This is a genomic window from Ruminococcus intestinalis (assembly GCF_014288065.1).
Taxonomy (GTDB): domain Bacteria; phylum Bacillota; class Clostridia; order Oscillospirales; family Acutalibacteraceae; genus Ruminococcoides; species Ruminococcoides intestinale_A.
The window spans coordinates 115343-157358 of sequence record NZ_JACOPS010000005.1 but is presented as its reverse complement, the minus strand read 5'-3'; the positions used below and the strand labels follow the sequence as shown (position 1 = coordinate 157358).

43 protein-coding genes and 1 pseudogene are annotated in these 42016 nt (G+C 39.7%); 18 read left to right on the top strand and 26 right to left on the bottom strand.

Going from position 1 to position 42016, the window contains the following annotated elements:
- Positions 1-1566 (top strand): cohesin domain-containing protein (locus tag H8R91_RS10780; RefSeq protein WP_494546231.1); only part of this gene is annotated, 1566 nt, incomplete at its 5' end.
- Positions 1567-2254: 688 nt separating this feature from the next.
- Here the strand turns inward: H8R91_RS10780 and H8R91_RS10775 are convergent.
- From H8R91_RS10775 to H8R91_RS10765, 4 genes and pseudogenes are all read right to left on the bottom strand, one after another.
- On the bottom strand, positions 2255-2464 hold the full coding sequence (locus H8R91_RS10775) for a hypothetical protein (protein ID WP_186936172.1): 210 nt from the start codon (positions 2462-2464) through the stop codon (positions 2255-2257).
- Positions 2465-2483: 19 nt separating this feature from the next.
- Positions 2484-2558: pseudogene (locus H8R91_RS12460) on the bottom strand (hypothetical protein); the annotation flags it as partial.
- Positions 2559-2710: 152 nt separating this feature from the next.
- A complete protein-coding gene (lepA, locus tag H8R91_RS10770; RefSeq protein ID WP_186936170.1) occupies positions 2711-4618 on the bottom strand; it encodes a translation elongation factor 4 in 1908 nt (635 codons plus the stop codon).
- Positions 4619-4872: 254 nt separating this feature from the next.
- Positions 4873-6201, bottom strand: a complete 1329-nt coding sequence (locus H8R91_RS10765) for an MATE family efflux transporter (protein ID WP_186936168.1) — start codon at positions 6199-6201, stop codon at positions 4873-4875.
- A gap of 345 nt (positions 6202-6546) precedes the next feature.
- On the opposite strand from H8R91_RS10765, the gene H8R91_RS10760 reads away from it, so the two are divergent.
- Complete coding sequence (locus H8R91_RS10760; RefSeq protein ID WP_186936166.1) at positions 6547-7428, top strand: hypothetical protein; 882 nt, start codon at positions 6547-6549, stop codon at positions 7426-7428.
- A gap of 259 nt (positions 7429-7687) precedes the next feature.
- On the opposite strand, the gene H8R91_RS10755 is transcribed toward H8R91_RS10760, so the two are convergent.
- The 4 genes from H8R91_RS10755 to H8R91_RS10740 all read right to left on the bottom strand — a co-directional run bounded on the left by H8R91_RS10755 (position 7688) and on the right by H8R91_RS10740 (position 11206).
- Complete coding sequence (locus H8R91_RS10755) at positions 7688-8155, bottom strand: hypothetical protein (protein WP_186936164.1); 468 nt, start codon at positions 8153-8155, stop codon at positions 7688-7690.
- Between the two features lie 232 nt (positions 8156-8387).
- On the bottom strand, positions 8388-9716 hold the full coding sequence (locus tag H8R91_RS10750; protein WP_186936162.1) for an MATE family efflux transporter: 1329 nt from the start codon (positions 9714-9716) through the stop codon (positions 8388-8390).
- A 230-nt stretch (positions 9717-9946) separates the two neighbouring features.
- Positions 9947-10114, bottom strand: a complete 168-nt coding sequence (locus H8R91_RS10745; protein WP_022234327.1) for a hypothetical protein — start codon at positions 10112-10114, stop codon at positions 9947-9949.
- A gap of 138 nt (positions 10115-10252) precedes the next feature.
- Positions 10253-11206 (bottom strand): L-lactate dehydrogenase, encoded by a 954-nt coding sequence (locus H8R91_RS10740; RefSeq protein WP_022234328.1) that lies wholly within the window; start codon positions 11204-11206, stop codon positions 10253-10255.
- A 289-nt stretch (positions 11207-11495) separates the two neighbouring features.
- On the opposite strand from H8R91_RS10740, the gene H8R91_RS10735 reads away from it, so the two are divergent.
- The gene (locus H8R91_RS10735) at positions 11496-12338 is read left to right on the top strand and encodes a sulfide/dihydroorotate dehydrogenase-like FAD/NAD-binding protein (protein WP_022234329.1); all 843 of its coding nucleotides are present in this window, start codon (positions 11496-11498) and stop codon (positions 12336-12338) included.
- Positions 12339-12340: 2 nt separating this feature from the next.
- A complete protein-coding gene (gene gltA, locus H8R91_RS10730) occupies positions 12341-13732 on the top strand; it encodes an NADPH-dependent glutamate synthase (RefSeq protein WP_022234330.1) in 1392 nt (463 codons plus the stop codon).
- Positions 13733-14410: 678 nt separating this feature from the next.
- Here the strand turns inward: gltA and H8R91_RS10725 are convergent.
- The 16 genes from H8R91_RS10725 to H8R91_RS10650 all read right to left on the bottom strand — a co-directional run bounded on the left by H8R91_RS10725 (position 14411) and on the right by H8R91_RS10650 (position 29823).
- Entirely contained in the window at positions 14411-15241 is an 831-nt protein-coding gene (locus H8R91_RS10725) for a hypothetical protein (protein WP_186936161.1), read from the bottom strand.
- Positions 15242-15243: 2 nt separating this feature from the next.
- Positions 15244-15948: a class D sortase gene (locus H8R91_RS10720; RefSeq protein ID WP_186936159.1), complete on the bottom strand. Its 705-nt coding sequence runs from the start codon at positions 15946-15948 to the stop codon at positions 15244-15246.
- Between the two features lie 6 nt (positions 15949-15954).
- Positions 15955-16551 (bottom strand): hypothetical protein, encoded by a 597-nt coding sequence (locus tag H8R91_RS10715; RefSeq protein ID WP_186936158.1) that lies wholly within the window; start codon positions 16549-16551, stop codon positions 15955-15957.
- Between the two features lie 200 nt (positions 16552-16751).
- Entirely contained in the window at positions 16752-17678 is a 927-nt protein-coding gene (gene argF, locus H8R91_RS10710) for an ornithine carbamoyltransferase (RefSeq protein WP_022234333.1), read from the bottom strand.
- A gap of 1 nt (position 17679) precedes the next feature.
- Complete coding sequence (locus tag H8R91_RS10705; protein WP_436286332.1) at positions 17680-18849, bottom strand: aspartate aminotransferase family protein; 1170 nt, start codon at positions 18847-18849, stop codon at positions 17680-17682.
- Positions 18850-18860: 11 nt separating this feature from the next.
- A complete protein-coding gene (locus tag H8R91_RS10700) occupies positions 18861-19292 on the bottom strand; it encodes a GNAT family N-acetyltransferase (RefSeq protein ID WP_022234335.1) in 432 nt (143 codons plus the stop codon).
- Positions 19293-19341: 49 nt separating this feature from the next.
- Positions 19342-20193, bottom strand: coding sequence for an acetylglutamate kinase (gene argB, locus H8R91_RS10695; RefSeq protein WP_186936154.1), 852 nt, complete (start codon positions 20191-20193; stop codon positions 19342-19344).
- Between the two features lie 73 nt (positions 20194-20266).
- On the bottom strand, positions 20267-21493 hold the full coding sequence (gene argJ / locus H8R91_RS10690; RefSeq protein ID WP_022234337.1) for a bifunctional glutamate N-acetyltransferase/amino-acid acetyltransferase ArgJ: 1227 nt from the start codon (positions 21491-21493) through the stop codon (positions 20267-20269).
- 37 nt (positions 21494-21530) lie between these two features.
- A complete protein-coding gene (gene argC, locus H8R91_RS10685; protein ID WP_186936152.1) occupies positions 21531-22565 on the bottom strand; it encodes an N-acetyl-gamma-glutamyl-phosphate reductase in 1035 nt (344 codons plus the stop codon).
- A gap of 303 nt (positions 22566-22868) precedes the next feature.
- Positions 22869-24245 (bottom strand): argininosuccinate lyase, encoded by a 1377-nt coding sequence (gene argH, locus H8R91_RS10680; protein ID WP_186936150.1) that lies wholly within the window; start codon positions 24243-24245, stop codon positions 22869-22871.
- A gap of 162 nt (positions 24246-24407) precedes the next feature.
- Positions 24408-25631 (bottom strand): argininosuccinate synthase, encoded by a 1224-nt coding sequence (locus H8R91_RS10675; RefSeq protein WP_176781229.1) that lies wholly within the window; start codon positions 25629-25631, stop codon positions 24408-24410.
- 517 nt (positions 25632-26148) lie between these two features.
- On the bottom strand, positions 26149-27312 hold the full coding sequence (locus H8R91_RS10670) for a glycoside hydrolase family 3 protein (RefSeq protein ID WP_186936148.1): 1164 nt from the start codon (positions 27310-27312) through the stop codon (positions 26149-26151).
- Positions 27313-27320: 8 nt separating this feature from the next.
- Entirely contained in the window at positions 27321-27611 is a 291-nt protein-coding gene (locus H8R91_RS10665) for a putative quinol monooxygenase (RefSeq protein WP_186936147.1), read from the bottom strand.
- 70 nt (positions 27612-27681) lie between these two features.
- The gene (locus H8R91_RS10660; RefSeq protein WP_186936177.1) at positions 27682-27819 is read right to left on the bottom strand and encodes a DUF6198 family protein; all 138 of its coding nucleotides are present in this window, start codon (positions 27817-27819) and stop codon (positions 27682-27684) included.
- 310 nt (positions 27820-28129) lie between these two features.
- Complete coding sequence (locus H8R91_RS10655; RefSeq protein ID WP_186936145.1) at positions 28130-28993, bottom strand: dockerin type I repeat-containing protein; 864 nt, start codon at positions 28991-28993, stop codon at positions 28130-28132.
- Between the two features lie 17 nt (positions 28994-29010).
- Positions 29011-29823: a dockerin type I repeat-containing protein gene (locus tag H8R91_RS10650; protein ID WP_186936143.1), complete on the bottom strand. Its 813-nt coding sequence runs from the start codon at positions 29821-29823 to the stop codon at positions 29011-29013.
- Positions 29824-30042: 219 nt separating this feature from the next.
- Between H8R91_RS10650 and H8R91_RS10645 the strand changes: the two genes are divergently transcribed.
- From H8R91_RS10645 to H8R91_RS10585, 14 genes are all read left to right on the top strand, one after another.
- Entirely contained in the window at positions 30043-30858 is an 816-nt protein-coding gene (locus H8R91_RS10645) for a putative RNA methyltransferase (protein WP_186936141.1), read from the top strand.
- Between the two features lie 192 nt (positions 30859-31050).
- On the top strand, positions 31051-31479 hold the full coding sequence (gene rplM / locus H8R91_RS10640; RefSeq protein WP_022234347.1) for a 50S ribosomal protein L13: 429 nt from the start codon (positions 31051-31053) through the stop codon (positions 31477-31479).
- Positions 31480-31499: 20 nt separating this feature from the next.
- Positions 31500-31901, top strand: a complete 402-nt coding sequence (rpsI, locus tag H8R91_RS10635) for a 30S ribosomal protein S9 (protein WP_022234348.1) — start codon at positions 31500-31502, stop codon at positions 31899-31901.
- Positions 31902-32397: 496 nt separating this feature from the next.
- Complete coding sequence (locus H8R91_RS10630) at positions 32398-32979, top strand: xanthine phosphoribosyltransferase (protein WP_186936139.1); 582 nt, start codon at positions 32398-32400, stop codon at positions 32977-32979.
- A 158-nt stretch (positions 32980-33137) separates the two neighbouring features.
- Positions 33138-33629, top strand: coding sequence for a pyridoxamine 5'-phosphate oxidase family protein (locus H8R91_RS10625; protein WP_186936137.1), 492 nt, complete (start codon positions 33138-33140; stop codon positions 33627-33629).
- Between the two features lie 146 nt (positions 33630-33775).
- Positions 33776-34798: a hypothetical protein gene (locus H8R91_RS10620; RefSeq protein ID WP_186936135.1), complete on the top strand. Its 1023-nt coding sequence runs from the start codon at positions 33776-33778 to the stop codon at positions 34796-34798.
- A 28-nt stretch (positions 34799-34826) separates the two neighbouring features.
- Positions 34827-35453: a hypothetical protein gene (locus H8R91_RS10615; protein WP_186936133.1), complete on the top strand. Its 627-nt coding sequence runs from the start codon at positions 34827-34829 to the stop codon at positions 35451-35453.
- Between the two features lie 548 nt (positions 35454-36001).
- On the top strand, positions 36002-36460 hold the full coding sequence (locus tag H8R91_RS10610; RefSeq protein ID WP_186936131.1) for a signal peptidase I: 459 nt from the start codon (positions 36002-36004) through the stop codon (positions 36458-36460).
- 122 nt (positions 36461-36582) lie between these two features.
- Positions 36583-37059 (top strand): LURP-one-related/scramblase family protein, encoded by a 477-nt coding sequence (locus tag H8R91_RS10605; protein WP_186936129.1) that lies wholly within the window; start codon positions 36583-36585, stop codon positions 37057-37059.
- A gap of 12 nt (positions 37060-37071) precedes the next feature.
- Positions 37072-37200: an SAP domain-containing protein gene (locus H8R91_RS12455; RefSeq protein WP_022233817.1), complete on the top strand. Its 129-nt coding sequence runs from the start codon at positions 37072-37074 to the stop codon at positions 37198-37200.
- Positions 37148-37648: a DUF6434 domain-containing protein gene (locus tag H8R91_RS10600; protein ID WP_366477509.1), complete on the top strand. Its 501-nt coding sequence runs from the start codon at positions 37148-37150 to the stop codon at positions 37646-37648. The genes H8R91_RS12455 and H8R91_RS10600 overlap by 53 nt, the downstream gene beginning before the upstream one ends.
- A 135-nt stretch (positions 37649-37783) precedes the next feature.
- Entirely contained in the window at positions 37784-38545 is a 762-nt protein-coding gene (locus H8R91_RS10595; RefSeq protein ID WP_186936128.1) for a tRNA1(Val) (adenine(37)-N6)-methyltransferase, read from the top strand.
- The gene (gene rsmI / locus H8R91_RS10590) at positions 38542-39366 is read left to right on the top strand and encodes a 16S rRNA (cytidine(1402)-2'-O)-methyltransferase (protein ID WP_186936126.1); all 825 of its coding nucleotides are present in this window, start codon (positions 38542-38544) and stop codon (positions 39364-39366) included. The genes H8R91_RS10595 and rsmI overlap by 4 nt, the downstream gene beginning before the upstream one ends.
- Positions 39366-40649, top strand: a complete 1284-nt coding sequence (locus H8R91_RS10585) for a bifunctional folylpolyglutamate synthase/dihydrofolate synthase (RefSeq protein ID WP_186936124.1) — start codon at positions 39366-39368, stop codon at positions 40647-40649. The genes rsmI and H8R91_RS10585 overlap by 1 nt, the downstream gene beginning before the upstream one ends.
- Before the next feature lie 47 nt (positions 40650-40696).
- Here the strand turns inward: H8R91_RS10585 and H8R91_RS10580 are convergent, their stop codons facing one another.
- Both H8R91_RS10580 and H8R91_RS10575 read right to left on the bottom strand, forming a co-directional pair.
- Positions 40697-40882 carry a DUF4250 domain-containing protein gene (locus H8R91_RS10580; RefSeq protein ID WP_022233822.1) on the bottom strand — a complete coding sequence of 62 codons (186 nt, stop codon included), beginning with the start codon at positions 40880-40882 and terminating at the stop codon, positions 40697-40699.
- 12 nt (positions 40883-40894) lie between these two features.
- Positions 40895-41752, bottom strand: coding sequence for a helix-turn-helix domain-containing protein (locus H8R91_RS10575; RefSeq protein WP_186936122.1), 858 nt, complete (start codon positions 41750-41752; stop codon positions 40895-40897).
- Between the last annotated feature and the right edge of the window lie 264 nt (positions 41753-42016).

The window sequence follows — 42016 nt, the reverse complement described above, 5'->3', positions numbered from 1 at the left end:
AACAGCGTTTCATCAGCTGTAGGTGCATACAATATGTCAAGCGGTGACATCACAAGCCTTATTGTTCCTACAACAGCTTCTCAGGCTACACAGCCGACAACAGCAAGACCTACACAGCCAACAACAGTAAGACCTACACAGCCGACTACAGTAAGACCTACACAGCCGACTACAGTAGCTCCGACAACACAGTCACCTACACAGGGCACAAACCTTAATATCTCAAGTAAATCTAACTACTTCTCAAATGCAAATGTAACATTTAAGAAGGGCGATACAGTTTGTCTTGAGTACATTGTAGATTCATCAATGAATCTTGTAAATGCCGAATGGACACTTACTTACGATAACACAAAGCTCGCTGTTGATAAGGAGCGTTCAGCTAAGCTTATGCCATATGTTACTAACGAGGTTACTAACATTATGGACGCTAAGGGCACAATCAAATCTAACTTCAGTGAAATTCAGAATCTTGCTGATTTCAGTGGCGGCAAGGCTCTTGCAAGAGTTTACTTCAATGTAATCGGCACAGGCGACACAACAGTTGACTTCAACCTTAAAACACTTAGCGTAGGTTACCTTGACAGCAACTACAACCTTAAGTTCAAGCCTGTTGTAAGAGGCGGAGTAGCTCAGACAGATGTTACTTCAACTCCTGGTTTTGAAAACTTTACAATTAAGACAAGCGTAAAGGCTGCTAAGGCAACAACAGGCAGCACAACAACAGTTTACTTTGCAGCACCGAGAGTAGCACCGGGCAGAACAGTATGGAGTGATGTTGATATTTATTATGCAAATACAACATCTGTAATTAAATCAAACAGAATCCATATGAAAGACACAGGTCTTGTAGTTAATAATCCTGATGGCGCTAAACTTAAGACAACAAGAAGAGGCGACTGGCATGTATTCTCTGCAGAGCTTACAGAAGCACAGGTAAAGGCTATTGACTCTGCTAAGTATGCAGGTTTTGTATATGCAGGCAACTATAACCTCAAAACATCTGCTAAGTTTGACATCAAGATGGGTAAATCAATCGCAGACTTTGACGGTCAGGTATTCCTCATCAATGCAGCAGTAACAAATTCAGAAATTGATTCATACACAGGTGCATGGTCAAAGGCAGAGATGACAAAGCCTGAATACAAAGCAACAACACTTAAGTTTGCAGTACCTACACAGAACTGGTCAGGCGGCGCTTACTTCTACTATGGTAAATCATCTGTAATCACTGAAGTAAATAAGATTGCTATGAAGGATTCGGGTAAAACAATTTCAGTACCTGATTCACTCGTAAGCTCACTTAAAAATTACAAAGGCGGCGACTGGAAAGTTTACACAGTAGACCTTACAGCAGAGCAGGTAGAGGCAATTGACAACAGTTCGGTATCAGGCTTCTGCAGCGGCAACTCAATCTATGTAAAGACAACATCAACTAGGAATGTATTTAGAGATTACAATTCAGTAATGGATCTCGAGAATTATGCATTTGTAGTAACAGGATGCACAAACGCAGCAAAGGAAAAGTCTTCACTTACAGGTAAGTGGAGATGGAGCAAATTCTGATTGCGTTAAGTTCTTTCATAAATAATTAATATTAATCCGCACTCACTTTAACTTGGTTTATTGTGAGTGCGGATTTTTAGGTTTATTAAGATTTTTTGTCAAGAGTTGAGAAAATTATTGTTTAGCGGAATGTCGGTCGGGCATTGAAATTTAGCTAACGCTAAATTATCCTCCGAAAAACAAAAAAGTTTACTCAGTTTTTTCAAAAATTGCGGGTTTGGGCAGCGCCCATAAAATCTTCCAATATAACAATTTATCAGGCGCAAACAGCCACGCTGTTTGCGTGCTAAAACTAAGTTTGTTAAAACAGGCGACAGCCTTTTAGAAAAGAAATGATTAACTTTTCATTATATATCGAATGGCTTTCTTGTTGCTATCGCATTTAAGGGCTTTCGCCGTTGCGTTCAAGCCGCCAAACAGCGAGCTGTTTGGCTATTGTTAGTTTGCGTAAGCGGAAAGTATTTGTGGGCTTTGCCCACATCCACGGCCTTTGAAAAGGTCGACCAAACTTTTATAATTACTTGATAAAGCAATCAGCTAAACCATAATTTATCCTAACTATTAAAAAACCTATATCACAAAAGGCACACAACCGTTATCACTTTCGGTTATGTGCCTTCTTGTTTTTGTAAGGCTATTTTTTCACAGCCTCTTTCTTATTCATAATCTGAACATCCAAAAGTATTTGTTAATCATCGTCAATTTCTACAATTTCGTAGTCCGGATCTTCAAAATTATCCTCATCATAGTCATAATCACCAGGATTAGACATATGTAGAATTTCCGCACCTTGACGGGTGCATGAGCATAAGTACAGAGCATATTCTTCTGCTTCTTCTTCTGTATCAAAAACTTCATCCTCGTACTCACCGTCAAATAACAACTTAAATCTCGACATTTTTCTACCTCCGTTCTTGTTAAAATTTAAAAATGTCCAATTTACCGCTATGAACCTTCTTGTGACAATCGTAACAGAGCAATACGATATTTTTCTGCTGTTGCTACTCCTAAAAACTGATGGTCAAATATGTAATGGTATTGGACTTCCTGTTTTGAGCCTTCTTGTTTTTGTAAGGTTATTTTTTCATAGCCCCCTTTTTGTTTTTGTTAGCCTATTTCATCACAGCCCCTTGCTTTTTTAATATTAATCTGTATCAAGTTTGAGCACTGCCATAAATGCCTCTTGCGGAACTTCAACAGAGCCGAGCTGGCGCATACGCTTTTTACCCTCTTTCTGCTTTTCAAGAAGTTTCTTTTTACGGGAAATATCACCGCCGTAGCACTTTGCAAGTACATCTTTTCTCATAGCCTTAACGGTTTCTCTCGCAATGATTTTACCGCCAATGCAAGCCTGAATCGGAACTTCAAACAGCTGTCTTGGAATTTTCTCCTTGAGCTTTTCCGCCATCTTTCTCGCTCTGCCATATGCCTTGTCTGCGTGAATAATAAACGACAGTGCATCGACAACATCGCCGTTAAGCATAATGTCAAGTTTAACAAGGTTGCTCTTTACATAATCCTTAAGCTCATAGTCAAAAGATGCATAACCTCTTGTGCGTGATTTTAAGGTATCAAAGAAATCGTAAATAATCTCGGCAAGCGGTAATTCATAGTGCAAGTCAACCCTGTCTGCATCAATGTACTGCATATCTATAAATATGCCTCGTCTGTCCTGACAAAGCTCCATAATGTTGCCCACATATTCCTTTGGTGAGTAAATATGTGCGGTAGTCATCGGCTCTTCTGCCATTGCAATAAGTGCAGGGTCAGGATAATTTGTCGGGTTGTCTATCATTTCAACGGTGCCGTCTGTTTTTGTAATTCTGTAAATTACACTCGGTGCAGTTGTGATAAGGTCAAGCTGATATTCACGCTCAAGTCTTTCCTGAATAATCTCCATATGAAGAAGTCCGAGGAATCCGCAGCGATAGCCAAATCCGAGAGCAACCGAGGTTTCCGGCTCAAAAGAGAGTGCTGCGTCATTGAGCTGTAATTTTTCAAGAGCATCTTTAAGATCACCGTATTTTGCACCGTCAACAGGATAAATACCGCAGTAAACCATTGGCTGAGCCTCACGATAACCCGGTAAAGGCTCTTTGGCAGGATTTGCGGTAAGAGTAACAGTGTCGCCGACTTTTGCATCTGCAAGAGTTTTAATTGATGCGGCAATGTAACCAACTTCACCTGCGTAAAGTCCGTTGGTAGATTCCATTGATGTGGCATGCATAAGACCACATTCCACAACGGTGAATGTACTTCCTGTTGCCATAAGTTTAAATTCGTCACCCGGGTGAATCTGTCCCTCTTTAAGACGAACATAAATGATAACGCCTTTGTAGCTGTCGTAGTAGCTGTCAAAAATCAGCGCACGGAGAGGTGCGTTGACATCGCCTGTCGGAGCAGGAATGTCTGATACGATTTTTTCGAGGACAGCGTGAATATTGATACCTTGCTTAGCGGAAATTTTTGGTGCGTCCTCGGCAGGAATACCGATTACATCTTCAATTTCTTCGATAACTCTGTCAGGATCGGCACTCGGCAGGTCGATTTTGTTGATTACGGGCACAATTTCAAGACCGCTGTCGACAGCAAGATAAGTGTTGGCGAGAGTTTGAGCCTCAATGCCTTGAGATGCGTCAACAATAAGCACTGCACCCTCACAAGCCGCCAAAGAACGGGAAACCTCGTAGTTAAAGTCAACATGACCGGGAGTGTCAATGAGGTTGAAAAGATATTTTTCGCCGTTGTCGGCATCATAAGTAACCGATACGGCACGAGCCTTTATTGTTATGCCACGCTCACGCTCAAGTTCCATATCGTCAAGGAGCTGTGACTCCATATCACGGGCAGATACCGAATTGGTCTGCTCAAGAATACGGTCGGCAAGCGTACTTTTGCCGTGGTCAATATGAGCAATTATGCTGAAATTTCTAATTTTGTCCTGTGGAAATGACAATTCTATCACCTTTTCGCAGATATTTGCAGGTAAGCCTGCACCTGAATTAACAGACTGAACGCCTGTCCGAATATATACATATTTATAATAACACATTTTGCATTTGTTGGCAATAAATTTGTGATTGTACGGAAAGAAATACAACTTTTTTGTTGCCAAAAAATAATAAATTTTTAGGCTCTTTATCAAAAGGAGAGGTAATTATTGTTTAGCACACGATTTTGCCAAGCAATTATAATAGTTTGGTCAACCTTTAAAAAGGCTTGACCTAAATTTTTAATCCAAACCTCAGTTACTCTGTTCACTCCAAAATAAAAGCTGTCTTTCCCACAAGAAAAACAGCTTTTTTATTATACATATTTATATTTTTTTCTGTTGGCTGCAAAGAACGATATGCTTATAATCAGCGAGCAAATTTCGGCGCCTACTACGGCAAGCCAAATTCCGTTGAAGTCAAGTAATAACGGAAGAATAAAGATAAATGCGACCTGAAAAACGAGCGTTCTCATAAACGAAATTACGGCAGACACAAGTCCGTTGTTTAGTGCGGTAAAGAATGCCGATGCAAAGATATTGATACCGCTTATAATGTATGACAGCGCAAACAGGCAGATTGCATTGGTTGTCATATCGTGCAGTTCTTTGTTGTATCCTACGAAAATTCCTGCCAGAGCAGAGGAAAAAATTTCTGCACAGGCGGTAAGGATAACTGCGGTTGCCGACAGCAAAATAAGACTTTTTTTGAAAAGGCTTTTCAGCTCATCGGTATTTCCTGCGCCGTAGTGGTATCCGATAATCGGAGCAACTCCGACCGAGTAGCCGAGGTAAGTGCCGACAAAAATAAATCCGACATACATTATAATGCCGTAAGCTACAACGCCGTCGTAACCCGCATATTTAACAAGCTGTAAATTGTAGAGCATATTTACAAGCGACATTGAAATGTTTGTTACCATTTCGGAAGAGCCGTTTGTGCAGGTTTTAAGTATCGGTTTAAGTTCAAGTTTGGTTTTAACAAGCTTCAGCGGCGACTTGTTTTTGCGTGCAAAGTAGAATATCGGGATCATTGCGCCGATAAATTGGCTTATACCGGTTGCAAGCGCAGCGCCAAATACGCCCAAGCCGAATACATAGATAAACAGGAAGTCAAGCATCATATTTGTAAGTCCTGCGGCAAGAGAAACTCCAAGTCCCATTGCAGGTTTTTCGGCAACTACAAGAAAACTTTGAAAGCAGTTCTGAAGCATAAAGAATGGGAGAGCGAACAAAAGAGTTCTGCCGTAAACCGAACAAATATTAACCATTTCGCCCTCTGCGCCCAAAAGTTCGGAGATTTGTCTTATAAACAAAATACCGATTGCCGCTAAAACAATACTCGCAATTACCAAAAAATAAATCAGCATTGAAAAATAGCGGTTGGCAAGTTTTTTGTTGCCCTCGCCAATGGTCTTTGAAACAAGAGCACTGCCGCCTGTACCAATCATAAATCCCACAGAGCCGAGCATCATCAGCGCAGGCATAATCAGATTAACTCCCGCAAAAGACTCACTGCCCGCAACATTTGATACGAACAGTCCGTCAACAACCCCGTAAACAGATGTAAAAATCATCATTGCAACAGTTGGAATTGTAAATCGGATAAGTTTTTTGTAGGTAAAATGCTCCAATAACTGAATCATATTTCACTCTCCTTTATTTTACATAAAAACAGCTCGGTTATATTATCAATAACCGAGCTCACCCGACATCTTATCGACAGTGTTCCAAAATAGAAACGGTGTTACGACACCATGTCCTCCGATGACCATATTTTATTATAAGTACAGACACTTTAGTACATTTTTTTATCAATGTCAAGGGTTTATGCTCAATTTGACCTTTAAAGCAGAAAAGTTTTTAACATTATTTTAATGGTATGTTAATAATATTGTGGATGGGAAGTATTGAAAAAAGAGCTAAAAGGTAGTATTATTAAGTTACAGAGAAATACAGATAAAAACAAGACGATTTTAAGGTGCTTTATTATGATTTCAGTAAATGATTATAACTACACATCACGCAAGCCGAGGTTTCAGCTTGCTTATAAAATTCTCAGCGGATTTCAGTTTGCAATCATTCTTTGTTCGGTGATAAATGTTGTTAGTTTACTTTTTACGCATCATTTTCATTTCTTTTTAGGTAGCTTGGAAAGTGTAACGGTGCCGCTTTACAAATTTTATTTTTCATTTTCTCAAGATTATTTGTACTTGATAGAAAGTTTCGTGGTTATCGGTATTATAACATTTCTTTCAATTATGTCGCTTATGGAGTGTATTGGTAAAACCGACCAAAGCATTATAATTCCCACAAAGTATATGGTAATGAATTTTATAGTGGTTTCCATACTGGAAGTTAACCCACTTAGAAATGACGGCGAGTTACTGGAAAAGGCTTGTCCTAACATTTCCGTAGCTGTTTTTGGAAGTGCTGTTTATTTAATATCTTGTTTTATAGTTATACTGCTGAAAATCTTTGAAAATGATGATTACTTTATAGAGATGCGATGGCATCATCATGGTGAGTTCTCGCTTTTGAATTATGCTGTGTTTGCTAAGAAAAAACGAATTGTTTATATGTTTGAGGCAGCACCGGCACTTGCTGCATTTTATTTTTATTATCACAGCTATAATAGTTTCTCTTCAAAAACAGTAGATCTAATCGAATTGAACTGTGCTTATATCTTTGTTGCTTTTGTTGTTATACTTACATTTTTCGGAAATATGTATTCATTAAAAAAATACAAAAAATCTCAGCTTGAACCGGATCCGCCGGAAAGCTATTTCAAAAACTATTACTTAAGTCAGATAATTTCATTTGTATTGTTTGCAATTTCATACTTTGTAGTGCTTTTGCTGTTCAAACAGTAAGTATAAAAGGTTCTATTCTAAATATTGGGGTAACATTAATATTATGGTTTAGCACGCACAGTTTAGTTTAATAAATTTTTTAATTCGGGACAGAAACTATTAATTTTGTTTTACTTTGTTTCCCGACCGATAATCCGCTAAACCATCATTTCTTACAACGATTTACAAAAATCATAAAAGAAAAATGCAGTCCGTTTATATGGACTGCATTTTCTTTGGGTAATTATTTATATGAAGTTTTAGGAAAAGGTTTAGTAAATCAGTTTGTAAAGAGAGATTTTCTCTTGCCGTAATATACAGCGTAAATTAAAAAAAGTATTACTGCCGCAATCATTGATACAACAATTAAGTAAAAATATATTCTTAAAAAGCCAATTACAACAATATTTGTCACCGCATACGCTGCCGGTATTAATACCGAAACACCCAAGCAGGTGTATAATAGTTGGAGTGCGTCTTTTTTAAAACCTGCGAGTTTTTGTCGGGTTATTACAATCAGTATGGCATACATCACAAAAAATATACCGAATAATATGTCATAGGTCTGCATCATAGGATGCTGGGCATATATTTGAGCATTGTTAAATATAATTTGTGAGCCGTTGATGACAGCGTGGGTTTTGCCTATAAAAAACGGAACAGCCGCAAAAAGTGTAATCGCTGTCAGCGTGAAAAGTGCAAAATAAATTGTAAATTTATGCCATTTGAGTTTATAATTACCTTTCATAATATTGCTCCTATACTGTTACTTTATGAATATATTATAACATTCGGACTATGACAATATAGTGACAAAAAATAGAAAATTAAAAAAAGTTTTTTGCTTTTTGGGGAGAGAATTTTAAAAAACTGACTTTTTGGCATAAAAGTTGAGCCTAAAAATTTTTAATCCAAACCTCAGTTACTCTGTTCACTCCAAAATAAAAGCTGTCTTTCCCACAAGAAAAACAGCTTTTTTATTATACATATTTATATTTTTTTCTGTTGGCTACAAAGAACGATATGCTTACAATGAGCGAGCAAATTTCGGCGCCGACAACGGCAAGCCATATTCCGTTGAGGTCAAGTAATAACGGAAGAATAAAGATAAATGCGACCTGAAAAACCAGCGTTCTCAAAAATGAAATTATAGCGGAAACAAGACCGTTGTTCAGCGCTGTAAAAAATGCCGATGCAAAGATATTGATACCGCTTATAATGTATGACAGCGCAAACAGGCAGATTGCATTGGTTGTCATAGCGTGCAGTTCTTTGTTGTATCCTACGAAAATTCCTGCCAGAGCAGAGGAAAAAATTTCTGCACAGGCGGTAAGGATAACTGCGGTTGCCGACAGCAAAATAAGACTTTTTTTGAAAAGGCTTTTCAGCTCATCGGTATTTCCTGCGCCGTAGTGGTATCCGATAATCGGAGCAACTCCGACCGAGTAGCCGAGGTAAGTGCCGACAAAAATAAATCCGACATACATTATAATGCCGTAAGCTACAACGCCGTCGTAACCCGCATATTTAACAAGCTGTAAATTGTAGAGCATATTTACAAGCGACATTGAAATGTTTGTTACCATTTCGGAAGAGCCGTTTGTGCAAGTTTTAAGTATCGGTTTAAGTTCAAGTTTGGTTTTAACAAGTTTCAGCGGCGACTTGTTTTTGCGTGCAAAGTAGAATATCGGGATCATTGCGCCGATAAATTGGCTTATACCGGTTGCAAGCGCAGCGCCAAATACGCCCAAGCCGAATACATAGATAAACAGGAAGTCAAGCATCATATTTGTAAGTCCTGCGGCAAGAGAAACTCCAAGTCCCATTGCAGGTTTTTCGGCAACTACAAGAAAACTTTGAAAGCAGTTCTGAAGCATAAAGAATGGGAGAGCGAACAAAAGAGTTCTGCCGTAAACCGAACAAATATTAACCATTTCGCCCTCTGCGCCCAAAAGTTCGGAGATTTGTCTTATAAACAAAATACCGATTGCCGCTAAAACAATACTCGCAATTACCAAAAAATAAATCAGCATTGAAAAATAGCGGTTGGCAAGTTTTTTGTTGCCCTCGCCAATGGTCTTTGAAACAAGAGCACTGCCGCCTGTACCAATCATAAATCCCACAGAGCCGAGCATCATAAGTGCAGGCATAATCAGATTAACTCCCGCAAAAGACTCACTGCCCGCAACATTTGATACGAACAGTCCGTCAACAACCCCGTAAACAGATGTAAAAATCATCATTGCAACAGTTGGAATTGTAAATCGGATAAGTTTTTTGTAGGTAAAATGCTCCAATAACTGAATCATATTTCACTCTCCTTTATTTTACATAAAAACAGCTCGGTTATATTATCAATAACCGAGCTCACCCGACATCTTATCGACAGTGTTCCGAATACTCGGAACGGTGTTACGACACCCTGTCCTCCGATGACTTTATTCATTGTTGTACAGACATTTTAGCATATTTTTATACCAATGTCAAGGATTTAAAGAATTTTAACACAAAATCATATTTTATTTTTAAGTATATTCGATTATTTCTCAAAATTATCAATTGTGTAAATAATGCACGCAATTCCGGAAATCATCGAGAACAAAACTGCTCCTGTCATTGCCTCATTAACAGATGCTCCGACAAAAAAGCCGACGATTCCGGCAATGACCATAATGATAACAGACACTGCGGTTCTAAACTTTTTCATATGTCTTTACCTCCAGAAATTCCTGTTTATACTTACATTATAACATTCGGAAAAATTAAAGTCAAATAAAAACAGTCCGTTGAGAGCGGAGTTTTCTCTCAATGAACTGTTTATCGAATTATTAATCTTTGTATTTATTTACAAAATACTTTTATAGGTGTCGTTTAAAATGTTATACGAATTTTCAAGATATTTTTGTTCTGACGGAGTAAGTTTTAGTTCAAGCATACGCTTTGCGCCCTCACTTCCGATTATTGCCGGATTGCCGAGGAAAACATCTTTTTTGCCGCCGTATTCACCCCGTAATCTAACGGATACCGTGAGTACGGAGTTTTCGTTTTCAAGCACGGCTCTTGCTACACGCACTATTGCCATTCCTATGCCGTAGTATGTCGCTTTTTTGGCGGCGATAATTTCGTGTGCGGCGGTACGGACTTCTCGGCTTATTCGGTCTAAATCCTCCATAAAATAGCTTTTGGAATTGTCTGAAAGAACATCGCAAATCGGTTTTACCGCAATTAGAGCCTGCGACCAAGGTACAAATTCACTGTCGCCGTGTTCGCCGATTACATAGGCGTGTATGTTGCGTGGGTCAACTTCAAAGTATTCGCCCAAAAGATACCTAAGCCTTGCGGTGTCAAGGGTTGTACCCGTGCCGATTACTTTTTCGGCTTTAAATCCCGAAAGCTCGCAGGTAATTCTTGTCATAATGTCAACGGGGTTTGTAGCGACAATAAATATGCCCTCAAATCCGCTTTCCGTTACCTGCGGAACAATTTTTCGGAAAATTTCGTAATTGCCTTTTAACAGCTCAAGTCTGCTTTGCGACGGTTGCCGCTGACTGGCACCCGCACAGATTACAACGATGTCGGCATCTTTACAGTCGCTGTAATTTCCTGCGTAGATTTTTGTGCTGGCAGGCGAAAAAGCAATGCCGTGGTTTAAATCCATTGCCTCGCCTCTGGCTCGCTGTTCGTTTATGTCGATGAGTACAAGCTCGTCACAAAGGTTTTGATTCAGAGCCGCATATGCAAAACTCATACCGACCATTCCTGTACCGACAAGTGCGATTTTCTTTTTGTTTGTAAACATATTATTATCCTTTCTGATTATAATGTAGAGTTGGAGTGATTTTGTTTTGCTTTTTGCAAATCGGATTTTTTGCTGCGAATTTGAAAATGTATCAAATATATTTTTACAATAAAAGATGAATTTATACGGCTGTATGTACATTGTTTTGGAAAAAAGTGCTTAAGGATTATGATGAAAAAAGACGAATTTGTATTGAAAATTTAATGCTATTGTGATAAACTAATATTAAGCATACAATGCGATTTTTTGTGTTGGATTTAAAAAGATTATACGAAGGGATAGATTTGAGATGTATAAGATAGTTAAAAAGAAATCACTCAACCCTACCGTTACTCTTATGGAAATTGACGCTCCGCTTATTGCAAAAAAAGCACAGCCGGGTCAGTTTATTATCCTTAGAGTTGACGAGGACGGTGAGCGTATTCCGCTTACTGTTGCAGGTTATGACAGAGAAAAGGGTACAGTTCGTATTATTTTCCAGATTGTCGGTGCTACAACAGAAAAACTCAACCACTTAAATGAGGGCGACTGCCTTCACGATTTTGTAGGCCCGCTCGGTGTTCCTACTCATACAGACGGCTACAAGAAAGTTTGCGTTGTAGGCGGCGGCGTAGGCTGTGCAATTGCACTTCCTATAGCTGAAAAGCTCCACGAGCTCGGCGTAGAGGTTCACTCTATTGTCGGTTTCAGAAACAAAGACCTTGTTATTCTTGAAGACGAATTCAAGGCTTGTTCAGACAAGTTTATTGTTATGACAGATGACGGTTCACACGGCAGACAGGGCGTTGTTACAACTCCGCTCGAAGAGATGATTAAAGCCGGCGAGAACTACGACCTTGTAATTACTATCGGTCCACTTATTATGATGAAGTTCGTTGTTAAGACAACAAAGCCTTACAACATTCCTACCACAGTTTCTATGAACCCGATTATGATTGACGGCACAGGTATGTGCGGCGGCTGTCGTCTTACGGTTGGCGGCGAAACAAAGTTTGCTTGCGTTGACGGCCCTGACTTTGACGGCTTCCAGGTTGACTTTGACGAGGCTATGAAGCGTGGCGCTATGTACAAGGAATTTGAGCGTAAGGCTTACAGCGAAGCTTGTAATCTGTTTAAGAAGGAGGTTGAGTAATTATGCCGAATATGTCACCTAAAAAAGCTCCTATGCCTACACAGGAGCCTAATGTAAGAAATAAAAACTTTCTTGAGGTAGCTACAGGCTACACAGAGGAAGTTGCAATCGAAGAGGCACAGCGTTGCCTTAATTGTAAGCATAAGCCTTGCGTATCGGGCTGTCCGGTACATATTTCAATTCCTGATTTTATTAAGGAAGTTGCACAGGGCAACTTTTCGGGTGCTTATGATGTAATTTCAAAATCAAGCTCACTTCCTGCAGTTTGCGGCCGTGTTTGCCCACAGGAAACACAGTGTGAGTCAAAATGCGTAAGAGGTATTAAGACCGAACCTGTAGGTATCGGCAGACTTGAGAGATTTGTTGCCGACTGGCACAATGCTCAGACAGATGTTGTTGTAAATAAGCCGGAGCCAAACGGTCATAAGGTAGCTGTAGTAGGTTCAGGCCCTTCAGGTCTTACTTGCGCAGGCGACCTTGCAAAAATGGGTTACGATGTAACTGTTTTTGAGGCACTCCACCTTGCAGGCGGCGTTCTTGTTTACGGTATTCCCGAATTCAGACTTCCAAAGTCAATCGTTCAGAAAGAAGTTGATACACTTAAGGCTCTCGGCGTTAAGGTTGAAACAAATATGGTTATCGGCAGAGTTATCTCTATTGACGAGCTTATGGACGATATGGGCTTTGAGGCAGTATTTATCGGTTCAGGTGCAGGTCTTCCGAGATTTATGAAGATTCCGGGCGAGAACCTTTGCGGTGTTTATTCCGCAAATGAGTTCCTCACAAGAACAAACCTTATGAAGTCTTATAAAGAGGATTCCGCTACACCTATTATGCACGCTAAAAAGGTTGCTATCGTAGGCGGCGGTAATGTTGCTATGGACGCTGCCCGTTGTGCTAAGCGTCTTGGTGCAGATGAAGTTTACATTGTTTACAGAAGAAGTGAAGAGGAACTTCCTGCAAGAAGAGAAGAAGTTGAGCACGCTAAGGAAGAGGGCATTATCTTTAAGCTCCTTAACAACCCTGTTGAAATTCTCGGTGATGAAAACGAGTTTGTAACAGGTATGAAGTGCGTTGAGATGGAACTCGGTGAGCCTGACGAAAGCGGCAGAAGAAGACCTGTTGTTAAGCCGGACAGCGAGTTTGTACTTGATGTTGACGCAGTAGTTATTTCTATCGGTACATCACCAAACCCACTTATCAAGGCTACTACAAAGGGCCTTGAAACACAGAAGTGGGGCGGCATTATCACTGATGAGCACGGTCTTACATCTCGTGAGGGCGTATATGCAGGCGGTGACGCTGTAACAGGTGCTGCTACAGTAATTCTTGCAATGGGTGCAGGCAAAACAGCCGCAGCAGCTATTGACGAGTACATTAAGAGCAAAGAGTAATTCTTATATAAAAAACATTTACCCGATTATAGCAAAAGCTATAGTCGGGTATTTTTTGTGTGTTTCATCGCTAAGATTAATAATTAAGGCTCTTTATCAAAAGTTGGTGTAATTATGGTTTGGTAAAATAATTAAAAAATTTAGGTCAAGCCTTTTTAAAGGCTTGCGGGTTTGGGCAGAGCCCATAAAAAGTTTCCCTTACATCAAATTATCGGGCGCAAACAGCAAAGCTGTTTGCGTGCTAAGACAATGTTTTGAAAACAGGCGATAGCCTTAAAAAGGGGAATAGATAAAATAATGTGCCGTCATTGCGTAGCAATGACGGCACAAATTATAGGGAGTATCTTTTCTCTGTTGCTGTCGCATTGGCTTTCGCCATTGTGTTCAAGCCGCCAAACAGCAAGCCGTTTGGCTATCAAAATTTGCGATAGCATAAAGTATTTGTGGGCGTTGCCCACACCCACAACCTTTGAAAATGTTGACCAAACTTTTTACTTCGGGACGGAGAGTTTAGCTTTTGCTTTACTTTGTTGCCCGACTGAAACTTAGTCATAATTTATAATTTTGTCATTTTCTTAAAAAGTTAGTCTGATTTTCCCCACCTCATCACTGCAAAACAGCAAACAAAAACCCGATTATAGCCTTTGCTACAATCGGGTATCTTAATACTTTTCTAAATCAGCTTACCGCTTTTTTATACAGCTGTTTATAAACCAAGAACAATGCCACCGATACTATTAAAAAGAACAGTGAGCACGCAAGCACGCACATTATAATGTTATTTGCACACGATACAAACAGCATATATGTTGCTCTTGACGCTATGTTAAAGGTTTCAATCTTCTTTGACAGCAAAATTACTATCGGCAATACCAATGTTGTCAAAAATGTGGCGGCTGTTGCATAATAAATATGGCGCACTGCCCTATGTTTCCATTTTGTTGATAATACAAATATTACGCAAATCAGCGCCGAAAGCACTGCACATATTGCAATTACAAACGGCAACAGCTTTTTAACATTCTGAAATCTGCCTGCTAATGTTCCGAAAAACGGCAATTCCAGCGACTGCTTATAAATTTTAGCCGCCTCTTTTATAAGGTATTCCCTGTTTTCGCTCGAAACACTGTCGGCGCTTATGCCCTTTTGCTCTATATACTTGTCAAGCGCTGTATTAAACGCCTGTTTAAAAGCTGTTTTATCAATCACACTGCCCTCGCCCGAATAATAATCCTGTATATACTTTTCAGTATCCTCGTGAATCATTATTTCATCAAGCAAGCCGTTGAAAAAGTCCTCTTCAAGTCCGCTTGCATAACCGAGGTCGGTCAAACTGCTTGTTATCTCGTCCTTTTTCTCGGTTATGTAATTGCAGGTGTTCATATTGTCAAGCATAAAGCTGTCATTAAACAGTGTAAACTGCAGCGAAACAGCATACGCAAGCACTGTTAAAAGCACCGCAAGCACAAGTGAAAGCAATATATTAACTATCTTTTTAACTGTTGACATACTCAGCCCTCCTTTGATGTTTTATCAATCTGAGGACCTGAAACATATTTTGCATACACAAAAAATCTCTGATCTGTAAGACCAAGCTCGTCAAACGGATAACAGGTATACATTATGAGATTTTCTTCATTTGCGCTTAAATCATACGCAGAGGTGTCTGTCGCTTTCTTTACAGCCGTATCGGTAATTTCGTATGTGTAATTGCCGTAGCTTGTCTTAATGGTAACAGTCTGCCCTGCCTTAGCGTTTTTAAGTCCGTTAAAATATGTATTGTTGTGTCCGGCAACAAGAATTGTTTTTCCGTAACCCGGTATAAAACTGCCGTTATATATGCCTACGCCGTTTCGCAGTGCAACATTTCCGTCACCGAAGAAAAGGTTATTGTCAATAGAGCAATCCTCTATGATAAGTTCGCCGAATTGCTCGCCTGTCTTTGGGTATTGGATTTCACTTATAGGCAGTTTTTTATTTGAATCGGTTTCATTTTCGTTTTCTGACACCGGCACAAATATATTGTTATATTCTGTGGAATAATCTCTTGCAGAGTCCGAAAACATAAGACCTGCTGCCGAAATTAAAGAAGATGACGGCATAAGTACAAGGTAGCCTAAAAGATAAATTACCACAAAAAATATAGAGGGAAGAATTAAAAAACCCTTCCCACCAATTTTTTTATGCCTGTGTCTGGTATTTTTCATATCAGACATTTACAATCAAGCTCTTTCTCTTTTTTTAACAGAAAGAACAACTGTAGCACCTGCTGCAAGAGCAACTGCTGCGCCTGCAACTGTAGCAACAGCGAATGTGTTTACATTAGCGCCTGTTGTAGCAATAGCATTGCTTGTAGTTGTTGTGTTACCCTTACTGTCAGTTGTAACCTTTGTGCTAACAATTGCGTTGCCGTTCTTGTCAGTAGCAGAAACAGTCTTAGTTGCCTTGTCGTAAGAAACTGTAACGCCTACAACATTGGCAGCCTTCTGACCATAAGTGAAGAGCTCCTGCTTCTGGGCTGTGTTAAGATCCTTAACAGTTGAAGCACCCTGTGACTTAAGGTAATCTACAGCATCATTGATGTCCGCAATAATCTCCTTAGATTCTGCGTCTGTCATGTCAATAGTGTTGAAGTAGTTTTCAGACTGGTTGAGCATCTCATCAGCATTAGTAATAAAACCACCGTTGTAGCTTGTGTTTACTTCTGAAAGCTTGTCAAGTACAGCCTGTTCTGCGCTGTTGATACCAGCGGCAAAAGCCGGCACGCTAGCCATAGCAATAACTGTTGCTGATGCAAGGATTGCAGATAACTTTTTCATTATTTATACCGCCTCTCTAAAGTATTTAGCAAATCGTTGAACAAAATTATATATATAAAATTTTGCCCAATTATCTACTTTGAATTATATTTTAACACAATAATTCTTTTTTGTAAATACTTTACATTAAATTACTGTCGAATCTTAGTTTTTTTATTTTTTGCAGTAAACAAAGTTGTTTATCTTGCTTGTTTTTGGTATTATTCACGAATTTTCTTGTCTGACATACATTCAACAAGAACAGCTTTTTGCGCATGAAGTCTGTTTTCTGCCTCTTCAAAGATTTCATTGGCATGCTCTTCAAATACATCGGCAGTGATTTCTTCGCCACGGTGAGCAGGTAAGCAGTGAAGAACCATACACTCAGGATTTGTAACAGACATAAGCTCTTTGTTTACCTGATAGCCGGCAAATGCCTGTTCACGGATTTTCTTTTCTTCTTCCTGTCCCATAGAAGCCCAAACATCTGTGTAAACCACATCGGCATTCTTCGCTGCCTCCATCGGGTCTTCAACAATTTCAAATTTGCCGTTGCCGTACTTTTTACCGAATTCAATAATGTGTTCAGGCGGCATATATCCCTTTGGGCAAGCTGCAGAGAAAGACATACCTGTGCTGAGTGCGCCGACAATGAGAGAGTTCATCATATTGTTGCCGTCACCGATAAAGCACATTTTAAGTCCCTCAAGTTTACCCTTAAACTCACGAATTGTCATAAGGTCTGCGAGCACCTGACATGGGTGGCAGTAGTCTGTAAGACCGTTGATAATCGGAATAGAACCGTGCTCTGCAAGAGCCTCAACTTCTTCCTGCTTAAATGTTCTTATCATAATACCGTCAAGAAAACGAGAGAGAACTCTTGCTGTATCCTGAACAGGCTCGCCTCTGCCGATCTGTAAATCATTGGATGAAAGGAAGAGCGGATAACCGCCGAGCTGTGTCATACCTACTTCAAAAGAAACTCTTGTTCTTGTGCTCGACTTCTCAAAAATCATACCAAGTGTTTTGCCGGCAAGAATTTTGTGCTCAATGCCGTGCTTCTGCTCATATTTAAGCTGGTCGGCAAGGTTAAGTGTATTGATGATTTCATCTGTTGACCAATCTTCAAGTTTAAGTAAATGCTTCATTTTAATTCTCCTTTAATGTTTTTTCAAGAATATCAAGCGCAAGGTCGATTTCTTTTTTTGTAATGTTAAGCGGCGGCAACATTCTTAAAAGTGACTTTGCGGTAATGATAATAAGTCCGTTTTCAACGCATTTTGCCGCAATGTCGTGTGCGTCGCCGTCTTTAAGCTCAATGCCAATCATAAGTCCCATTCTGCGAACAGCCTTTACGCCGTCCATTTTGAGGACTTTTTCTTCTATATATTTACCCTTTGACTCAACCTCGGAGAGAAACTCCGGCTTTGAAATTTTATCAAGCACATAGTTTGCACCTGCGCAAACAACAGGGTTTGCACCGAATGTTGTGCCGTGAGTCGAAGGTGACATTACATCTTTTAGTTTTTCGCCGCAAACGCATAAGCCGATCGGAAGTCCGCCGCCAATGCCCTTTGCAACTGTGAAAATGTCAGGTTTTACTTCAAAATTCTGGAAAGCGAACAGCTTGCCTGTTCTGCCTGCGCCTGTCTGCACCTCGTCAACAATAACAAGAATATCCTTTTCGTTACAGAACTTAACAAGGCTCTGAACATAGTCTTTATCAAGGATATTTACACCGCCCTCGCCCTGAATAAGCTCAAGCATAACTGCGCAGGTTTTGTCTGTTACGGCATTTTCAAGAGCGTTCATATCGTTGGCGTCAACATATGCGAATCCCTGTGTAAACGGGAAAAAGTAGTTGTGGAACACATCTTGTCCTGTAGCCGAAAGTGTGGTTACTGTTCTGCCGTGGAAAGAATTGTTGAGTGTAATAATCTCATTGCGGTCAGCACCGTACTTATCAAAGCTGTATTTTCTCGCAACTTTAATGGCACATTCATTAGCCTCCGCACCGCTGTTTCCGAAGCATACCTTTGAAAAGCCTGTAAGTGTACAGAGTTTTTCGGCAAGATTACTTGCCTGCGAGCAATAAAAGTAGTTTGACATATGCTGAATTGTGTTTGCTTGTTCGCTTACGGCTTTTACCCAGCCGTCCTCGCACCAGCCAAGACTGTTTACACCGATACCCGATGCGACATCAACATATTTTTTACCGTCCTCGTCATAAGCAGTTGCACCCTTGCCGCTTTTTAAAGCTACATTGTATCTGCCGTAGGTGTGCATTATGTACTGCGAATCTTTTTCCTTTGTATTCATCATACCACCCCTTAAGTGTTATCTACATCTTCGTTATTAAAGGAAAAAACAAATATATCCTCACGCTTTTTAAATCCGAAATCTTGCCAGAAGCTCTGACCCGTGGTGTTGTTCTGATAGCAGAAGATATGAGTTTTATCAATCCCTTGGTCTTTAATCGCTTTAATAGCGCTTTTTGCAAGTTCGTGACCGATTCGGTTTCTTCGGTAATCGGGCAGAACCGCCATATGGTGAATAAATCCTCGTCTGCCGTCATGACTTGCAAGTACAGTACCTACAATTTTACCGTCAATTACGGCAACCTTGCTCATACCCTCGCTTCTTGTCAGATAAGATTCTATTTTTGCTTTTTCGTCAGCCTTGGACAAGGCTCTTTTCGAGGTAATCTGCCAGAGGGCAAATACTTCCTCGTAGTCATCGATTGTCATTTCTCTGATTGTCATATCTGTTTTTCCTTATCAACTGCCCGTAGGCAAAATATTTGCAAATCTATTAATAGAACATTGTGCCGATACCCTCATCACTGAACATTTCAATGAGGATAGAGTGTTCAATTCTGCCGTCAATAATGTGTGCTCTGCTTACGCCGCTTCTTACAGCCTCAACACAGCAGTCAATTTTCGGAATCATACCGCCCTTTATGATGCCCTCACGCTTGAGCATAGGAACTTCGCTGACATTTACAACAGATATGAGCGAGTCTTCGTCGTTTACATCTTTTAAAAGACCTCTGATGTCTGTCATAAGAATGAGCTTTTTGGCACCGATTTTTGCCGCAATGTGAGCGGCGGCAATGTCTGCGTTTACATTATAAACATTTCCGTCATAACCGCTTGCAACGGTAGCCACAATCGGAATATAACCGTTGTTGATAACATTCTGCAAAGGTTCCGGATTTACTTCTTTAATCTCGCCTACATAGCCGAGGTCTGCACTTGTAACAAGTTTTTCTGCCATAAGCATATTGCCGTCAAGACCGCAAAGACCAATTGCTTTTCCACCGTGTTTTTCCATAAGCTGAACAAGGTTTTTGTTTACCTTGCCTGCAAGTACCATCTGCACAATGTCAATAGTTTCTTCGTCGGTAACACGCATACCGTTTTCAAACTTGCTTTCTTTGCCGACTGCCTTAAGCATTGCATTTATTTCAGGGCCGCCGCCGTGAACAAGCACAACATTAACGCCTACAAGGCGCATAAGTGCAATATCGCTCATAACGGCGCTTTTGAGTTTATCGTTTATCATTGCGTTGCCGCCGTATTTTACAACAATTGTTTCACCGCTGAATTTACGAATATACGGCATAGCTTGTATTAAGACTTTTGCTCTTTTATTAATATCCATTTTTCATTTCCCCTGATATAAATTTAATGCCCGTTTTTCAGATAAATTATGGTTTGGCAAATTACTTTTCCAATTAGGTTCTGTAATCTCCGTTAATCTTTACATAATCGTAAGTGAGGTCACAACCGTAAGCCTCGGCATAGCCAAAACCGTCATTTAATGATACAAGAATGTTGATTTCCTTTTCAAGCAGAATTTCCTTTGCTTTTTCTTCCGAAAACTCAACTCCTGCGCCGTCCTTGCATACAAGAATATTGCCTTTGGCGGATTCAAAAGAAACATCTACCTTTTTAACATCAACATCAGCGCCGCTGTAACCGATTGCACACAATACTCTGCCCCAGTTTGCATCTGAGCCGAACATTGCCGCCTTTACAAGGCTTGAACCGATAATGCTCTTTGCAACTTTAACAGCGTTGGGCTTGCTCTTAGCGCCCTCAACCTTGCAAACAAGAAGTTTTGTTGCGCCTTCGCCGTCACCCGCAAGTTTCTTTGCAAGTGCTCTGAAAGCTGCGGTAAGTCCGCTTAAGAATGTATAGTAATCTTCGTTTTTATTGGTAATCATTTTGTTGCCGGCTTTGCCCGATGCCATAATAGCAAGGGTATCGTTTGTAGATGTATCGCCGTCAACGCTTACCATATTGTAACTGTCCTCAACAGCCTCACGCAGAGCCTCACGCAGCATATCCGAAGAAACAGCCGCATCTGTTGTAACAAAAGAGAGCATAGTACCCATATTAATGTGAATCATACCGCTGCCCTTTGCAATGCCGCCGATTGTAACGGTTTTGCCGTCAAGCTCCATCTGCATAGCCATTTCTTTTTTTACCGTATCGGTTGTCATAATAGCCTCGGCTGCGTCTGTGCCGCCCTCTTTTGTAAGGTGACCTTTCATATATACGCAAGCCTTTAAAATAGGCTGAATAGGCAGAGGCTGACCGATAACACCTGTTGATGCAACGATAACATCTTCCGCTTTTACACCGAGAGTTTCGCCTGCGATAAGGCACATATGATTTGCAATGTCATATCCGTTTGCGTTGCAGGTGTTTGCATTGCCGGAATTTACGATAACAGCCTGTGCAATGCCGTCTTCGAGGTGCTTTTTGGTTACCTCGATAGCCGAACTTTTAACAAGGTTTTTGGTATAAACAGCCGCCGCCGTACAGGGAGTGTCGCAATAAATCAGCGCAAGGTCACGCTTTGTTTTATTTGACGGCTTGATTGACGCACAAATACCGGCTGCTGTAAAACCCATAGGAGAAGTAACTGTGCCTTCGATAAATCTGTAATTTCCCATAATAAAGCCTCCGTTTTATGTTTTGCTTAATTATTAATTAAAAAGCAGGTGGAACAATAACAAGACCTGTCTTTTCGTCAAGTCCGAAAATAATGTTCATATTCTGAATTGCCTGACCTGCTGCGCCTTTAACCATATTGTCAATAGCTGCGCAGGCAACAAGTTTATTTGCTCTTTTATCGTGATGAATGGAAACATCACAGAAGTTTGAATAGCGTACATTGTGAATGTCGGCGCATTTGCCGTCATCAAGAAGTCTTACAAAAAACTCGTCTTTGTAGAAATCCTCATACGCTTTTCTGATTTGCTCAAAAGTAACGCCCTCGTTAATATCCGCATAAACAGTGGCAAGAATACCTCTGTTTACAGGTAAAAGGTGCGGCACAAATGTGATTGTTACATCTTCGCCCGAAAGTTTTGAAAGTGTCTGCTCAATTTCGGGTGTGTGGCGGTGGCAGGCTACCTTATAAGCGTGGAATCCCTCGTTAAGTTCAGGGAAGTGATTGCCTTGTGTAGGTTTTCTGCCTGCACCCGTTACACCGCTTTTGCAGTCACAGATGATACCCTTTGTGCTTACAAGTCCGTTTGCGATTGCCGGAGCAATGGCAAGTGGGGAACAGGTAGTGTAGCAGCCGGGGTTTGCAATTAATTTTTTACCTTTAATTTTATCTCTGAAAAATTCAGGAAGTCCGTAAACAGCCTGCTCGTGGAGCTTTTTGTCAAGAAAAGTACCGCCGTACCACTCTGTATATTCTTCTTCGCTCTCAAGACGGAAGTCTGCGCCGAGGTCAATGAAAGCCTTGCCTGCGCTTATGCACTTTTCGGCAAGTTCCTGTGAAAGACCGTGGGGAAGTGCGGCGAAGATAACATCGCTTTTCTCAACAACAGCGTCTTGGTCTTCACAGACCATATCGTTTAAAAATGTATATGACGGATAAACATCGCTTAACTTCTGACCTTCAAAAGAAACCGAGCTGATAGCTGAAATTTCAGCCTCGGGGTGACTTGTCAGAAGTCTTACAAGCTCGGCGCCGGCATAGCCTGTTGCGCCTACAATACCTGCTTTTATCATTTTAATCAATCCTTTATGAATATATATCTAACAATTCTTATACTGATACTAATAGTCTATATCTAAATCAATCCGCCAAACATTAACTAAAACAAACAAATAAAGGTTTGAAGTTTCCAAAGGTCACTGACCTTTGGTCGTCTAAGGAAAAAGGATTCTTAAGGGAAAAGGGACTCGAAATCCCTTTTCTCTTGAGCGTGCTTTCTTTTGGAGCTTTTCTTTTCACGCAAAAGAAAAGCGGAATTGGCAGGAGGTTTAATTTAAGACAAAAATTGTTTTCAACAACTGCATTTATAAAATCAATTATAAATTCTTAGCAATCTCTGCAACTCTCTTTGCCTGTGCCTTTACATTTTCAGAGGCAGGGCCGCCGAATGCTTTTCTTTCGTTTGTACAAGTTTCAAGTGAAATTGCTCTGTAAACATCATCGTTAAATACATCACAAACCTTTTTGTACTCCTCAATCGGGAGGTTTTCAAGGTCTGTACCAAGCTCAATGCATCTTGCAACGAGTTCGCCTGTTGCCTTGTATGCATCTCTGAACGGTACCCCATTCTTTGTGAGCCAGTCTGCACAGTCGGTTGCGTTAATAAATCCGCCTGCTGCCGCTTTACGCATATTCTGCGGAATAACTTTCATTGTGTCGAGCATTGGAGTAAAGGCTGTAAGGCACATTTTAACTGTATCAACAGCATCAAAAATTGCCTCTTTGTCCTCCTGCATATCTTTATTGTATGCAAGGGCAATGCCTTTCATAATTGTAAGTAAAGTCATATTGTCGCCGAAAACTCTGCCGCTCTTGCCACGGACGAGTTCTGCGATGTCAGGATTCTTTTTCTGCGGCATAATTGAAGAACCTGTTGAAAAAGCGTCGTCAAGCTCAATGAATTTAAATTCCCAGCTGCACCACATAATGATTTCTTCTGAAAATCTTGAGAGGTGCACCATAATAATAGAAAGAACAGACGCAAACTCAATGCAGTAATCTCTGTCGGATACACCGTCAAGCGAGTTGTTTGTAATTCTTTCAAAACCGAGCAGCTCGGCTGTAATTGTTCTGTCGATAGGGTATGTTGTGCCTGCTAAAGCACAAGAGCCGAGCGGCATTTCGTCCATTCTCTTAAGGCAGTCCTCAAGTCTTGACACATCTCTTAAAAGCATTTCGCCGTAAGCTAAAAGGTGGTGACCGAAAGTAATCGGCTGTGCTCTCTGTAAATGAGTGTAGCCGGGCATAACGGTTTCGCTGTACTTTTCCGCCTTGTTGGCAATAACCTTGATAAGGTCAACAACGAGCTTTTTAACATTTACAACTTCCTTTTTAAGGTAAAGTTTAATGTCAACGGCTACCTGGTCGTTACGGCTTCTTGATGTGTGAAGTCGCTTGCCGTTGTCGCCGATTCTCTTTGTAAGCTCGCCCTCAATAAAGGTGTGAATATCCTCTGCTTCCATATCAATATGGAGAGTGCCGTTTTCTATGTCTGCAAGGATTCCCTTAAGACCCTGAACTATGTCGTCAGCCTCTTCCTGTTTGATAATGCCACATCTGCCGAGCATTGTTGCGTGGGCAATACTGCCCTCGATATCCTCTTTATACATACGGCTGTCAAATGAGATTGAGCTGTTAAAATCGTTAGTGGTTTTTGAAAGTTCCTTTTTAAATCTGCCTTTCCAAAGCTGCATATAATCACCTCGGGTTAATGAATGATTGTTAATTTGTGTATTATTTATAATTGATATTGCTGTTTAAAAATATCCGTATAAACAACTGTCAGGGACAGAGAATTTCCCTGTCCCCGAACCGGAATAATTATTTTAATTCATACAAAAGTCTTTGAGTAAAAATTACTTAATAAGACCCTTTTTAGCACGAACCTTGATTGGAAGACCGAAGAGGTTGATGAAACCTGCACTGTCGTTCTGATCGTAAACCTGATCCTCGTCAAAGGTTGCAATTTCTTCATCATAGAGTGAATATGGGCTTGTAACGCCTGCGTCAATGATGTTGCCCTTGTAAAGCTTTAACTTAACATCACCTGTTACATACTCCTGTGTGCTGTCAACGAATGCCGAGAGAGCCTCACGGAGAGGTGTGTACCATTTGCCGTCATAAACGAGTTCTGCAAATGTGTTTGAAAGGTTCTTCTTGTAGTGAAGTGTATCCTTGTCAAGGCAGATTTCCTCAAGCTTGTTGTGTGCAGCGTAGAGAATTGTGCCGCCCGGTGTTTCATAAACTCCACGAGCCTTCATACCAACAAGACGGTTCTCAACGATATCTGTAATACCTACGCCGTTTCTGCCGCCGATTTTGTTAAGCTCTTTAATAAGCTCTACAGAGTCGATTTCCTCGCCGTTAAGTTTTGTAGGAACGCCCTTTTCAAATGAAATTGTAACATACTCTGCCTTGTCGGGAGCCTGCTCAGGAGAAACGCCGAGTTCAAGGAAGCCCTCCTTGTTGTACATAGGCTCATTTGCAGGATCTTCAAGGTCAAGACCTTCGTGGCTTAAGTGCCAGAGGTTTTTATCCTTAGAATAGTTTGTTTCACGGTTAATCTTGAGCGGAATGTTGTGCTTTTCAGCGTACTCGATTTCGTCCTCACGGCTCTTGAATTCCCAAGTTCTCCAAGGAGCGATAATCTTCATATCCGGAGCATAAGCCTTGATAGCAAGTTCAAAACGAACCTGGTCGTTACCCTTACCTGTGCAACCGTGGCAAATAGCGTCAGCGCCCTCGGCTTTAGCGATTTCTACAAGTCTTTTAGCAATGATAGGACGGGCAAATGATGTACCGAGGAGGTATTTGCCCTCATAAACTGCGCCTGCTTTAACTGTAGGAATGATGTAATCGTCAACAAACTCCTTGTTAAGGTCTTCAATATAAAGTTTAGATGCGCCTGTCTTAATAGCCTTTTCCTCAAGACCGTCAAGCTCTGTGCCCTGTCCTACATCACCCGAAACAGCGATAACCTCGCAGTTGTCATAGTTTTCTTTTAACCAAGGAATAATAATAGAAGTATCAAGTCCGCCTGAATAAGCGAGAACAACTTTTTTAATTTTATTGTCAGCCATTTTAATTTCCTCCATAGAAATGATTTATATTACTCTTACATTATACGCTTTCTGACGGAAAAATCAAGTGTTTTTTGAATAATTATTCAATACGCCGTAAAATTGTGATAAATGCACTTAATTCAAAATAAAACCCAAGGTTTTTACAGCAAAATCAACCTTGATTTCAACATAAATCTTCAATATATGTATAAAAATGCATATATGCAGAAATAATGAATATTCATTTTTTACGCTTGATTTTGCATAAAATGTATATTTTAATGAATATTCAATGCAGATATTCATTTTGACTTGCGGCAAAGCAAAAAATAAACAGCCGATTGGATATTTAATCAAAGTAAAACAGGTCTTCAAATTTTTTGTCCAATGAAATGCATAAAATCAGAGCAAGTTTTATTGTCAACTTTATTATACATATGCCAAGTAAACTTGTTAATAGATTTTTTGATTTATTTATATCACTAAATACAAGCAAGTAAAAAAGCCCGACTGTTTTTACACAGTCGGGCAAGAGTTATAAAATTGCAAGATTTCTTTTCCATATCAAAATTCTTTTTACAGACTCGTCGATTCTGTCTGCTGTAATTTTTCCGCTTTGTACGGCATTAAGCAATGCGGTATATTCGTTTTCAATATCGCCGCAACAGAGGAAGTCATTGCCTGCTTTAAAAGCGACAACCGAGAGTGGCTCGTAAATGTCAAGGGCATCAACGGCAAACATATCGAGGTCATCGGTCATAACAACTCCGTCAAATTTAAGCTTATCTCTTATAACCTCATGCACAGGCTCAGAGAGCGAGGCGGGATTTTCGCTGTCAATCGAATTTACTGTTACGTGCGACACAAGAATACTGTCTGCGCCTGCCTTTATTCCTGCCTGAAACGGCAGAAAATCATTGTTCTGCAAGTCCGAGAAAGTTCTGTTGTCTGTAGCGCTTGAGTAATGTGTGTCGCCGTTATCTCCGTATCCGGGAAAGTGCTTTAATACAGTGCCGAGTTTTTTCTCTTTGCTTGCTTTTACAACAGTATCTACAAATCTGCTTGTGCTTGCGGCGTCACTTGAAAACGACCTGTAATACATAAATGAATCGGGGGCGGAAGTGATGTCGCAGACAGGCGCCATATTTACATTTACGCCGAGCGAAAGCAGAAATTCCGCTTTATCGTATGCGTCGTCTTCAATAGCACTCCAACCGCCGTTGTTAAATGTATCGCTCGGTGAAAGGTATGCGCTGTCCCTTAGGTTTGGATTATCGCTCGCTCTTACAACCGTTCCGCCCTCTTCGTCTGTGCCAATAATAAGCGGAATTTTGGCATTGGACTGCATAGCGTTTATATCGGCATTCACTTCTTCTTTTGTCTTGCCGTCAAAATCTACACCGAACAGCAAAACGCCGCCGATGTGGTATTTGTTTATTGCGTCGCTCATATCATTGCCACGACAATTTACATAAAACAGCTGTCCGACTTTTTCTTCAACCGTCATTTTTGAAATCATATCGTCAATGTCTGAATACGTGTCGGGAGGAGCGGTGGTTTCTGTCACTGTTGCCTGACTGTTTTGCTCGTCATTTGTCGACTGTGCTTTTGAAGCTTCGCCCGTGTTCTGACAGCCTGCAAGCGCTGTTGCCAACATTGCTGCGGTGAGAAGTGATGTAATTGTTCTTTTGATTTTCATTTTATCCCTCATTTAAAAATTTCGACAGTCGTATTTTCTACAAATCTGTCCTTAAAAGTTTTCATCTTTTGCATATGCGGTGTGTTAAGATGTTCTTTTTGCAATTTTTCGGACTGCCATTTTTCAATAAGCAGTACCTCATTGCTTTTTCCGAATGACGGCACAAAGTAATCGTATTTTATACAGCCGTTTTCATTTTGTACAATCTGCGGAAAGCCCTCGTTTTTAAGAGCTGTCAAAAAGTCATTAACCATACCGTTTTTAACGGAATATTTTACGATAAGCGTGATTTCTTTCATTTTATCTCCTTGTCGGTCTTTTTAAGTGTTTTGTAAGTTTCAAAATAAAAGAATTTGTCTGTATATGTACCTATATTATACCAACGGCTTTGCCCATTGTAAAGGCTGAAAGTACAGTTTCTATACCAAGTCCGTCAAGGTAGCCTAGGCAGAAGAAAGTAAGCACAGCGGTTATAAAAATCTTCCGATATAACAAATTATTATGCACACTGACAGCCTGCTGTCAGTGTGCATAAAACAAAATTTAAAAAAACAGGCGGTAGCCGTTGTAACCGGAAATGCCCAAAATATAGGCAACGCATTGCGTTGCCTATGAAGGTTAAGTATGTTTTCTTTTATTGCTCTCGCATTGACTTTCGCCCATTCGTTCAAGCCGCCAAACAGCAAGCTGTTTGGCTATCGTTAGATTGCATAAACGGAGAGTATTTGTGGGCTTTGCCCACACCCACAACCTTTGAAACGGTTGACCAAACTTTTATAATACTTTGCAAAATTATTTTGCAAAACCATAATTTTAATTATCGTTTTGCTATTGCTCTCTGTAAGGTTGTAACATCCCTTACATCACGGTGACCGTCAAAGTTTGTATCTGTGTAATAATACTGGAGCGAATCAAGCTCAACCGATCCGGAAATGTACTGTTGCAGCAAAGTAACATCGTTTACATCTACTGTGCCTTGAAGGTCAATATTGCCGAATCTCAATATGTATATATTCGAACCGACAGTACCGCCGCCGCCGCCGACTACATAAGCTTTGCGGTAAGAAAATGTAGTGCAGTAATCTGTTGGTTCATTGATTTTAGTAGACAGATAAATTTCCACGCAGCCGTCCTTATCCGGAACTACGCCCGTTACAGCACCGCCGCTCTGGAAGTACAAGGCGGAGTCATAATAACCGCCGCCGTCTGCTTTTTCGTATTTGAACTTATGATCATGACTGCCGATACTTGAGTATTCCATTGTATGCGAGCCGTCCTTGTTAAAATAATTCGGATCTACCTCGTGAAGATTTATTTTTGCTTTAACATACCTTCCGCCTTTATCGTCAAATGTGTAATATGCATGTAAGTTACCAGAACCGCTTACAAAATAGCGGGCGTATTTTTCGGTAGACGGCATAAAGAGTGTTTTGTCACCGTCTATACAATCGGCAAATTTCATGGAGTAGTTTTTTTGAGTATCGCCTCCCGTAAATAATACTCCGTTTGTATAATCGGACGGAATATTGTACGCAGAAACCAAAAGCGTGTTGTTGCCGATGTTTTTTGCCGAGTTGGAAATCTCAACACCCTTATGCGGCTTAACGGTTTTTGCGTTTGCGGTCACTGCTGCACCTGCAGTCAGCACCGCACAAAGAATTAAACATACAAATTTTTTCATTTTATACTCCTTTATAATTATTTGGTAATAGTTTGTTGTAAGTCTGTAACATCTTTAACATTTGTTTTACCGTCACGGTTTATGTCGGAATAAAACATCTGAAGTTTATCAAATTCCGCATCGCCTGCAAGGTATCTCTGCAAAAGGGTTGCATCGTTTACATTTGTACTGCCTTTAAGGTCAATATTGCCAAAACAAAGCATCGGCACATACATATTTATTATTCCGCTGTAATTAGGCAGGTAGGTTGAAAATGCGGTTTTCAAACCGGGTTTTGCTTTTATATAAATTTCCACACAGCCGTTCTCGTCGGGTGCAACACCGTTTACCGCACCGCCGCTAAAGAAAGTGAGATTGGATCCATTTTCCCTAAGAGTGTAGGTTGCTCCGTTTCCGTCTGTATCGGTATATGAACCGTCACTGTTAAAATAGCTTGAAACATCGCTTAATTTTACCCTTAGTTTTACATATTCGCCGCCTGTATTCGCAAAGGAATAGCCTGCATAAGTATTTCCGGTGCTACCGCCGTTTGCCGAAACAAAGCGAGTATAGCTTTCGCTTGACGGCATGGAAATAACGGTATTTTTACCTATACAATCCTTGTATTGTACAGCATATTGTTTTTCTGTATTTTTGCCGTAAAAACTCACTCCGCCAAGTGAATTTTTACTAAGATTATAAGTAAACACATTTAAGGTGTTGTTTTCAAGTTTTACCCCTGAATCAAGCACCTGAACGCTATTATTTTCCCGAACAACTGCCGCATTGGCGGTAATTACCGAGCCTGCCGCCATAACAGCAACAAGTGCGATACTGATTAATTTTTTCATTATTTATCCCCCCCAATATAAAATTTTTGTAAAACAATAAATGTTTCATACAATCAAACAATATTATACAATATTTTGCAAGATAAAGCTACAAAGCAAAAAGCTGAATTTTTGATTTGCTCATAGAAAAATTGTGACACTTTGCACATACAACTCTGTTTTAACTTGTTATCACAAAGAATTTATGCTATTATTCTAATAATGAAAGGCGGTAATAATATGTTGAATTTCTGCTGTCCTGTCTGCAAAGAAGAATTAAAACTTGACGGTCGAACCTACAGATGTATAAATAACCATTGTTTTGACTGTGCAAAGCAGGGTTATGTCAATCTTTTGCAGAGCAACAAATCCAAAAGCAAGCGTCACGGTGACGATAAACTTATGATAGAGGCAAGGACCGAGTTTTTAAATACAGATTCGTACAAGCCGCTGTGTGACCTTATGTGCGAACTTTTGCAAAAATATATTCCGCAAAATGCCTGTGTACTTGATGCCGGCTGCGGCGACTGCTATTATACGGAAAAAATTGAAAAGGCTCTTGCAGAAAAAAACGCAAGTATAGCGGGTATTGATATTTCAAAATTTGCTCTTATTGCAGCGGCAAAGCGCAGTAAAAATATTCGTTTGGCTGTAGCAAGCGTATTTGCTTTGCCGACAGCGGATTTTTCCTGCGACGCGGTGCTTAATGTATTTTCACCTTTTGCGCCGGAAGAATACAACCGAGTTTTAAAAAGGGGCGGAGTGCTTTTGCGTGTAATTCCGCTTGAAAATCACCTTTTTTCTCTCAAAAAGGCGGTATACGATAATCCGCTGAAAAATCCCGAAGAAAGCACAGAGATTGACGGGTTTATTCTTGCCGAAAGCAAAGAACTTAAATACAGCATAACGCTTGACGATAACAGAGAAATTGAAAGCCTTTTCAAAATGACTCCGTACTACTACAAAACCTCTCGCACCGACCAGCAAAAGCTGGAGAAATTAAACTCACTTACGACCGAAATCGAATTTTGCGTGCTTGTCTATAAAAAGCTGTAATCGTGATAAATACTAAGGTTTTAGAAAAATATTTTTTGAAATTACGCATTAGCATAAGAGAGTATAAAAGAGAATATAAGCGAATTTTAAAGTTTGTTTAACGGTAAATTAAATTTTTGCAAAAAAGTGTTGACAATGCAAAATAAATGTATTATAATTCTAAGGCACAAGTAAATTACAGGAGGATTTGTTATGTCAACATATTTAGCTAAAAAAAGCGAAATTGAACGCAGCTGGTATGTAATTGATGCAGCAGGCAAGCCACTTGGTAGAGTTGCTACTCAGGCAGCAGTTCTTTTAAGAGGTAAGCACAAAGCAACATTTACACCAAATGTAGATTGCGGCGATCATGTAATCATCATCAACTGCAAGGACGCTGTATTAACAGGCAACAAGCTCACTCAGAAGAAGTGGCAGCGTCATACAGGCTATATCGGCCATCTTAAAGAAACAAGATACGATACTCTTATGGCTACAAAGCCAACAAAGGCTATGGAGCTTGCTGTTAAGGGTATGCTTCCAAAGAACACACTCGGCAGAGATGCTTTGCTCAGACTCAGACTCTTTGAGGGTGCAGAACACAATCATCAGGCTCAGAAGCCTGAAATGGTTGAAGCTTAAAAGAAGGAGGCAAATTAATAATGTACGATAAGACACCTTATTTTTACGGCACAGGCAGAAGAAAAAGCTCTGTTGCAAGAGTAAGACTTTACCAGGGTACAGGCAAAATCACAATCAACGATCGTGACATCGACGATTATTTCGGTCTTGAAACACTCAAGCTCATCGTTAGACAGCCTCTCGCCTTAACAGAAACAGATCAGAAGTTCGACATCGTTTGCAGAGTAGCAGGCGGCGGCGTTACAGGTCAGGCAGGTGCAATCCGTCACGGTATTTCCAGAGCACTTCTTCAGTACGATTCAGAGAACCTTCGTTCAACACTTAAGAAGGCAGGCTTCTTAACTCGTGACCCAAGAATGAAAGAGCGTAAGAAATACGGTCTTAAAGCAGCTCGTAGAGCACCACAGTTCTCAAAGAGATAATCTTTGTTATACTCGCTTTTTACAGCCTTTGCAATTTGCAAGGGCTGTTTTCTTTTGTCCCACAGTGGTATCCTCACAGCTTAGCTGTTGCGGTAAAAGCTAAAAACAGTCCACCGGACTGTTTTCTTTACGCTTTCACAGTTCTCAAAGAGATAATCTTTGTTATACTCGCTTTTTACAGCCTTTGCAGTTTGCAGAGGCTGTTTTCTTTTGCCCCACAGTGGTATCCTCACAGCTTAGCTGTTGCGGTAAAAGCTAAAAACAGTCCACCGGACTGTTTTCTTTACGCTTTCACAGTTCTCAAAGAGATAATCTTTGTTATACTCGCTTTTTACAGCCTTTGCAGTTTGCAAGGGCTGTTTTGTTTTATCAAATACTTTTTAGGCCTTTTATTTTCTTAGAAATAAGTATATAATTTATAATATTATGCATTTTATGCATTAAAAATTTCTTTGCGGACAAGGCAAGGAAACATAAAGGAAAGAGATGAAATGCTATGAATTTTTTGGAAGAGAGAATTGTAAAGGACGGAATTGTTAAAGAGGGCAATGTTCTCAAGGTTGACAGCTTTTTGAACCATCAAATGGATATTGATTTGTTCAACCGAATGGGTGCGGAATTTAAGAAAAGATTTGCGGGAAAAAATATAAATAAAATAGTCACCATTGAGGCATCGGGCATAGGTATTGCCTGCGTTGCGGCTATGCATTTTAATGTGCCGGTTGTTTTTGCAAAAAAAGCGAAAAGCATTAATATTGACGGCGATATGTACATAGCAGAGGTTGAGTCTTTCACTCACAAATGCAAAAATCAAGTGATTGTTTCTAAGAAATTTTTAAGCGAAAACGACCATGTTCTTATTATTGACGATTTTCTTGCCAACGGTTGTGCTTTGCAAGGTCTTATTTCTATTATAAATCAGGCAGGCGGCACGGTAGAGGGCATTGGAATTGCAATTGAAAAAGGTTTTCAGAACGGCGGCAATATAATTCGCAATCTCGGCTATCAGCTTGAATCCCTCGCAATCGTAGATTCGATGGACGCAGCAACAGGCACTGTTAAATTCAGGGAACAATAAATAAAAATCCAACCCCGACAGGCGATTAAAATACGGCTTGTCGGGGTTAAGTTTTTTCAGCACCAAGTGCCTACAAAATAAATAATAAGAATACATTATATTTGTTGATTTGCAATAAAGAAAATTTTTGTTATAATAGTAGCAACGGAGGCGGTAAAATGTTTCGTAAAATGAGAAGATTTAAACAACAGCTTAGTAACGATGAGGCTTTGAAAATATTAAAAAACTGCAAAAGCGGTGTGCTTGCCGTGAGCGGTGATGACGGCTACCCATATACTGTTCCGTTGAACTTTGTATATAAAGACGGCAAGATTTACTTTCACTGTGCAAACAGCGGTCATAAACTTGACGCAATTAAGCAAAACAAGAAAGTTTCTTTCTGTGTTATTGAAAAAGATGAGGTCGATTCGGAAAAATTGACAGCTTTGTTTAGGAGTGTTGTAGTTTTTGGTAAGGCCGAAATTATGGAAAATAAAGAGAAAATCAATTCGGCAATGCTCTCTTTCGGCTTAAAATATAACAATGATATTAATGCGGTGAAAAAGGAAATCGAGCGTGAACGGAGCGGACTTTGCTGTGTTGAAATCACGATTGAACATATAACGGGAAAACAGGCGATAGAGCTTGTAAAGACTAAAACTATATTGTAATTATGTTTATATTATAAAATAATTTTAATGTAATTTTGTAGTAATGTTAAAATTTATAATTTTTGTGTTGACAAAGCCAAAAAAGAATAATATAATAATCGCAACAAGTTAGTCTTAACTAACTCAATTTTTATGGAGGAATATTTATGAAAAAAAGAACTAAATTATTATCAGCTGTAACTGCCGGTACAATGGCACTTGGTGTAATGTGCTTTGGCTTTGCGCAGTGGAGTACAGAAATTTCTGCAAACGGCACAGTATCTGCAAACGGAAAGTGGGATGTAAAAATTACTGATGCTTCAATTACTAAGATCAGCAACGGTGTTACACCTTCTTTGGAAGCTGTGACGGTTGAACAAACTGCTCAGGTTGTAGAATACAATGTTATTTTAAAATATGTTGGTGGTGTGAACGATCCTAACAGCAAGCCTAACGGCGCATATATGTATGTAATTGACGATAAAAATCCTCAAACCGTAAACATCACTAAAGATGAATTAGCGGAGTTTACTGCACAACTTATGATTCCGAGAGATAAAAGATATTACACAACTGCCGTTATTCCGGGTGATAGCGGTCTTACAAACTTTAAAGTGGATGTTGATGAAAGTAAATTATCTCTTATTAATTATTACAGACCAAATGTGCTTGACACAACTACATATTCATTACATTTAAATGATGACGGTGCCAATGAGGGTGTTGTTGTAGGTAAAGCTATCGGTTGGTTAATCGGTGGATTTTATAAGGATCTTGACGGTAGCGTTCAGCTTACTTATAAAGCCGCAAATGCTGCTTTGGAAAATGCCGAAAGTTCAACAACTTATCCGGCACAGTTTACTGATACAACAGCGGATTACGGTAATGTAAACTTTAGTATTGATGATGCTTGGGCTGAATATTCACTTACAATTACAAATAACGGTACGGTAAATGCAAATCTTTCAAATTGTAAATTTAATATTACAGAACTTTCTGACGAATTTGTAGTTGATACACCGAATCTTAATAATAAAGTGCTTGCTCCGGGTGAGAGTTGCACTGCTACATTTGTTGTAAAAGTGAATTCAGAAGGCGAGCTTTCTGCTGATGCACAACCGTTCTCAGTAGAACTCACTTATGTTCAGGATACAGTAGATGAAGCGCCAAGTGCAAGTGTTTCAAAATAAAATATACTTATCAGCAGGGTGAGAAATTATGAAAAAGATAAACTTTTTCTTTTTAAATAGAATAGCTCTGATTTTTCCTATCCTTTTTGTATTCTTATTTCTGTACTCTGCTACTGTAAATGCATATACCGATACCTCTAAAGATTATGAGGTATCGGTGAGCAGAGCAGAAATACAATCGGAATATGGCATAGTAGGAGAAAACAGTATATTATTTGATAAAAACACTATTTTCCCAAAACTTGGTGATTTTAAATTCCCGGGAGCATATGCCCAAATTTATATTGAAGTTAAGAATGCAGGAAATTCTCCTGTAACCCTTGCAGATTTATATGTTGAACAACCTTCGCTTGATTATATTGAATTAATTATGCCGGAGTTTGAGAAAAACGAAATTCTTATGCCGAATGACAGCAGTGGCTTTTCAATTATAGTAAGATGGCGCAATGATTCAAGCTACAATACCGAAAATAAAGAAAACGGAAATTTCAGCTTTAAATTATTGTACACTTCTGAAAATGATAAGGATGTAATTAATAATACAAGTGTAAAAACAGGCTTTGAAAAGTTTGAAATTCTATGTTTAGCTGCAGTGATTTTAATTTCATTTGTTATTTATATCGCATCTTCAATATACAAAAATAAATTAAGGTAAATATTATGAATGATTTTTTAAAGTTTATAAAGATTAATGTTTTTCTAAAAGAAAAAAATTCCAGAAAAGATTGCGTTTTGTGGAGCTTTGTTTTTTCCGTACTTCAACTTAGTCTTTTGTATTCAGGCGGCTTTGTTTTAGGTTTTTGTAAAAATGATTACCTGAACACAGTTGATGCTTTAAAAAATTTTTTACTTACCTTTTGTGTAGTATTAATGACCGAGCTTTTTAGAGCAATCGTAATTTTTGTTTTAAAAAAAGCTCGGTTTAACAAATATGTAAATTATATATTTACTGCGATTTCTTTTGCTGTTTTCAATTTTGTGATTCTTTACTATAGTGGTGCTTATGGTGACAGTACAATAAATTTTGTAATGTATGGGTTTCTTGCGTTGATAAATTCATTGTTACTGACAGCTTTATGTTATAAGAGCGGTGCGTTGGCATCATTTTTGTTTTCTTTTATTACTGAAGTTTTGATAATAATTATTCCTTTTAAACCCGTTATAAACGAAAAAATGGAATTATTTATAAAGATATTGCTTTGTATGATTTTTCTTATAACTCTTGATTGTGCATTTTCAAAAGAAAGTGTTGATAAAAAGCGAAATTATGTAAGCAGAAAAATACACAATGCATTTACAATGGCCGGAGTTGCGGCGTTGTGTTTTGTAATTGCTTTTATATGCGGATTTTTAAGTGTTTCCCCTGTATCTGTTGCTACAGGTAGTATGGATCCCGAAATAAAAATAGGCGATGTTGTAATTGTATCTAAAAATGATAAAGATATTTCAGTAGGAGATATAATTCAATTTAGGAGAAACGGTAAAACTGTAATTCATAGAATTATATCCGAGCAAAAACAGACTGAAAATACAGTTTATATTACTAAGGGTGATGCAAACAATACAGCGGATGACGGATATGTAACAGAAGATGACATAGTAGGAAAAGTTATTTATTCAGTGCCGAAAATCGGTTATTTGACTTTATGGCTTCACTCGTAAAAACGGTTCTCGCTTAGAGAGCTGTTTTTTTATTGTAATAAAAAAATTGCTATGCTATAATATTTGTAAATTACAGATTGAAATGAAATATTGATTAAAAAACGGAAAGACGGGTATTTAAAATGAAACTGTTAATTAAACAAAGAGTTTTTTCGTGGACGGATACTTACGATGTTTATGATGAGTATGACGAGCCGAAATATTTTGTTAAGGCTGAAATGTTCAGACTTACGCATCAGATTCATATATATGACAGAAATCGCAATGAAATCGGTATGATTAAACAGCGATTTTTTACGCTTATGCCGACTTTTGATATAGAAATAAACGGACAGCCGTTTGGCAGTATTGAGAAAAAATTTACCTTTTTTAAACCGAAGTATAACCTCGACTACAACGGTTGGCGCTGTGAGGGCGATTTTATGTCTTGGAACTACAGCGTTTACGAGGCTTGCAGTATGGTTGCGCAGATTTCAAAAAAGCTGTTCCGTTGGGGAGATACTTATGTTATCGACTATGCAGACCCGAGAAACGAAATTTTGGTGCTTATGCTCGCAATTGCAATAGACGCCGCAAACTGTACGCAGAATAATAATTAAGTGAGGCATTGTATGAGCGATAGACCGAAACTCGACAAAAATCTTGACGGCAAGACATTCAGAGAGTTTTATTATTTAAAGGAAGAACTTGTCGATTTTTGTCGCCGATACGGTTTACCGACATCGGGCGAAAAAACTTGAAATAACCGAGAGAATAGCACATTTTCTTGATACAGGCGAGGTTATCGCCGCAAAGAAAGTTCAGAAAAAGTCGCAGATAATCGGCAACATTACAACTGACACGGAAATTGAGCCGAATTTTGTTTGCTCGGAAAAGCACAGAGCGTTTTTTAAGGAACATATCGGCAACGGATTTTCTTTTAATGTTGCATTTCAGAAGTGGCTAAAAAGCAATTCGGGCAAAACTTACGCCGATGCGATTACTGCGTATTATCGGATACTTGAAGAAAAGAAAAGCAGTAAGACAAAAATTGACAAGCAGTTTGAATACAATACATATATAAGGGATTTCTTTGCCGATAATCGGGGCAAGAGCCTTGACGAGGATATTAAGTGTTGGAAATATAAAAAGCAGTTGCCGGGACATAATCGTTATGAAAAAAGCGACCTTGATGTATTGGATAAATAATTTATTGCACTTCAAACAGTAAGGTTTATATTGCTTTTTATTGAAGTTTTACCCTTACAGTAGTATAATAAAAATGTTAAGCTAAATTTTACAAGGAGAGGGCAGAGGGCAAAACTTTCCTTTGCCGATTGTATAATGGAGAATTTGCACCTTGAGCCGTTGGGCAACGGCATTGAAATATATGTTACCAAAAGCTACAGATATTCGACAGACACTATTTTGCTTGCGAATTTTTCAAAGCCCGCAGGCAGTAAAAAATGTGCGGAACTTGGCACAGGATGCGGTACGATTCCGCTCTTGTGGTGCAGGGACAATAAAAACTTAAAAGTAGACGCTGTTGAAATTCAGGAAAACGCCTGTACGCTTGCTCAAAAAAGCGTTGAACACAACGGGCTTTGCGACAACATAAATATTGTGAATGCCGACTTGTGTGACCTTAAGGGCAAGCTGAATTTTGGCTGTTATGATGTTGTTGTGTGCAATCCGCCATATAAAATCGGCGGAGGAGGAATCAAAAATCCGACTTCGGCAAGGCTGATTGCAAGGCACGAAAGCGAATGTACGCTTGATGACATTTGCTCGGCGGCATCAAAGCTGCTGCAGTTTGGCGGCAGATTTTATATGTGTCAGCGCCCCGAAAGATTAGGCGATGTTATGGAGTCTATGAGAAAATTTGACATAGAGCCAAAGACCCTGCGACTTGTACAGCAGAGAGTGTCAAAAGCGCCGAAACTGTTTTTGCTTGAGGGCAGACGAGGCGGAAAACGGGGCTTTTTAAATGTACTGCCCACACTTTTTATAGAGGACGAAAGCGGTAATTTTTCAAAAGAAATGCTTGAAATTTACGGAAGCTACAAATCAGATCATTTAGAAAATACAGAGGACAACAAGCTATGAGCGGAATTTTATATGTTACGGGTACACCGATAGGCAACCTTTCCGACCTGTCGCCGAGAGCGGTGGAAACTCTTGAATCGGTAGATTTTATTGCGGCGGAAGACACGAGGGTTACGCTGAAACTTTTAAATCACTTTGGCATAAAAAAGCCGATGGTCAGCTATTTTGAGCACAATAAAAGAGAGCGTGGAGAGATTATCTGCGCAAGAATAGAGCAGGGCGAAAACTGCGCCATCGTTACAGATGCGGGTATGCCGTGTATTTCGGATCCGGGCGAAGATTTGGTAAAGCTGTGCGAGGAGAGGGGCATAAAAACGGTTGTTATTCCCGGACCGAGTGCGGTTATTTCTGCGCTTGCCGTTTCGGGCCTTAGCACGGGAAGATTTACTTTTGAGGGCTTTTTGAGCGTGAATAAAAAGAGCAGATCAGATCATTTGAAAAGCCTTGCAAACGAGCACAGAACAATGATTTTTTACGAAGCTCCGCATAAATTGCCGCAGACTTTGCGTGATTTGTATGCAAGTTTTGGCGACAGAAAACTTACAATTGTGCGTGAGATTACAAAAATTCACGAGGAAGTTATCCGTACCACAACAAAAAATGCGGCGGAAAATCTAAGCGACGGCAGTGTTAAAGGTGAAATTGTACTTGTGCTTGAGGGTGCGCCGCAGATTGACGATACCGAAGAATTTACCCTTGAGTATGCGGTTGAAACCGCTAAGAAGTTGATTGAAAACGGCGCAAGGGCAACAGATGCCGCAAAAGAGGCGGCGGCGCTGACAGGTTTTAAAAAGAATGAAATTTACAAGGAGCTGATCTGATGACATACGAACAGGCTATTGAAAAAATACATTCACTGCTGACATTCGGTTCTCGTCCCGGACTTGACCGAATGAGAATTTTTCTCGAAAAACTCGGCAATCCGCAGGATAAACTAAAGTATATTCACATTGCGGGTACTAACGGCAAAGGTTCGGTTTGTGCAATGCTTTCGGCTGTGCTTGTTGAGGCAGGTTACAAAACAGGTCTTTTTATCTCTCCGTATATAACGGATTTTCGAGAGAGAATACAGATTAATAACCGTATGATTTCAAAGGAAATGCTCACCGAGGCGGTGGAGAAAACATTTCCGATTATTGAGGAATTGCGTAATGACGGCGTTATTATTACAGAGTTTGAGTATGTAAACGCTTTGCAGTTTTATATTCACGCAAACGAGAAATGCGACATTGTTGTGCTTGAAACAGGTATGGGCGGACTTCTTGACTGTACAAATACAATTTTGCCGCCGCTTTGCTCGGTAATAACAACTATCGGACTTGACCATACGGCAATTCTCGGCAACACTATCGAAGAGATTGCGTGGCAAAAGTGCGGTATTATAAAAAACGGCTCGATTGCCGTTACTTCCAAGCAGGAAGAAAACGCAATGAGCGTGATTGAATGTACTTGTAAAAGCAGAAATGTTGAACTTTTCAAAAGTGAAAGTGCAAAAATAAAAGTGATTTCAGAAAGCCTTGAAAGCACTGTTTTTGAATATGACGGTACAGAGCTTGAATTGCATTTGATTGGCGAACATCAGTTGGAAAATGCAAAAACCGCATTGACCGCATTAAAAGCACTTTGCGACAGCGGTAAAATCATTGTAAGCAAAAATGCATTAAAGGCAGGTATGGCAAAGGCGGTAAATCCCGCAAGACTTGAACTTATGGGCAAAAATCCCGTAGTTTTGCTTGACGGAGCACATAATCCAAACGGAATTGAGGCGCTTAGCAAGGCGGTCAAAAAGTATCTGCCAAATCAAAAGCGGCTTTGCCTTATGGGTATGCTTGCCGATAAGGACAGTGCAAGCTCAATCAATCTGCTTGAAGGACTTTTTGAAGAAGTGTTTACGGTAACGGTCAACAATCCGAGAACTTTATCTGCAGAAGAACTTGCCGAAAAATGCAAACAGCATTTTCCGAAAGTTGAGGCATTCGATAATAACAAAAAGGCTCTCGAAACGGCGCTTGATAAGGCAAAAAATGAAAATATGCCGCTCGTTATCTGCGGTTCGCTTTACCTTGCAGGCGAGCTAAGACCGTATTTATCGGAGAACGGTTAAAAAAACGCCCGACTTCGGCTTTCACTGAAATCGGGCATTTTTTAGTTTTATACAAATTTATTAAGCTCTGCGTTGTAGGTATAATCTATGGCGGAGAGCTTTTTTACGATTTCATCTTTACTGATGTTTGCGTCTTCGCAAAGAGCATCAAGCGACGGATAGAAATCTCTTAACTTTGTGTTAATAAAACTTAATAAAATCATTGGGTCTGACGGTAAATTTAATTCTGACATAATGTCCTCCTGTTAATCGTTTTTATTTTTAAAGAATGAGCATATCCAATAGTAAAGCGGAATGGTGAGAAAAACTACCCAGCCGACTGTCCATCCGCCGAATATGTTAAAGTATCCCATAAGAATGTATGCCATTGCCGCAAGCACGGGAAAGGCAAAGTGGTCTGCCTTGCGTTTGTAAATTGCATCAACAAGCGAATAGTAAAGCGGTATTGTCAGCAAAACTATCCAGCTAAGCGCCCAGCCAAAGCATAAACCGCTGAATCCCCACCAAAGGAATACAACAAGCGCTATAGCGAAAAAGGGAAACGAATTCCAAAATTTTTTATGCTTTCCTCCTGTAAACATTTCGTCGGTCATATCGGCATCGTGCATTATATGACCGTCTTTATCGGTATAAACTCTCTGTTTTCCGTTTTCGTTTACAAACACTCCGTCCTTGCCTATATCAACCTTAGTGCCGTCTTTGTTTTGTACATGTATTCCGTCTGCAAAGCTGATGTGTACCTTGTCGCCGTTTTTCGCATCAACATGGATTCCGTTTTTAAAAGATACTTTATCCGCTTTTATATACTCTGTACCCTCATCGCCTGTGGGTATTTGTGTGTTGTCTGCGCTTTCCCCCGATACGGTTTCCTGCTCGGCTTCGGATTTTGAGGAATTGTTCGATTCTCCTTTTAAAAGTTCGTCAAGCGATACTCCGTAAATTTCGGCAAGCAATATTAGGTTGTCAGTGTCGGGAGATGCCTCTGCCCGTTCCCATTTTGACACCGCCTGTCTGCTTACTCCTATTTTATTTGCAAGTTCTTCCTGACTTAAGTTGTGTTTCTTCCTGTATTGTAAAAGTCTGTTTGCTGTTTCTATGTCCATATTTCCTCCTTTGAGAGTTTGTGACGATCGTTCTGCCTCTCACTTTATCCAAATTATACACCGCAACCACTGTTTTTTGCAATACATTTTAGTTTTCATTTCCGCAACCGACGGTTGCATAGAAAGTTTTGCATGCAATATTGCGTTAATAATGTATATAATTGCTAATGTGTCAATATTGTTAGCTTGACATAATTAATAATATTGATAAACGATGATTACTCGTTTTATTGGCGCTAACCGCCGCAAAGGGCAGACTTAGCA

Excerpts from the sequence above, each read along its gene's own strand:
- H8R91_RS10775 (WP_186936172.1), bottom strand. The coding sequence starts at position 2,464 with ATGTCGAGATTTAAGTTGTTATTTGACGGTGAGTACGAGGATGAAGTT.
- lepA (WP_186936170.1), bottom strand. The coding sequence starts at position 4,618 with ATGTGTTATTATAAATATGTATATATTCGGACAGGCGTTCAGTCTGTT.
- H8R91_RS10765 (WP_186936168.1), bottom strand. The coding sequence starts at position 6,201 with ATGATTCAGTTATTGGAGCATTTTACCTACAAAAAACTTATCCGATTT.
- H8R91_RS10760 (WP_186936166.1), top strand. The coding sequence starts at position 6,547 with ATGATTTCAGTAAATGATTATAACTACACATCACGCAAGCCGAGGTTT.
- H8R91_RS10755 (WP_186936164.1), bottom strand. The coding sequence starts at position 8,155 with ATGAAAGGTAATTATAAACTCAAATGGCATAAATTTACAATTTATTTT.
- H8R91_RS10750 (WP_186936162.1), bottom strand. The coding sequence starts at position 9,716 with ATGATTCAGTTATTGGAGCATTTTACCTACAAAAAACTTATCCGATTT.
- H8R91_RS10745 (WP_022234327.1), bottom strand. The coding sequence starts at position 10,114 with ATGAAAAAGTTTAGAACCGCAGTGTCTGTTATCATTATGGTCATTGCC.
- H8R91_RS10740 (WP_022234328.1), bottom strand. The coding sequence starts at position 11,206 with ATGTTTACAAACAAAAAGAAAATCGCACTTGTCGGTACAGGAATGGTC.
- H8R91_RS10735 (WP_022234329.1), top strand. The coding sequence starts at position 11,496 with ATGTATAAGATAGTTAAAAAGAAATCACTCAACCCTACCGTTACTCTT.
- gltA (WP_022234330.1), top strand. The coding sequence starts at position 12,341 with ATGCCGAATATGTCACCTAAAAAAGCTCCTATGCCTACACAGGAGCCT.
- H8R91_RS10725 (WP_186936161.1), bottom strand. The coding sequence starts at position 15,241 with ATGTCAACAGTTAAAAAGATAGTTAATATATTGCTTTCACTTGTGCTT.
- H8R91_RS10720 (WP_186936159.1), bottom strand. The coding sequence starts at position 15,948 with ATGTCTGATATGAAAAATACCAGACACAGGCATAAAAAAATTGGTGGG.
- H8R91_RS10715 (WP_186936158.1), bottom strand. The coding sequence starts at position 16,551 with ATGAAAAAGTTATCTGCAATCCTTGCATCAGCAACAGTTATTGCTATG.
- argF (WP_022234333.1), bottom strand. The coding sequence starts at position 17,678 with ATGAAGCATTTACTTAAACTTGAAGATTGGTCAACAGATGAAATCATC.
- H8R91_RS10705 (WP_436286332.1), bottom strand. The coding sequence starts at position 18,849 with ATGAATACAAAGGAAAAAGATTCGCAGTACATAATGCACACCTACGGC.
- H8R91_RS10700 (WP_022234335.1), bottom strand. The coding sequence starts at position 19,292 with ATGACAATCAGAGAAATGACAATCGATGACTACGAGGAAGTATTTGCC.
- argB (WP_186936154.1), bottom strand. The coding sequence starts at position 20,193 with ATGGATATTAATAAAAGAGCAAAAGTCTTAATACAAGCTATGCCGTAT.
- argJ (WP_022234337.1), bottom strand. The coding sequence starts at position 21,493 with ATGGGAAATTACAGATTTATCGAAGGCACAGTTACTTCTCCTATGGGT.
- argC (WP_186936152.1), bottom strand. The coding sequence starts at position 22,565 with ATGATAAAAGCAGGTATTGTAGGCGCAACAGGCTATGCCGGCGCCGAG.
- argH (WP_186936150.1), bottom strand. The coding sequence starts at position 24,245 with ATGCAGCTTTGGAAAGGCAGATTTAAAAAGGAACTTTCAAAAACCACT.
- H8R91_RS10675 (WP_176781229.1), bottom strand. The coding sequence starts at position 25,631 with ATGGCTGACAATAAAATTAAAAAAGTTGTTCTCGCTTATTCAGGCGGA.
- H8R91_RS10670 (WP_186936148.1), bottom strand. The coding sequence starts at position 27,312 with ATGAAAATCAAAAGAACAATTACATCACTTCTCACCGCAGCAATGTTG.
- H8R91_RS10665 (WP_186936147.1), bottom strand. The coding sequence starts at position 27,611 with ATGAAAGAAATCACGCTTATCGTAAAATATTCCGTTAAAAACGGTATG.
- H8R91_RS10655 (WP_186936145.1), bottom strand. The coding sequence starts at position 28,993 with ATGAAAAAATTTGTATGTTTAATTCTTTGTGCGGTGCTGACTGCAGGT.
- H8R91_RS10650 (WP_186936143.1), bottom strand. The coding sequence starts at position 29,823 with ATGAAAAAATTAATCAGTATCGCACTTGTTGCTGTTATGGCGGCAGGC.
- H8R91_RS10645 (WP_186936141.1), top strand. The coding sequence starts at position 30,043 with ATGTTGAATTTCTGCTGTCCTGTCTGCAAAGAAGAATTAAAACTTGAC.
- rplM (WP_022234347.1), top strand. The coding sequence starts at position 31,051 with ATGTCAACATATTTAGCTAAAAAAAGCGAAATTGAACGCAGCTGGTAT.
- rpsI (WP_022234348.1), top strand. The coding sequence starts at position 31,500 with ATGTACGATAAGACACCTTATTTTTACGGCACAGGCAGAAGAAAAAGC.
- H8R91_RS10630 (WP_186936139.1), top strand. The coding sequence starts at position 32,398 with ATGAATTTTTTGGAAGAGAGAATTGTAAAGGACGGAATTGTTAAAGAG.
- H8R91_RS10625 (WP_186936137.1), top strand. The coding sequence starts at position 33,138 with ATGTTTCGTAAAATGAGAAGATTTAAACAACAGCTTAGTAACGATGAG.
- H8R91_RS10620 (WP_186936135.1), top strand. The coding sequence starts at position 33,776 with ATGAAAAAAAGAACTAAATTATTATCAGCTGTAACTGCCGGTACAATG.
- H8R91_RS10615 (WP_186936133.1), top strand. The coding sequence starts at position 34,827 with ATGAAAAAGATAAACTTTTTCTTTTTAAATAGAATAGCTCTGATTTTT.
- H8R91_RS10610 (WP_186936131.1), top strand. The coding sequence starts at position 36,002 with ATGATTTTTCTTATAACTCTTGATTGTGCATTTTCAAAAGAAAGTGTT.
- H8R91_RS10605 (WP_186936129.1), top strand. The coding sequence starts at position 36,583 with ATGAAACTGTTAATTAAACAAAGAGTTTTTTCGTGGACGGATACTTAC.
- H8R91_RS12455 (WP_022233817.1), top strand. The coding sequence starts at position 37,072 with ATGAGCGATAGACCGAAACTCGACAAAAATCTTGACGGCAAGACATTC.
- H8R91_RS10595 (WP_186936128.1), top strand. The coding sequence starts at position 37,784 with ATGGAGAATTTGCACCTTGAGCCGTTGGGCAACGGCATTGAAATATAT.
- rsmI (WP_186936126.1), top strand. The coding sequence starts at position 38,542 with ATGAGCGGAATTTTATATGTTACGGGTACACCGATAGGCAACCTTTCC.
- H8R91_RS10585 (WP_186936124.1), top strand. The coding sequence starts at position 39,366 with ATGACATACGAACAGGCTATTGAAAAAATACATTCACTGCTGACATTC.
- H8R91_RS10580 (WP_022233822.1), bottom strand. The coding sequence starts at position 40,882 with ATGTCAGAATTAAATTTACCGTCAGACCCAATGATTTTATTAAGTTTT.
- H8R91_RS10575 (WP_186936122.1), bottom strand. The coding sequence starts at position 41,752 with ATGGACATAGAAACAGCAAACAGACTTTTACAATACAGGAAGAAACAC.